Consider the following 57,671-nt stretch of genomic DNA (forward strand, 5'->3'; position numbering starts at 1 on the left):
GTAACAGTAAACGGAGTCCCATCAACTACTATAGCTACCCGCCCTTCTAGTAAATGTGATGACACGACATCGGGCCGTTCTGAATGGTAAGTTGTTGGAAATGTTGTCCAACTTTGGTCTTCAATTAATTGCTCGATATATCCGGAACCTTGTATGGCGTCGATATTGATTCGTTCAAGCCTTTCTTTCACTTCTCCAACAATTTTTTCATTGGCAATCCCTTTTATATACATAATGGCGATATCGGTTTGAGAAATAGTGCCGATCTTCATGGCGTCTACCCGTAAATTAGGACTTTTTATCCGGCGGCGAATTAATGCCGTATTCGTACGGAGTGTTTCTGTAAACGAATCTTTTGGACCGCGAATCGATAGCTGAGTTGAGGGCTCTGAAATCGCTCTCTTTTCCCATCCTTTTGTTTCCCCACTGATTGCTTTATTGAATCCCTGTAAAAAAATAACGGTATCACCTGAAAACAATGTATCAAAAACCTGATTCCAATTAGTAATTGTCTTAACACTACCCAATGCCATGGTTTTTTCAAGCATGAATTGAAAGATATCAACGGGTTCATCGGGTACCTCTGCTTCCATAAGTGTTTCTAATATATAGTCCGCAACTGAGATCATATTGGCCAATCCGTCAACATAAACTAGTGCTCCTTTATGTGCACCTATCTTAAACTCGCGAACGTTAACATCGGTACTATTGCCAACTTCCTCTTTTAAATGAGATATATTCTCTTGATAATCTCTTAGAATAGGCAAATCCTCTGGTGTTTGCGGATCTTGTTTTTGCCTGTAATTATCGTCCTGTCTCTTTTTTTGTTTATTTTTGAGCATTTTAGACAAAATCGACACAATATCCGCCTCACTTAATGAAATTTACAAATCTTTTCTCCAATATTGGATATATTGCCCAATGAATACCACTTTATCCCATTGAAGCAGGTTTTATTTTCACATTAATTTTCAAAACGGAATAAGGAACAGCACTAAGTCGAACAATAAGAAAAAAGGATTCCTAAAGGTGTGAAGTGGTTGAAAATATTATTTGTAACCTGCTTACTGGCGATTGCTAGTACAATCCTAATTATTTCACTGGATCTTTTGATGGGTGTACAAATATCGGGAATTTTTTGGAAGGCGATTAATCCTTTTAGGGTGATGGAGCCTGCAGAATATATCATTATTTTATTGTGTATAATGGTTTACTTTGTTGATACCTTTGGTGCGTATTTAAAAAAGAAAAAGGAAAAAGAGAATCCTTCTAATTAAACAAGATAAGAGCCCCCCTTAAAATGGGAGGCTCTTATCTGAATTGTTTTTCGGTAATTCTTTTTTATGAAACAACCTCTTGAATAAAATAACTCCAACTGATATAAACCTACTCCACCATCGCTTCTTCCTATTTATATTTGGACCATAAACATAGCGATTCCAAAAATAATAGAAAAATTCCTCAACAACTAACAATAAGATAAAAAATAAAATAGAAATAGTTATCCAATACCACATTTTTAGGACTCCTTTTCAAACAGAAATTTATCTTATTCGAAAAACCTCGGGGTAGTACATTCAAAACCAAGCTCTGTTCATCAATGAACAATTTGTATATTCTTATTTTAACAAAAAGTTGCTAAATTGTGGAATTTTTAGGTGAATTGTCTTCACACAAGAGGTATATTGGATTCTATACTTATTATGCTTATTACAAAGTTTTTTTAAATTTTGGAGCTATTGGAGAAATAAAAATTAGTTTGGGTCCTTGTATGTTAGCGCCCGTTCACTATCCCCATAGCCCTTAGTGGTTGGATCCTGTACGATCCCTAACATCGACAACAAAACAAAGGCAGCATTCACAAACGTTAACACACCATTCTGAATCGCATCTGTCAGTTGAAAATCTATGAGTCCAAAGGAATTTAAACATGCTAACACCATTTGAGCCACAATCATAATTTGAGATATAAACGCGATCACCCAGTTCCGGTTTTTTAATCGTACTTTCCAGTTGATCATCTTCCCCATCCCTTTCCTTTATGTTAAACAATCTTTCTATTAACATATGCTTGGACGAGGAAATGGTTGTCCGCAAATGCCTCGTAATTTTACTTTATTAGCTCGCTTCAAAACTTCCCATTTCAATCAATAAAAATTATAATAAAAGAATTGAAAATTACTTTTTGAAAGTAAGGAGATCACATGGAGAAATTACATCCATTTTGGGAAAGTATCGTTCGTTTCTGGAAAAAGAAACATTTAACTCAAATATTATTATTACTCATCCTAGTTGTTGTACTAGCAACCATCCTTTATTTTGGCTGGATTGCTATGCGCGCTAATGTAGAATCACTGAAGCAAGGACTAAGTCAGCCGACGGTTATTTATGATAAAAAAGGAAAAATAGCTAGTAATGTCGCCACCAATCGGACGAAAGGTATAAAAATTGAGGACTTACCAAAATATGTCCCAAATGCTGTTGTAGCCATCGAAGACGAACGATTCTATGAACATGGCGGCTTTGATATCAAAGGGATTGCCCGTGCCTTTTTTAGTAACTTGTTTGCAGGCCGGATAACTGGCGGCGGCAGTACGTTAACTCAGCAGTTAACGAAGAATGCCCTCTTATCTCCAGAGCGAACCTATAAACGAAAAGCAGAGGAATTATTTTTAGCCGTAAAAATTGAAAAGGTTTATTCTAAAAATGAGATTTTGCAGATGTACCTCAATCAGGTTTACTTCGGGAGCGGTGCCTGGGGAATCAGCAATGCATCTAAAAAATATTTTGATAAAGATATTGAAGATGTTACGGTGAGCGAAGCTGCGATGCTTGCTGGATTGCTGCATTCACCAAATTACCTTGATCCCTATAACAATTATGATTTAGCGATGAAAAGACGAAATACTGTATTAGCAAAAATGAATGAACTAGGAATGATTAATCAGACACAGTATTCCAATGCTAAAAAAGAAAAGATTCACCTCCATGATGGCGGTGGAAGCTTTGTCGAACGAAAATACCCTTATTATGTAGATGCGGTTTTAAATGAAGCGATTAATAAATATGGCATAACACAGGAAGAAATTTTAACAAGAGGCTATCGAATATACACAGCCATGGATCAAAATCTTCAATCTGGTCTTGAAAAGGTCTATAGTGAAGATTACATGTTCCCGCGTAGTAATGGTGGAGAACTAGTTCAGAGCGGCTCTGTTTTAATGGATCCTGCTTCCGGAGGAGTGAGTGCCCTAGTGGGCGGACGTGGCGAACATGTATTCCGAGGCTTTAATCGGGCAACGCAATTACAGGCACAGCCAGGGTCAACAATCAAACCACTGGCAGTTTATACACCTGCCCTAGAAGAAGGTTACAAGTATTCATCAGAGCTTAACGATAAACCAATTACTTTTGGAAATTACAAACCGGAAAATTTCTCAAGAACCTATTCTGGAAAAGTTGAAATGTACAAGGCCCTTGAAAAGTCTTTAAATATTCCGGCCGTATGGCTGTTAAATGAGATCGGCTTAAATAAGGGGATCGATTCATTAAAGAGGTTTGGCATCCCTGTTGAAAAAGAAGATAAAAACCTAGCAATCGCACTTGGTGGGATGAGTAAGGGGGTCTCCCCTCTGCAAATGGCTAACGCTTTTTCAGCTTTCCCCAATGGAGGCAAGCGGGAAGACAGCCATTTCATTACGAAAATAGTTGGACCGACTGGGAATGTCATCGCCGAGCATGAAGCAAAAACGACAAAAGTAACGTCCAAAGGGATCACGGATGAGATGACATCGATGCTTTTAAATGTCGTCGAATCAGGTACTGGTAAGCGGGCGCAAATCCCCGGTGTGCAGCTTGCAGGGAAAACGGGATCCACGCAGTTACCTTATAATGATATTAGTGGAACAAAGGATCAATGGATGGTCGGCTATACACCTAATCTTGTCGGAGCCATCTGGATAGGATTTGACCAAACCGACCGGGAACATTATCTGCCAAGCTCGAGTTCCGCCAATGTTGTACCGATTTTTAAGGAAATAATGAAGGAATCTGTTTCATATCTTCCCGAAAAACGCTTTGAAGTGGTATCTATCAATGAGCAGCTCGCCGGTAATGACACTTCTAAGATAAGCATCGATGAGCAGGCCAAGAAAATTAGCAAGGAATTAAATGAAAATGCTCAAAAAATCGGGGAAACCATAAAAGCAAATGCTCCCGGCTGGAAAAAAAGTCTTGATTCAGCTTTGTATAAGCTTGGCAAGGGCGTTAATTCACTCATTGAAAGATTTCAACAGTAATAAAAAATAGCACCAATGCGGTGCTATTTTTCTATTTGCAGGGAGTGATAAAAGCTCCCTGTGACTTTTTGTATGGTTTCTTCTTGTTCTGATCGGAAAACAGTCAAAAAGCATGTCGATGGCCCAGCAGATTTTAAAATATCCACGTTTGAAATGATCATTTCTTGTGAAAATTCTTGATTAGGAAACATCTGATTGATTTCATTTAAAATCCCTTTGGAACCAACCGGCCAAATCATCACATCATTTACTTTGGATACTTCTTGAAAAACAGAAAGTGGGACAACATCATCATACTTTTCAATCACTTCATCTCCAACCAGCGGCATACCAACAACAGCAAATTTTAGTTGCTTAGAGTAAGTTATCTCTATTGTCTCCGCCAATGACTTTTTCCCAAGAACAACTAAACCAACTGCAGATTGCAGAAGTGAAAAGTTACTTTCTGTACTACCAGATATCCTTACATCTACTAACTTTAGTTCGGACATCCCTTTTTTTATTCCTCTAACTAGCTCATCCCATGGTTCATTTCCGCAAAAGTTGTGGAGCAACACAGAAATGGGTTCCCCTCCCGCCGCAATACACTCCATAACGGCAACTCTAAATGCATAATAAGTAACCGTTTCGTAGGGGACCTGAACAAGATCGTCTTCCTTCATCCCGATCCCTCCGCTATTATCACAGGCAATAATGAGGGAGTCCACCCCATTAAAAGGAATGGTTAGTATATCTCTCATTGCTTCACATCTCCCTTTGATATTCGTCGATGTGTGACAAGGGATGCAAGCCGTGGTATTACTATCAATGCAATAGTTGTATTAATAATTGAACCGATGAGCAATGAAGGGACGATCCCCAAATAAAAACCTGTATACATTAAAAAAATAAATGGGAGGGGGGCTACTAATGAATTCCCAATAATAAAAAGCGTACTTGCTATCCATTTATTGTTTTTATAAAGGCAGCCAAACATCAAAACCAGCACGGCCATTTCGACAGCAATTAAAAAGTGCATCGGTCCTAATGGAAATCCACCAGCATATGCAGATAGTAAATGTCCAAATGCACCCACAACCGCTCCGGCGCCGGCACCAAAAAGGACGGCGGCTAAAAGCGCAGGAAATACGTCCAATGCGACACTGCCGACAATGGCCGGAATCTTTATCATCGCACCGACGACAGACAATGCCGTTAACATCGCGAGCCCGCTCACCATTTTCCCCTTCATGCTATTTATCCTCCTTACGCTTCCCATTCCTAAACACCTTCGCACTACGCACATATTCTACGTCGCTTACATGTAATCGGAAGTTTATCACTCTTGCTAGTGCAAAGAAATAATCTGAAAGACGGTTTAAGTACATCAGTGCAATTTCAGAGGTCTTTGGGTCAGCCTTTACTAGTTTAACTACCAATCTTTCAGCTCTTCTAGTTACTGTTCGGGCAATATGAATCGATGCCGAAGGCTTAGTTCCTCCCGGCAAAATAAATCTCTCTAACTCAGGTGCTTCTTCAATATATTCATCTATTTTCTTTTCAAGGTAATCAATCGATTCTTGGTGAAGTTTTGATTCGCGCTTCTCCATCACATTGGCAAGGTCACCGCCACAATCAAATAATTCATGCTGGATTTTTTCAAGATCAGCTAGCACATCCATGAATAATTCCTGATCCAGCTCTTGGAACGCCTGGCCGACAAAGCAATTGACCTCGTCAACTGTTCCGTACGCTTCCACACGAATATCATCTTTGTCCACTCTTCCTCCGATGATGCTTGTTTTCCCTTTGTCCCCTGTTCTTGTGTAAATTCTCATTGATCCCATTCCCCTTTACTTTATAGTTTGATTTAATCCATACCAAATGACGTCAACTTTTTCTGACTTGGCCGCGGTATCTTGATAAGCCCAACCGGTTATATCCCGCCAGAGTCTATTTTCTGCTTCGATTGGAACAATTCCTTTTGTGATATCTGTTCCAATAACAACTAACTGGCGCTGTAGTGCTGCCTTTTCCCAAGTGAGCCAATTATCTAAACAATTAGCCCAAAGCACCCGACACTTATCGGCACCCATTGATGCAGATAAATTTTTCAACCATATTTCTACTCCCTCAATGACCAACAGATCCTGGTCGAAAGTATTCAATTCTTTAGGAATTGTCTGGGTTTCGTAAGCTGATATCCAATGATTGTGCTCGAAAACTTTGTAGTAATTCTTTACCCATGCCCGTTTGCCGTTAAAGGCACCTCCAATAATAAAGTGCATCGTCTCCCCCTCCTTAGCGATTCTGTATCAAATATCAGTTCGTAACCTTGATCATGAGTTGCCTGCCAAGCCCAAAATTCTTTTTGGTTTGGTGCAAACCTAGACAAAAGATAGCGAATGACCCCGCCATGCGTAATCACTGCACAGCTCTGCAGGTTTGACTTTAGCACTTCTTCGGTAATCTTAGACCAGCCAGAATCAACCCTTGTGCTGAACTCGTGAAATGATTCTCCTTGCGGCGGAAAATGATTAAAAGGATCCCCCAGCCACTCTCGATAGAGATTGTTTCCTTTCAAGTCTTCATACGTTTTCCCTTCCCATTTACCAAAGTTCATCTCACGTAATTCTTTTATTAAATGGGGATTTGTTGATGGAAATAACTTTTCCGCCGTCCGAACACATCTTTGTAAATCACTCGAATAATAGTGCTGATAGGTCTTGGAAGTCAAAATTGTTTTTGATTCAGGACATAAGGGTGAGTCGTTCCAGCCAAGATAAGCTTTTCGTTTGTTCTCTTCTGTTACACCATGACGAAATAATGCAATAACCACACGGTCATCCATAGAAGTAATTCAGTCCCTTCCACGGCAGCCCCTAAGACATCCCCCGTAATTCCGCCAAACCATTTGACAGCTTTACGACGAAAAAGGAATAAGCAGCAGGTTGCAACCAAGATCAATAAAGCGATGATGAAGAATTCTTTTATTAATAAACTAACGATTCCTAGAAAACTAACCAAGTAAATCGGATACGGCCACAGCGATTGGGGGTTCGCCGCATTCTGGAATAATGAACCAAGCCCCTCATTCTTGGCAGCCTTCAACGTTAACAGCATCACTCCCATGACACTTTTACTCAAAAATGGAATTGCTGCAATCATGATCCATTGAAGGTTTTCGACATTCGTTGTACTTTCATAAATAAATAGAAACCGAGAACTTAATAAAACTAAAATAGATAAAACACCGAATGCTCCTGTTCTCGGATCCTTCATGATATCAAGTCTTTTCCCCTGGTCTTGATAAGAAAAATAAGCATCACTGGCATCCATCCAGCCATCTAGATGAATTCCTCCCGTTAAGAGAATCGTTGCCAGCCACAGCAAGAAAGCTGCAGCAAGATGAGAAAAAGGAGTAAATTCAAGGCACAGGTACAATACAGCTGCATAAATGATTCCTTGCATTAAACCTACTAACGGAAAGGCTTGCACTGCCTTTTTAAGATGTTCTTTATCCATTGGCAATTCTAATCTGATAGGGATTGCCGTGAAAAATTGAATATCTATTAAAAAACCTATTAAGAACTTCATCCTTTTGAACCCCATTGATTGATAATTTGTTTAATCAGGTCCCATTTTAGATGACTTTTCATTTCTGCAGCGATCAAATCATAGCGTTTGTCTTTATACTCGCTAATCGATCGAATTTGTTCGGACGGCAGTCCCTTCTTTTTCCGAATCATATTTAACCATTGATTTCTCCACTCATCATTATGAAAAAGATGGTGAAGATATGTTCCAATAATTTGACCGTCATGTCCGAAATAGCCATCTTCCAACCCATTCGCTAATGTTAAAAATGGACAAACTTCTTTTGAAAAGATTGTTTTACCTAAATGGATCTCATAGCCTTCTAAGGGATGATTGGATCGCAATCCAGTAGCATGGTGATACATGGCAATAACTTGATTTGTTTCTTTTTCTTTATAAAAAGTGGTTGTTGCGGGGATAACCCCTAACCCCCTTACCTTGTGGATCGGTATTCCAGTGTCAGAACCTTCTTTATCCATCATTTCCTCACCAAGGATTTGATAGCCCCCACAGATTCCAACAACATAACCGCCATTTGCAATATGGTTTTGGACGAGTATATCTAACTGATTTTCTCTTAAATGGGTCATGTCATTGCTTGTACTTTTAGTCCCTGGAATAATGATCGCATCGGGTTGGCCAAATTCACTCTTATTATGGACCCAGCGGAGCGTCACATCTTCTTCATATAAGAATGGCTCCAAATCACTGTAATTTGAGATAAACGGCAGATGAATAACGGCAATATCAAGAACTCCGTTAGTGCGTTTTGAAAATTGGGTCCGAATCGACAAGGAATCCTCCCCATCGATCATATGATTTTCCACATATGGCAAAATACCTAATACAGGGACACCGGTCTTCTCTTCGAGCCATTGAACCCCATCTTCAAATAAGGTGATATCGCCGCGAAATTTATTGATAATTACACCGACCACTCTTTCCCGTTCATTCGATTCCAAGAGATCAAGCGTACCAACAATACTGGCAAACACTCCACCGCGATCGATATCAGCGACAAGGACAACAGGAACATTTGCTAGTTCAGCAACCTTCATATTGACTATTTCGCGGTCCTTTAAATTGATTTCAACCGGACTGCCTGCCCCTTCAACCACGACGACATCAAATTCTTCGGCAAGGTGATGGAGTGATTGCTGAATTACTGCTAACCCTTGTTCATAGAAGTGATCTCGATACCCACGCCCTGAAAGGGTTTCAAGTGCTTTTCCCAGATAAACAATTTCTGCGTGCTGATCTGACCGCGGCTTCAATAGTATCGGATTCATCCAAACAGAAGGCTCCACTCGAGCTGCCTCCGCTTGAATTCCTTGCGCTCTGCCGATTTCTTTTCCATCTCTTGTCACGTAAGAATTATTGGACATGTTCTGCGATTTAAACGGGGTAACTCTGACTCCCTCATTGGCAAAGATTCGACACATCGCGGTGACGATCAGACTTTTCCCCACATCTGAAGCTGTACCTTGAATCATGATTCCCTTCATCGTAGAACTCCCTTCATTCCGATTGGAATTCCAGCTTCCACTAAAAACACTTGGTCTGCTTCCTTGACCAAATCCTGATGAATTTGTCCTAGCAAGCGTCCATAGGTGAACACCATTTCATTGTTAGGTAAAGGTTCGTTTAAAACTTCATTACTGACAACAATCAAGGTCCCGGCACAATTTTTTATGGAAGAAATGCCCGTGATTATATTATCCTTGACGGTTTCTAAAAACCGTTCCCCCCACTTTTGCTCACAAGAAAACAATTCATTATTTAATAGTGTGGTGACACAATCTAGTAAAACGACATCTTTGGCATTAAACTCATCAGCTACTTTACCAATTTGTACAGACCATTCATAGGTTTTCCAAGGATAAGCCCCTGATAATCGATCATGTTGGTGTTTTTCAATTCGTTCCTTCATTTCTGGATCCGTAGCAACACCCGTTGCCAAATAGTTAAGTCGGCCTCCAGTTTCATTTGCAATTTCGATTGATTTCCTCTCCGCAAAACTGCTTTTCCCGCTTCTTACTCCCCCTGTGATGAAGATGAATGATGGTGCCTCCATCGCGCTAACACCTCCATTAGTTGATTATTGTCATCATGACCCTTTATAGCAAAACGCAGCCATCTTCCCTCTAAGCCAGGGAAATTAAAGGTATGCCGTGCAATGATGCCTTGATGAAGAAGAAACTCAAATAATGAGAATTGATCCTGTAATTGCGGATCCTGTAATAGGTAGAAATTAACACTAGAAGACGAAACTACAAATTCATGCTTTATTAAAAAGGAAAAAAGCCTTTTTCGCTCATGACAAATATATTCTTGTGTTTCTTTCATAAAAGATCCAGATTGCAGACAAAGTTCCCCTGCCAGCAGCGCAATCGTATTGACATTCCAGTGTGATTGCCATTTGCTAAGATCTGAAACAAGCGCAGGTGGAGCAACTAAATATCCCAAACGTATTCCTGGGATTGCGAACATCTTGGTTAGCGAACGAATGATAATCAAATTTGAAAATTTGTTTATGTATGGAACTATTGATTCATATTCTATTAAAAAATCGAAAAATGCTTCATCCAAAATGACTAAGCAGTTTCGCTTTTCACATTCCTCTACAATCGAGATAATTGTTGTCGCAGAATATTGGATGCCTGTTGGATTGTTAGGGTTGCACAAAAACAAAGCATCCGCATCCAAAAGACTCAAGTGTAAATCAGCCGTGTTCAATTCAAAATTAGGCTCTACTAATTGATGGTAGACAATTTCACAGCTGTTTGCCCGACATGCTTCCTCGTATTCAGAAAATGTTGGTTCCACGATGACGACTTTTTTGCCGGCAAGCATTCGAGCAAGCAGGGTAATTAGCTCTGCCCCGCCATTGCCGATTAAAATGGATTCATACGGTACCTGTTCTGATTTTGAAATTATGTCCCTCAGCTTTGTGGCAAACGGATCTGGATAAACATTAATTTCGCGAAAAAAATCCAGCCACTTTTCTTTCAAAACAGGTGGTGGACCCAGTGGATTAATGTTTGCGCTAAAATCAATAAACTGCTTAGGGAGAGCTAACCCCATCGCTTTATATAAATATTGTGGATTCGATCCATGCGACGGCCAAATCAAGGAGTATCCCCCCTATCCATAAAAGTAGTAAAAATAATAAGACCGTTTTGCTAAGAATATGATTGGCTTGAATGATATGGTCAGCCTGGATGGGCTGAATGGGGTCACCCATTTTTGCTCGGTTGGAAACGATCCCTTGGTAATAATTGATACCCCCAAGCTGTATTCCTAAAATTGCTGCAACAGCTGCTTCCCCCAGCCACTGTTTGGGCTCGGATGCTTTTTTGCATCGCGGAACAAAATCGTCCACGCTTTTTTATATGTAATGCTATCAGGTCGTTGCCCCAGCAGCATAATCATTCCTGTTAATCGACTGGGGAGCCAATTCATGACATCATCCCATTTTGCAGACGCCCAGCCAAACTCTATATACCTATTATTCATATGGCCTACCATCGAGTCACATGTATTTGCTGCGCGATAAACCATCGCAAGCGGGGCTCCACCAAGCAGTGCCCAAAACATCGGGGCAGTCACTCCATCACTTGTATTTTCGGCAACTGTTTCAATCGTCCCACGTGCAATTTCACCTTCATCCAGGGATTCAGTATCGCGGCCAACAATATAGGATAGTTTTGTCCTCGCTTCAGAAAGTCCACCCTTACTTAATGGACGATAGACCTCTAAAGCCGCTCCCTTTAAGCTCTTTTGGGCAATCGTGGTAGAAATAATAATACTTTCTACTAGGACCCCGACAATTGGATGAATTCCATATCCTGTTTCTACTAAAACCAACGCAATGATATAAACAGAGAGTAAAACAAAAAGGAGCATACCCACCCCTTTTAATTGTTTAGACTTCCCTTTATTTAAACGTTTTTCAAAAAATGTGATCATCTTCCCAATCCATCTAACCGGATGAGGCCAATTGGGTGGATCTCCAATAAACATATCGATAAGATAGGCAATTGTTATTGAGGCTAAGTGATAGGTAATCATTTTTGTTTCCTTATACTTGATTTTTGAATGGCTTCAGTCGTGCACTGATAAACAGCTTTGCCTATAAGCTTTCCTAACGGGGTAATCGTTCCTGCAAATTCCAGAACCGCACCGGTTTGTGTAGCAGCAATTAAGATACTATCGGTCGAGGTTCCGGAAGCGATCGTTCCTGTCACTTCATCGATTACCATTTGATCATTCATTGCCTTGACCTTTGCTTCTGTTGCGGTCATGATGCTTTGGATAAAAGCCTCTTCTGTCAGCTCGCCGTTCACAAAGATCCAAGTATTAATTGTGCCGGGTGTCATTTCAAATGAATGCAATTCACCTTTAGACGCATCAATTGCATTTCCCACCCCTGCTGTTACCACAACAAAGATGGAGAATTCTTCATCTATAAATCGTTTATAGACCACATCTTCAAGCACGACGGCTGTCATCATCCCAACGGTTTCCGACGGTTCAAACCCCTTTGATTTTAAAAATGAGGCCATTTCTGCTCGGTGATTACTACAGCTGTAATCCTTGTGAACATGTCGGTTGACAAATGTTTGGTGCCACCCCGTTCCCGAACCAATGACCCCTGATGACATGGTCCTTAATGGAATAGGCGTTGTTAGCTCGATTATTTCTTCCGAAACATGTAACCTCGATTCATCTATGTTAAAATCGACAACTTCGCTATTCATTTTAGGAAGTAAGACCATTTGCGGGGCAGCCACTTTAGGATGAGGATGTTTTTGAATGTCTGTATGGTACACGTCTCTTATTCGTTCTTCCCGAAGTACTTCATTAGGAATCTGATCAATATTAATCCGTCCGTTTTCAAGGAGGAGCAACCGGTCACAATACAGCCCTGCAAGGTTTAAATCATGAAAAATCGAGATGACGGTTAACCCGTTTTCTGATGTCCATTGTTTTAAGAAATCTAATAATTCCTTTTGGTACGATAAATCCAAGTGGTTTGTCGGTTCATCTAATAAGAGAATCTCAGGTTCTTGGGCTAAGGCTTGCGCGAGAAATACTCGTTGTTTTTCCCCGCCTGATAACTCCTGAATATTTTTATTTTGGAATCTGGATACGCCAATTTGCTTCATTACTTTTTGGACGACTTCTTCATCGGCGGTACTCCAAGTTTGGAACAACCCCTTTTGGTGGGCATAACGGCCGAGGGAGACGGTTTCTTTTACCGTGTAGGAGAAAGACTGTGATGAATGCTGGGAAAGAACAGCGATAATTTTAGCCAACTGCTTAGCCTTATATTCCTTGAGCGGTTTTCCATTGATCACAATCTCCCCTCCTTGGAACGGTAAAATTCCACTGAGCATTTTCAAAAGAGTCGTCTTACCACTTCCATTTGGTCCTAATATCCCAAATAATTCTCCCTTTTCCACATTAAAGGAAATATCTTTCAGAACGGCTTCACTTGAGTATCCACCAGAAACCCGTTGAACATTGAGCATCCCTTAACCACTTCTTTCCATCCTTTTTCTTTGTAGCAGAATTAGTGCAAATACAGGTGCACCAATTAAAGCAGTAATCACACCAATCGGTAATTCTGTAGGAGAGATAATTGTTCTGGATATCAAGTCAGCTAAAATTAAAAAACCGCTCCCCGTTATGATGGATAGGGGAAGAAGATGCCGATGGTCCGGGCCCCATAATAATCTGGATAGATGGGGGATCACTAACCCGACAAAACCGATGGTGCCTGACACCGCAACCGCTGCCCCGGTTAATATTGAGCCCGCTGTTAAGATTATGAGCTTTCTCTTTTGTACGTTGACCCCTAAATGCTGTGCTCGTTCTTCACCAAATGACATGGCATTTAGTTCCTTGGCATTAAAGATTAGCAGTCCTGATCCAATGATAAAAAATGGCAAAATGATCTTTATGTATTCCCAGCCTCTCATCGATACGCTCCCTAGCAGCCAGCCAATAATTTGGCGGAGTTCATCTCCGGTCAATGCGATCATCAGTGAAATAATGGCTCCTAAAAAGGAACTAAAAATGATACCCGTTAAAATAATCGTTTCCACTCGCATCGAGCGTTCGATTTTACTAGCGAAGGTAAGAACTAGAAAGATGGTTAAGAATGAAAATAGGATACTTAATAATGGCAAGGTAAAGGAACCTACAAATGGGATTGACAGCTGGAAAAACAGTGTCAAAACCGCACCTACAGATGCCCCAGAGGATACTCCTAATGTATAAGGATCTGCTAACGGATTTCGAAGCAGTCCTTGAAAGGCTGCCCCTGCAATAGCAAGGGAAGCACCGACAAGACCTGATAAAATCACTCTAGGTAAGCGTATGTTTAGGACAATACTTGAATACATTGGGTCGATTGTCTCCAGTATACTTAACCCAAAAACTTTTGCACCAATAATCTTTATAATCGTTATGATTGGAACCGAAACTGTTCCAATTGAAATCCCTAATAATATAGAAATAACAAGAAAAGTTCCCGCTAGACAATAGGCTAAATACTTGTTATTTAAAAATGTCAGGATAGACAGCCTTCGCAAGATCTTCTACTCCTTCAACGATCCTTGGGCCTGTACGTGTCACACGGTCCGAATCGACATCGACAACATGCTTATTTTTTACCGCGTTGACCGTTTCCCAGCCTTTTCTAGTTAATACTTGATCAACCGGGTTCTTGACATAGTATCCATAAGTTGTGACAATAACATCTGGATTGCGTTTAATCATTGCTTCTTGGTCAATTTTAATCCAGCCTTCTTGATCATTTGCGATGTTTTCCGCATTAATCAAACGAAGCATTTGATCCATAAACGTATTCTTTCCCGATGTATAAATTTCTGGAGCGGGTGAAACCTCAACTAATACCTTTTTCTTTTCTTTTATCGCGCTAGCCTTTGCTTTAATACCTTCTAATTTTTCTTTCATCCCGGAGATAATCTCATTTGCTTTAACCGTTTCACCGGTAGCTTTCCCAATCATATCTATCGAATCAAAGACTTGGTCAAAGTTTTGGGCATCATTAACGACAAATACTACAATACCCGCATCTTTCAACTGCTGAAGCCCTGCTTTAGCATTAGAAGCCCAAGAGGCATGTGCTAAAACTAAATCCGGTTTTAAGGAAATGATCTTTTCTACATTTATTTCTTGCCCGCCAATTTTCTCTTTTTTCGTGGCAGCTTCTGGATAGTTATCAAAATCGGTTACCCCGACCACTTCTTTGTCTAGACCTAGGGCAAAAACAATTTCTGTATTACTTGGAATAAGTGAAACAATCTTTTCAGGTTTTTTTTCGATCGTAACTTTGGTTTTGGTTGCATCTGTAAGTGTGAGTGGATATGTTATTTCAGCTGTTTTCTTTTCAACACTAGTTTTATTCTCTTCATTTACCTGATCTTTCTTTTCAGCACAGCCTGCCAAAACTCCTACTGTCAATAATACTACTAACAGCAATGAATACAACTTCTTCATTTTTCTCCCTGCTTTCTGTGTAATAACACAACGTATGTAACAAAAAATTAGTTCTTGTGCTAAACCCAATAGCTCGGATAACAACAAAAAACATCTCCACAAATGACATGGAGATGTTGGTATGATTAGATTCAGGTTACTAAAAAAAGTAAAAGGAGTCTAGCCTTCAACACCTTCCTATCCTCGTAGGTTTATTGGCGCACAAGAATTAGGCAGGTTTCCTGGCTCATGATCATCGCTTCCTATGCCTTCCCATCGTCTTCGACAGTGACACAATATAGGTTGCTCCCATTTACAGTGGCGGGACCGCGTTGGCTTATACCAAACTTCCCTTTTAAGCTTAAAATCTTTCGATAAGATTTTAGCACCTAATTTAAAAATATATTTTTTGTTAAACTCATTATAGAAAAGATAGAATGATTTGTATATGCTTTTTTGAAATAATTTAATTATTCAAAGCTTCTACATAAATTTGCCATTTCAATTGCAGCCGATGCTGCATCCCAGCCTTTATTACCTGCTTTTGTTCCGGCACGCTCGATTGCCTGTTCAATAGATTCCGTTGTTAACACTCCAAAAATAACCGGAATTCCACTGCTTAAATTGATAGCGGAAACTCCTTTCGCCACTTCATTACATACATAGTCAAAATGAGGAGTCGAGCCGCGAATCACTGTTCCAAGTGTGATCACTGCATCATATTTTTTACTATTCGCCATTTTTTGAGCGATTAATGATATCTCAAATACACCTGGAACCCAGGCAACATCCACGTCTGTTTCGCTGACTCCATGTCTTTTAAGTGAATCCTGTGCACCGCTTAATAATTTACTTGTAATGAATTCATTAAATCGTCCAACAACAATTCCGATTTTTAATCCGGAGCCAACTAAATTTCCTTCAAAAATATTACCCATGTGTATTCCTCCAAAAATAGTTTAGTTAAGTATTTTTTCAAGAGGTTATTTAAACCTCTCGTTTGACCAACTGTTCCTTATTCATTCGGTATTCAATTAGGTCCTTAATCGTAATCATTTTAACATTTAGCTTATCTGCAATAATTCGCAATTGTGGGACGCGGGCCATCGTTCCGTCTTCATTCATGATTTCACAAATTACCCCTGCTGGCTTGGAGCCGCAAAGTAGAGCAAGATCCACAGCTGCTTCTGTATGCCCATTTCTACTCAGGACTCCGCCTTTTTTAGCAATCAGTGGGAAAATATGCCCTGGTCTTAAAAAATCAGCTGCTTTTGATTCTGGGTCAACCATACTCAATACCGTCGCCGATCGTTCAAACGCAGAAATCCCTGTCGTAGAGAACTTATGGTCAATACTCACAGTAAAAGCCGTTCGATTTCGATCGGTGTTCTCGGTAACCATTGGGTTTAAGTCTAACTTCTGAGCAAGTTCCTCATCAATAGGAACACAGATTAGCCCTCTTCCGTGAGTGGCCATTAGGTTTATAACCTCGGGCTTTGCTTTTTCAGCTAGAGAAATAAAATCACCTTCATTTTCTCTATTCTCATCATCACAAACAATAATTACCTTTCCTTCTTTTAAATCAGTAAGAGCTTCGTCAATCGTATTAAACATTTCCCATCTCTTCTTTCCATTAATCAATTTATAAAAATCCATTATCTTCTAAAAAATTGGCGGTTATCCCCTTGCTACTTTTTTGCGGAGGTTGGTTTGATAGGTTATGAATAAAATGACCCACGTATTTACCAATCATATCGCATTCTAGATTCACAATATCCCCTGAACCCTTCAGTCCTAAAATCGATTCTGACAAGGTATGCGGAATAATTGATAAGGTAAAACTGTTTTCCAATACCTTAAAAACGGTTAAGCTAGTCCCATCCACCGCGATAGAACCTCTTAAGATGACATATCTTAATAATTCCTGGTCAGCCTCAATCTCATAGTAAATGGCGTTTTCAAGTGATTGTTTACTTTTAATTACGCCAGTCCCATCAATATGTCCTGAGACGAAATGTCCACCAAACCTTCCACCTGCTGCCATCGCCCGCTCAAGGTTAACCTTCGAACCCCGTTTTACCATGTTTAAACTGCTAGCCCTGACTGTCTCAGGCATAACATCTACCGTAAACAGCCTACCCGTATAGGATGTGACCGTAAGACAAACCCCGTTGACTGCAATACTGTCGCCAAGGTGGACATCATTAAGTATTTTTTTTGCTTCAATCGTTAACACGAACGACTCGCCCGTCCGCTGGATGTTTGCGACGACGCCAATTTCTTCAATAATCCCAGTAAACATATCGCTCCTTCTCCTAACTATCAATCCAGATGATTCTTACTCTAAAAATAAGAAGGACCCTGAAGACATAAGTCATCAGGGTCCTGAAAAAGGCAATAGAAAATAAAGGGTTAAAAATAGGCAAACTTCAGCCTACGGTTAATCCTGTCTTTTCCTTCTCCCATCCAGACTTTAACTGTCGGCCCTGGAGTTTCACCAGATCCACCGTTTAACAAAAAATGTTAACCGGGTCACGGACTAAGAAGCATAGCTTCATCACCGCCGGTTAGGAATTTCACCTGACCCCGAAGGAAATTATTCGAATATATATTATGATAGTACAACTATTTCAAACAGTAAAGGATTTACTCTTATATTTTACCCAAACAGGAAATCATTACTATGTTTTATCTTTTATCTTCACAAAAAAATTTTTTATTGTTTATACGTTTTTACAGGAAGATAAATATCAAAGTAAAGCTCTCCTTTTGCATTTAGATGGTCATATTCTTCTTTATAGACCTCAATGCTTAAGGCATTGTGATCCTGTTCATAGCCATATTCCCCCATCCAGGAATATATTTTTTTATATGTATTTTCGACTTCCTCTTGACTTCCTCTATGCGTCGCGAAAACATAATTTTTACTTGGAATCGTAAAGCCGACCATTCCTTCAGGGATTTCTTCTATTTTTTCAACTGGTGCTGTTACATAATAAGTGAGTTCTGTCTCTCTGCTATGAAAAGGCGCAATTAAAACAGGTTCTTTCGTTTGATAGGATACTTCTTCAAGCCGGCTGATCATTTCTTTAAAAAGATTTGGGATTGTATTAATTTGTGAATAAGTTCCATTCCATGAAATTCCAACTACCTTCATCTCTTCTTTTTCAATTACCTGGATACTCAAGTTAATCCCCCTCCGAATTATCATACTAATATAATTCTAAAAAGAGCCTTTAAAATCCTGCATAAATATTTCGACCAATTCAGTAAATTTATTTCAAAAAATGCAAAAAAGAAAAACAAAAATCGGTTATTGGCGGGAAGTCATTTTATTATACTTTGTGGTATGTTAAAAACATTCCACAAGAAAGTAGCAAAGATAGCAGAAAGGATCCAAGCTAAGAGTGGTTTTTTATAATGAACAGCTAAAACAGAAAACATCACAAAACTAAATAAAGCGGACCAGCCTAAATTCCAGCCATTTTTATGGATGATTCCCCCTAATTTTAAATCAGCAAATTCATTAATGGTATACAGCAGTGTCCAGAATAGGATAAATACCAGCTTCTTCCACGCTATCTTAGGCATTTTACCGAGGAAAATGCTAATCGTTGCAGGATACTTAATTAACATAATCAAAAAGGCAATATGGGTGTGCTTAGCCCAGCCTTTATCACTTCCTAAAGGTACATACTCCCACATACTATGCTTATAAAATAAAAATTGATAAACCAAATCACCAACCATTAAGAAGAGAAAGGTTGGATAGTAGGCATTCCAATTTTTCCAATCCCCCCATTTTATTGCTGAAAAAATAAATATAGCCCCATAAATTGCATTCAGATTCACGAGCAAACTCCTTAAAATATTATATTGGTATTTTTTCCAGATAATTGGAAGTTAAAACCCGATGAATAAATAAAATATGTGCATTAAATAAGTCTTCCGTTTGGTAAACTGGTTTATCTTCCAAAGGATGTTTGTCCAAAAATGAGAAATAACGTCCAAAAAATTTTTATTTGGACGAAAATAGCTTATAATGTAGTTAACGCTTTAATAGGAGGATTTTTTATGAGTGATTCTAACCAAACCAATCCACAGGAAGAACCAAAGAAGAAAATTAGTCTGCAGGAAGCAATGAAGCTGCAGTTAGCAAACAAGAAAAACAAAACGGCCGGAGGAAATTTAGGCACAAATAGCTCACAGGCAACGAAGAAACTGCAAAGTCAGCAGACGAAAAAAGTTAGTAACTCACGGAGAAAAATGGGTGTCTAGCGGTCAAAATCGAGTCGATATTGTTCCGGGTGCACTGGTCAAAATTGTCCTAAAAGCTGACCAAAGAAGCGGTAAATTAACAGTGGGTACTGTCAAAGATATATTAACCAAGTCCAGTTTCCATCCACATGGCATCAAGGTAAGACTCACAGATGGACAAGTTGGCAGAGTAAAGGAAATAAATAGTTAAAACCCACCTTCTACAATGAATTGTAGAGGGTTTTTCAGCTGTCGAAAAACTTTCGACAGGCCTTTTATTAAATATAAGAACATTAACAAATTATTAATATATTGGCTTCGAACATGTCTGTTGATTGGCACTCCAGGCACTTCGCTTTCCGCGGGCGTGCCGGGGAGCCTCCTCGTCGCTTCGCTTCTGCGGGGTCTCCCCTGCCCCGTACTCCCGCAGGAGTCTTCGTGCCTTCCGCGCCAATCATCAGAGGGTAATATTCATTTAAGACACTCAACTTATAAAAAAAATAAGCGGTGATGTCAATGTTTAAGCCAAAAGCATCGAGATCAGTAAGAGGGGTTTATAAAGCCTGTTCCGGTTATAAAATCATTGACGTGATCGATAAGAAACGGTTATTTCTGCAACCTGCCAAAATATAAAAGATTGCAACACAATTTGCAAAGCTAGGAAAAGTATGTTGCAATGATTTAGGTTGTTTTCCTCCCTGATGATTGGAGCGGAGGGCACTCGACTCCTGCGGGATTGAGAGGTCACGGGAGACCCCGCAGGCGCCAAAGGCGCCGAGGAGGCTCCCGGACCTCCCCGCGGAAAGCGAGTGCCTGGAGCGGAAATCAACAGGCCCTTTAGCAGGTACAATGAATAATTTAATGCCGATAAAAAAACAGACCCAAATGCTTGGGTCTGTTTTATCGGTGGGTCATTATGCTTTACGGACGTTTACCGCTTGTGGTCCACGTTGACCACTTTCAATTTCAAACGTAACCTCTTGACCTTCATCTAATGTTTTGTATCCTTCACCCTGAATAGCTGAGAAGTGTACAAATACATCTTCTCCACCCTCGCGCTCAATGAAGCCAAAACCTTTTTCACCGTTAAACCATTTTACTTTACCTGTTTCCATCTTTGTAGCCTCCTAGCATGTAACAATTACATGTAAATTGCAAATTGACTTGCCCAATTATTTTTACCCAATTCCAGGATGCATATACCATTCTAACTCTCAAAAAAACCCTTTTTCGTAAATATTTTATTTAAAAAGTATCCATTTCCGGATTGCTTGTGCTACTCCATCTTCTTCATTACTTGCTGTTACCCAGTCTGCGGATTCCTTCACTGTATCCTGCGCATTTCCCATTGCTACCCCTAAACCGGCTGCTTTGATCATCGCCAAATCATTCAGACTGTCGCCTACCGCCATTACATTTTTCATATCCAAGCCCAGTCGTGAACAAACAATCCCAAGTCCCTTCGCTTTATTAATTCCTGCCGGATTAACTTCAATGTTCTTTAAGGTCGAATTACTTAATTCAAATTCACCCTTTGCCTGTAATTCATTCAGAATTAATGCTCTTGTTGCATCATCATCAATGTTAAAGCCAAACTTCATCCATTCAAATGTATGTAGATCTTCCGGCATTTCATTATGCCAATTTCTGACAGTGCTAATCGCCCAAAATTTTGTGTTATGCTGCTGCGTTAACCCCCACATCCACTCGACAAGGTCAGATTTCACTAAATTCCGCTCCACTAATTCTCGTTTCTCATCCCAAATTTCACTACCGTTGACCGTAACCAAATAAGAATTAAGCTCTAATGAGTCAGCATGCTCCCGACTTGTAGTTATTGAACGTCCCGTACTAAGAACCACAAAAACACCTTGATCTTTTGCAGCTTGAATTGCTTGACGATTAGCTTCAGATATCTGACCTTTATTATTTAACAGTGTCCCATCCATATCCAGTGCGACTAATTTGATGTCAACATCATTGATAAAATTATCCATATGAAAAAAATCCTCCTTACTTACTTTTTCCTTAATTAGATTAACACAAATAGGCATTCGAACGCATATAGTACCCATAAGCCAAGAATAGAAAGGTGTTTAAAGATGCCATCGGTTGTTATCAATTTATATTATTTAAAAATCAACAGTATTTCGGGTAATGGTTCGATAACTATTGGGGAAGCATCTCATAATAGTCCCACTTCCAATAGTAAATTACAAGGAATTAATGCTTCCTATGGAGATACTTCACCTACTGAAGCAATGATGGAGAACCTATTAAATGATCCTGACGTAAATGATCAAACCTCAATTGGCACTACAGATGCTACGAATATAAATACACCAATTCCAACTGTACCACTAATCTAAATTTATAGGAGTAAAATGATATGCCATTTCAAATAAATATTTTAAATTTCAAGATTAATGGAGCTACGCAAAACGGGAATGTTGATATCGGTCCTACTGTGCATAACAGCCATACCGCTAATAGTAAATTTGTTGGGGCAAATTTTTCTTTAGGTGATTTTTCACCTGCTTCTTCTCTTATGAATTCAGGAAATATAGATCCCGATGTAAGTGATCAGGATCAAATAGCTAACCCATCTATGCCTATCGCCAATCAACTTTAAAGGAGCAGTAAGATGGATATTGAAAAAATGAGAAAATGGCTGGAAATTACAAATGAGTATCGAGAGAGTAATTTTTGGTCTAGCGTCCTCAAGCAAAAACATCCTGATGAGTTTTTTAGAGAAGCGGTATGCAATCCAAAATTCGATATATATAAAAATGAAAATTATTATTTAATTATTTTTGAAATACCAGGAGTCAATCAAGAAGATCTGTCACTTAACTTAATTACCAATTCACAGTTAAAAGTTAATGGCAGAATTAAGCCTGTTCTACCAGTAGAAATGGAAATGCAAAGAGAGCGAATATATGGTGACTTTGAACGAATTATTGAACTTCCAGAACCAACACAGGCTCATTTAATGCAAACACAACTTTATAATGGCCTACTTCATATATCATTTCCTCGAAAAAATGGTTATTAACCTTTACAAAAATAAAACGCCTGTGGAGAATCCACAAGCGCTTTTTGTTATTAGTGATGATGATGGACACCCATAGTAGGGTTGGTAATTAGCCATTCTTCTTTCGGTAATTGGAAATATTGAATCCAGATACTATTTAAGGTTGGGTCGTTTTTATCAAGAATAAAATCAATTTCTTTGTCGCTTGTCACCACGACATCGTTTTCTGTTGGCGTGTCAAGCATTAGATCGTAATGGGCATGGTCGCCATGGATACTTGTAACATACACTCGGAACAGTTTCCCTTGTGCCTCTTCTTGTTCCATCATCTTTTTCAATGCTTTTGCTGCATTTCGATTAACTTTTACCTTCATTTTTTGCTCTCCTCTATCTATGTATTCAATAGTATTATCCCACTATTGTTCTCAATTAGACAATATAATCGCTTTGCCAGTAGCATTTCATTTTTTTTTTGGTATATTATTACTTTTTCTTTTTATCTTTACCAATTGGTAACTAATAAACGCTATGTATAATGGAATAGCGACATAAATGAAATATGGAAAGCGATGCTGCTCTTTTTTAAAGACGATGTAAATCGCATACCCTAGAAACAGCGTGACGATAATTCCATATTTCGGTAGAGGAACGTCTTTTAAACTTGGAATTTTTACAGTACTAACCATTAAGTAACAAATGACAAAAAAGGCAATCGGAAGGATAATTTCAGGCATTTTCCCCTGGAATAAGGTCAGCATTGTTAATAAGCCGCCACCAGCAGTGATTGGGACACCGGTAAAATACGAATTCGATGATTTAACAGCATTAATATTAAACCTTGCTAACCGGTAGGCACCGAATAATGGAAAAAGACCGGAAATGGCCATTCCAGCTACCCCAAACTCAGAGAAATAGGAATAATAGGCCATCATCGCAGGAGCAACCCCAAAGGTAACTACATCTGCAAGAGAGTCTAATTCTTTCCCTAATTCACTATCCACCCGTAACATTCTAGCGATTCGACCATCCATGCTATCGAGCATCATCCCAATTAAAATTAAAATGGCTGCATTTTTGTAATCACCTTGGGCGGAATACATAATGGATAAATATCCAAAAAATAAATTTGAAATCGTAAATAAATTAGGAATACTGTTTCTGATGATATGTATCACTCCATACTATAAAATAATTACGCAATCCTTTTTTCACGGTGTTTTACCTTATTATAGCTTTTTTCTTGGTAATATGGAAAAAACTTGATAGCCGTTGCAGTCCAATGTCATTCACCATTCATTATAGAATACTCTGGGTGTCACTACTACTACTTTAATATCACTGTACCTAAACTAGTATGTCATAAAAGTTCGAACCTAAATGGATGTTTATTAAAAAGGCAGATTTTTTAAGTCTGCCTTTCATTTGAGGCAAAAATAATTATAAGGTTTTTGTCTCTTCTCTCATCGGTTCGGCGCTTTTGTCTTTGGAGAAAAACCAGCCTGCTACAGCAATACCTACCAAAACAACATAAAAAGTTATTTTCCATCCCGTTGAATGGGCAAATTTCTCATTAAGAATAGCTAATGCCGGATGAGATAACGTGTAAACCGCGAGCTTAACTCCAACCCAACCCACAATTGTAAATGCAGCAATTTCTAGACCTGGTCGTTTTTCTAAAAGCTTTACAAACTGATTGGCAGCAAAGCGCATAATTATAAGGCCAATAATCCCACCAGCAAAAATAACTAAGAATTTACCACCATCTAGTCCACCGATATTGGGAAGCGGTGTTTCTGGCAGTGCTACTGCCATTGCAACAGCAGCAAGTATTGAATCAACGGCAAAAGCAATATCAGCCACTTCCACTTTCAAAACTGTTAACCAAAAGCTGCTAGTCTTTGATCCTTCCCTCTCCTCTTTTTCTTCTGCCTTTCCTTTAACCACCTTTCGGAATATATGATTGCCGGCCATAAACAGCAAATAAAGAGCACCAATGGCTTGAACCTGCCATACATCAACCAAAAATGAAATCACAAACAAAGAAGCAAACCGGAACACAAAGGCTCCTGCTAACCCATAAAACAATGCCTTTTTACGTTTTTCCTCAGGTAGTTGTTTTACCATAATTGCCAGTACTAATGCGTTATCTGCAGCCAATAGGCCCTCTAACGCTACCAAGATCAGTAACACCCATCCGTATTCCAGTAAAAGAGCTAAGTCCATAAATATTTCCTCCTTTAAAACTTGTTTTTTTCAAAAATACTCCCTTACGCCATAAAAATAGGCCTTTACTGATTACAGTAAAGGCCTAAAAATACACAAAAAGACCTTTACAGTAAAGTAAAGGTCTTGCTAACAACGTAAATGTTGCCAATAAAGCCGGAGAAATGAATTCTCGAAATGACGACTTTATTGTAGCAGCTACTCCCCTTTAAAAGGAAATATTTAATTACTATTAATATATTATAATCATGGTCAAATGTCAATGTGAGAATGAATGTTTACTAATGTTACCCTATTTTAGATTATAATCCATATACCTCAGTGTACTTTTTCTCAAGATATTCAACAAGGTATTCCGCGTTTAATTCCTCACCGGTGACCTTTACGATTAACTCATTGGGTGTGTAAAGCTTACCATACTGATGAATATTTTCCTTTAGCCATTCTTGAATTAGATCAAACCGGCCATTTTCGATATGGCTGTAAAAGTCAGGGATGTCTTTTTGAATCGTACGCAGTATTTGAGCTGCATAGAGATTCCCTAATGCGTACGAAGGGAAATATCCAATCCCGCCGAATGACCAATGGACATCTTGAAGGACGCCTTCTGAATCGGTACTCGGGGTTACTCCAAGATAATCCTGCATTTTCTGGTTCCAGACAGTTGGCAGGTCCTTCGCTTCGATCTCACCGCTTACTAATGCCTTTTCGATTTCATAACGAAGCATGATATGCAGATTATAGGTTAATTCATCCGCTTCTACACGAATAAAGGATGGTTGAACCGTATTAACGGCACGATAAAATTCATCCACTGAAAAAGATTCAAGCTGCTTTGGAAAATACTCCTGCAGTTTAGGATAGAAAAATTTCCAGAATTCTTTACTGCGGCCGACCATATTTTCCAAAAACCTCGATTGTGATTCATGGATTCCGAAAGATGCCCCGCTTTGGAGGACAGATTCCTCAAATTCAGGATTGATATGCTGCTCATATATTCCATGACCCGCTTCATGAATGGTTCCGAATAATGCAGACCTTACGTTTCTTTCTAAATAACGAGTGGTTAACCTAACATCTCCAGTATTAACGGTTTGGGCGAAGGGATGAACGGTTTCATCCAATCTGCCAGCCTCGAGATCAAAACCAATAATAGGCAAGATAAAGCGATTACATTCTTTTTGTTGTTCAATTGCAAATGATTGATCAAAAATTTCAGCCTGTGTCTTCGTTCCCTGTTTTTGAATGCGCTCTAATAGTTTCACACTAGAGTCTCTTAACTTAGCAAAGAGCGGGTCCAGTCTTTTAACAGTTAATCCAGGTTCAAATTCATCCAATAGTGCATCGTATGGGTGGTCAACATATCCATAAATTTCAGCAAATTTTCGTTTGTAGTCCACAATTTTTTCTAAATAAGGAAGGAAGCAGGCAAAATCATTATTTTCCCTTGCCTCCTCCCAGGCATCATTTGCCTGTGCCGTTAGAATACTATATTCCTGAAAAAGGTCTGCAGGGATGCTCTTCGATTTTTGATAGTAGGCGCTATATTCTCTAACTTTTGCTTTTGTTACTGCATCTAATAATTCAAAGTTTTCCGGAAGTGTTAATTCAGCAATCAGGTCGCCCATTTCCTGTGAAACAGAGAGCTTAAAAATTTCCGTCCTTAGGGTCCCGGTTGCCTTCGCAAAGATACTTCTGCCTTTTTTCGGTGCCATCACCTTTTGATCCCAATCAGCCAAACCGATGATACTTGAAAAATGAGTAATTTTTTCATCCAAGCCCTTAAATTGGATTAATGCCTTTTGAACAATTGGATCGATCACTTTCTGTTCCATTGAATACAGGCCTCCTAATCAATCTCTTTTTCTATTCATAAAGATGTTTTCAAGAATCAATCACATCCCTTTTGATTATAAATTAAATTTTCCACTATGGGAAAAATCTAGAAATTTTTTTATAGACAAAAAGTTTACAGAATCAAAGATGCTGTCGATTAATATACTTTTTTTCAATAAAGAAGAACTTTTTTAATACCACAATTTACTACCGGGCAAGCTATATATATATGTAAACATTTTGGACGTGTATAAGGATGTGAAGGCAATTTGGATCAACATAAAAAGAAGAAATCTCACTTTCCCTTTCGGCTAAATATCCTTTTTTTTAGTGTTTTTTTACTTTTTTCAGTTTTAATACTGCGACTTGGCTTTGTTCAAATCGTCTATGGTGAAAATTTTAAAAGGGATTTAGAAAGAAAAGAAGATATAACGGTCAGTAATCCTGTTCCAAGGGGAAAAATACTTGACCGTGATTATCGGATTATTGTCGATAATGTGCCAAAAAATGCCATCACTTACACGAACGAGGGATTTAGCCAACAAGTTATGCTTGAAACTGCAGAAAAATTAGCAAAACTAATCCATAAAGAAACAGACAAGGTAACCGAAAGAGATAGACTCGATTTCTGGTTAATAAATAATCCTGACCGTGCAAATGCCAAAATCACGAAGAATGAAATGGAATTATATTATGCAAAAAAATTAACTGACATGGATATATATAAATTAAAATTAGGACGCATAGCAGCCGATGAATTAAAGGAAATAAATAAGGATAAGCTTGAGGCTCTAGCACTTTTTAAAGAGTTCAATAACGGGTACAAATTTACCACCCAAGTTATAAAAAATGAAGGTGTGACCTCGAAGGAATTAGCCGTTGTGAACGAAAATCTTCAATCCCTTCCGGGTGTAGATACTACAACTGACTGGGAGCGTTCCTATTCTTTTGACGGAACCTTAAAATCTGTGTTAGGTAAAGTAACCAAATCAGATGATGGACTGCCAGCTGAACAATTGGAATATTTCTTGGCAAGAGATTACAACCGGAATGACCGTGTCGGCAAAAGCCAGCTTGAATGGCAGTATGAAGATGTTCTTCATGGCTATAAATCAAAAGTAAAAAATGTAACCGATAAAACAGGGAATGTCATTGAAAATCATCCTGTATCAAAAGGTAAAAAAGGGAAAGATCTTGTCTTAAGCATTGATATGGATCTACAAATGAAGGTTGATCGGATTATTGAGGAAGAACTTTGGGCCGCTAAAAGATATCCCGGGACGTTTTTAACCGACCGAGCCTATGTAGTCTTAATGAACCCGAAAACAGGCGAAGTCTTAGCTATGTCTGGAAAAAAAATAGTTAGAAACAAACAAACTGGCAGAGTCGAAATGGAAGATGATGCCTTAGGGACTTTTACCACCACGTATAATGTTGGTTCGACTGTAAAGGGTGCCACGATTTTGACCGGTTATAAAACAGGAGCAATTGCCCCGGGTACTGTTTTTGATGATGCAGGTTTAAAAATTCAAGCGACACCTTTAAAAAAATCCTATGCTTACTTAGGAAAATTAAATGAAATTAATGCCTTAAAATTATCTTCCAACGTTTATATGTTCCATACCGCTATTAGAATTGGAAAAGGGCATTATGAATATGATAAACCGTTAAACTTTAGCTCGAAGGCTTTTGACACGATTAGAAACTCATTTGCTTCGTTTGGCCTTGGAACAAGAACTGGAATTGATTTACCGAATGAGCAGTCTGGATTTAAAGGTACCAGCCACCTGCCGGGGTATTTACTTGACCTCGTGATTGGCCAATATGATACCTATTCCGCCATGCAATTGGCACAATATGTTTCAACAATTGCGAATGGCGGATATCGGATGCAGCCACATGTGGTAAAACAAATGCTAGAACCCAAGGAAGGAAAGGATGAACTAGGGCCGATTGTGAAAGAAATCTCTCCAACCGTCCTTAATTCAATTGATGTGAATCCAGATTGGATGTACCGCGTCCAAGTAGGTTTTAAAAAGGTCATGCAGGAACGTGGCGGGACAGCTTATAAATACTTTAGAAATGCACGCTACTCTCCTGCCGGGAAAACAGGGACTGCCGAAGCTTTTTATGATGGACCTGAGCGGCATCGTTTTGGTAAGGAGCCCCCTCCCGTAATGAACCTAAGCTTGGTAAGCTATGCACCTAGTACGAATCCTGAAATCGCCATGGCCGTGATTGTTCCATGGGCATATCAAGGAAAAAAGGACAACCGTGCAAACCTGAAAATTGGCCGCCGTGTTCTGGACACCTATTTTGAGATGAAAAAAAGATAAATTATGATGCGGGTGCCTATGCAGGGCATCCTTTTTATTTGTCATTTTTTCCCGAGCACTGACTTCAATGCACTTTCAATTTCTGCATAGCCGGTACAGCGGCAGATATTCGATTCGAGCCATTCTTTAATCATATGATCATCAGCATCGGGATGCTTTAGAATTAACGAATGGCAGTTCATAATGAACCCGGGGGTACAGTAGCCGCATTGAAATGCAAAATTTTCCACAAAAGCCTTTTGGATAGGGGTATTCTCCAGTCCCTCAATAGTTGTTACTTTTTTTCCAACAGCTTCAACGGCCAGCATGAGACATGATTTCATCGGCCATCCTTCTACATTAACGGTACATGCGCCGCAGTCTCCGTTTAGACACCCCGGTTTTGCACCGGTCAAACCAAGTTTGCCACGGAGTACATATAAAAGAGTATCAGCAGATCTCACCATTACACTCCGATTTTCTCCATTGATTGACAAGGTTATGGTGTGAGATTTCAAAGTACTCCCCTCCTTTAAGTCCCTTTTAAAACTAGCGTCAAATTCGATCCAACACGGTGAACACATCTGATAATAGATTCCTCAAAACAAAAAGCCGATAGTTTGCTGACCCTTCGACATCATCTAAAATAGGTTTTGGCAGCTTGGAAAGTCCCTCATCAATCCTTGAACTAACAGGCAGATCTCGTTTATTTAATGTAGCTTCCAGCTCTTTTGAACGAAATGGGAAGGGGCATAGGCCACTGATGGCAACACGGACCTCCTGACCGATTTTCAAAGCTGCGACAGTAATTAACGGATAGCCTGTGTCCCACTGCTGGCGCCGCTTAAAACTATAAAATGGTGCTGAGATAAACCGAGTTTCTGTTGCTAATTGAATGAGAAATTCACCTTTTTTTAGTTGAAGCTTTTCAAGAAATAGCTCATGGATAGGTACCATCTTTTTTCCATCCGGACCAACAATTAATACCTGGCTATCAGCAAGTAAAAATGGCAGGACAGCTTCTCGGTAAAATATCTGAGCGCAGATATTGCCTCCTAAGGTAATCTTCCCTCGTGCCGTATGATCGGCAACTTCGCTTGCTGTTTTCGTTAACAACGGAAAAAGATTTGCTTCTTCAATTTTTGTAAGCGTTAAAGTACTGCCAAGCAGCAAATGATCGGCACTTACCTGCATAACATTGCATTCGGGAATACCCTTTATATCAATAACTGCCTCGGTATAAGCTAAATCAATTCTTCCGAGTGTAATTAATTCGGTTCCACCCGAAAAGAACATTGGCTGCTTGCCGTGCTGATCTAAATACTGATATAAATCGACAGCTTCTTTCAATGAGGTCGGCTTGTAATAATCAAAATCAAAAGGAAGCATTATTTTTGTGCCTCCTTTGCTTTCCAAATCAGCTCTGGGATCAGCGGCAAATGGTGCAGTGAAACTCCAGCTGCTGTTGATAATGCATTTCCGAGTGCTGCAGGCATGCCCATTAGGCCGTGCTCACCAACGCCGCGCGCCCCATATGGACCATCGATTTGAGGTGTTTCAACAAAGTCGACTAAGTATTCTGGATTCTCTCCAAAGCGAAGTGGCCGATAGGTTCGAAGTTGGGGGTTCATAACCCTGCCCTGTTCATCAAAATAAAATGTTTCCCGCCCCGCAAAGGCTAAACCCATGCTCATGGCACCCATCACCTGACCCAAGGCAGCTTTTTCGTTTAGAACTCGGCCAATGTCAACAACAGTACACGCCTTCAGAAGTCGATAGGTAAAATCCCTTTTATCAAATTCAATTTCCACCCCGTAGGCAGCTACCGTCCATTCAGGTCCGGGCTTGCCAGCCCCAGTCTCTGGGTCTAAATGAGTAAGATGACGTAAGATATAATTACCCTTGCCAATGATTTGCCCGCCAATGGAATTCCCATTTGGATACTGATACCCATAGCATATATCTTTAAATGGAAGTCCTATTTTAGGGTCGTCTCGTAAAAAGACTCGGCTATTTGCTACTTCAAGGTCCTCTCTTGGTGCTCTTAAAACCGTAGCAGCGATATCCTTTAACTGCCTTATGACATCCTCTGCAGCTTCGAGAAGCGCTCTTCCCCCCATAAAAGTTCCTCTGCTCGCAACTGTCTTCCAATGCTCCGGAGTTGTTTGCGTATCTATTTCCATCCGGACATAAATTTTATCCACATCCATCTTCAGCCGTTCTGCAAGAATTTGGGCAAGGACTGTCTTCGTCCCCGTTCCAATTTCGATTACGCCTGATAGCAAATTTATACTTCCGTCACGATTAAACGTTAAAATGACCCCTGAGGGTGCATTTGGATCAATCGTCGATGTTTTCCAGCTGCATGCTATTCCCTTTACCTTGCGAATCCGTTCATTTATTTCTTCGATGGGCCCTTGGTCCCACTTCATTAAATCTCTTACTCTCTCGATACATTTTTGCAGATTTCCAACATTGCTTTTATTTAACCGGACCCTTGTTGGGGTCGTGTTTCCTGGTTTAATCGCATTTAAATAGCGCAGCTTCAATGGGTCGAGCTTTAATTTCTGCGCAAGCAGATCCATGGTTCGCTCTATGGCAAAGGAAAGCTCGGAATGACTAAAGCCTCTGTATGGTGCTGCATAGGGGTGGTTTGTATACATGCAATACGAGTCACACCAGACATTTTCAATATGATACGGTCCTGTGCAATCGACTGCACCTGCCCTTGTTAAATCAATTGCCTTATCGGAATAGGCCCCGCCATCCCACAAAAAGCGAATTTCAGCCGCCTTAATTTTCCCGCTGCTGTCTGCTCCAAGTTTTATTTTTGCATCTAAACCGATATGACAGGGCGATGTTAGGATATCTTCCTCTCTTGTATTCAAAATTTCGACCGGTTTTCCGCCAACTGCCTTCGATGCTAGATAAGCAAGTATCTCAAGCTGAACAGCAGCTTTCCCGCCATAGGCTCCGCCTACTAGTGGGGTATGGACAATAATTTTCCCCATGTCCTCACCAAAATAGTCAGCGATGAGCCTCTTAACCATGTACGGAGCTTGAGAAGAGGTGGTAATGATGATATTCCCCTCGGGCAAAATCTCCGCAGTCGCACATCTTGTTTCCATGGCCACGTGATCCGAGGGTGAGAAGGAATAGCTCGCTTCCACCACTGACGTACTTTCCGACCACCCCTTATCCATCTTCCCCTTCCGGATTTTAATATGAGTTGCAATATTGGTGTCAGGCACCGGGTGAGAATCAAATTCCTTTTTATATTCGCTCAAGCGTTCATGGACTAACGGGGCCCCTTTTTCGAATGCTTGAGATGGTGAATTAACGACCGGTAATAATTCATATTGGACCTTAATAAGGTCTGCAGCCCTTTTAGCTTGATTAGGTGAATCAGCCACTACAAGAGCAACCGTTTCCCCGTGGTAACGAACCTTATCAAAGGCGATTGGAGGGCGGTCCCGTATTGCTTCCCCTGTCAATGGATACTGTTTCCCGGCGAGTATAACCCGTACTCCAGGTACCTTTGAAGCCTCCGTTATGTCTATGTTCACAATTTTCGCATGACCAAAAGGGCTAATGACCTTTTTGCCAGACAGCATCGGAATCGAGTGATAGTCATGGGTGTATTTCGCCCTTCCTGTCACTTTATCTAGCGCCTCTTTCCGAATGACACTTTTCCCGATCACTTCCAAGCTCATCCCTCCCCCCAATTTATTCGGATTTTCTAGATGTTACTTGGTAAATCCAGTTTTACTCAGTTCATACCACTAGTTCCACTCAATCTGGAATTGTCCAAAGGAGTTGAACTCTTTCATGGACTGGCGTTCTCCACACCTCAACTAATTGGGCGACAATACTAACGGCAATTTCCTCTGGACCTTTTGCTCCAATATTCCGGCCTACCGGTGAGTAAATCCAGTCTGGGACATTATCACGTTTAAGCAGCCTTTTAGTTCTTTCACGCGGTCCTAGTACGCCTAAGTACCTAATATTTTCCTTACGAACCCACTTTAATATTTCTTGATCCCTTTCAAAATGATGCGTCATAATGACAACATAATCAAAAGGTGAAAAGGAAATTTGCTTCAACAGATTTTTAGGAAATCCTAACAGGAGCTCCGATGCATTTGGAAAGTATTTCTTCTGACAAAATGCTTCCCGCCAATCGCAAACTGTTACTAAGAATCCTGTTTTCGCTGCCAGCTCAACAAGCGGTTTTGCGTCTGGTCCTGCTCCGAAGACGATAAGTCGCGGCTTGGGTTGATACGTATGCTGGTATATCGAATGAGGTCCGGGTATGATTCCACTTTTCGATGTAAAAGCAATTTCCGGGATATCCCCTGACCAATTTCCAAACGGATCGCCTTCCTCCGCAATTAACAAATACTCTCCCAATTCATCCAGTTTTTTTAACATGATTACCGGTTGGTATCTAGCTAAGGATCTTTTAACAACAAAGAAATCCTCCGTTAAATTTTCAGAAACCGGCTCAAGTAATATATCAATCGTGCCGTTACAGCCATTTCCCTGACCCCAGCTCATATCGCCTTCATCGGACAGGTGGTATTGAAATAGTTTTGCCTCCTGTTTCTCTATCACCTCTTCAGCTTTTATGGCCAAGTCTGTTTCCAAACAACCCGCAGTTAACATGCCAATTTGCTTACCATCTTCAAAGAAAAGCATCGCAGAGCCTTCCCGTTTATAGGCTGATCCTTGAACACGAACAATTGTTGCTAACACCTTCTTCCCTGGTTGACCAATAACTTCTAATATCGGATAAATATCATCCATCGGATTCCTCCACTTCAATCTCAAAAAATTCCTATTTTATTTATATAAATTAGAAGCTATTCCTAGAATGATAATTTTTTAATGGTCTCTCTCCAAGTTGTAAATCGTCGAAAAAAACTGGTTAGTGGTATGATGATGAATATATTGCAAAAAATAAACGAATCACGGGGTCCAGCAAAGGATGAAGAAATGAAGAAAAATCGTGCATTTTTTTTAACAGCAGTTGCTTCTGGAACAATGTTAAATCCACTTAATTCGTCAATGATTGCTTTAGCGTTACACAGTATTCAAAAAGATTTTCAGCTTTCCTTTACCACCGTTTCGTGGTTGATTTCGAGCTTTTATTTAGCTAGCGCTGTGGCACAGCCCGTTACAGGAAAGATTGGCGATATTTTTGGGCGAAAAAAAACGTTTTTAACCGGTCTCATTTTAGTTGCCCTCTCAGCAATTGGTGCACCTCTGTCATCTACCTTTTTCATGTTACTCATCATGAGACTGTTTCAATCGATTGGGAGCAGCGCCATTTATCCATCAGGGATGGCATTAATTCGGGATCATATCAAGGAAAGACAAGCTTCAGCCCTTGCCGTATTATCAATTTTTGCATCCGCCATGGTCGCACTTGGGCCAACAATTGGTGGTTTCTTAATTGTTTTAGGTAATTGGCCAGCCATTTTCTGGGTTAATTTTCCTTTTATTATTCTCAGTTTTCTGCTCGGGTGGTTTTTGTTTCCGAAAGACCTTAAACAAGATAAGGCACACATGAAGAAATTATTCTCCAACTTAGATTTTCTCGGAATTGGCTACTTCGCTTCAGGAATGGTTTTCTTTTTATGGTTTTTATTATCATTTGAAGGGAAAATTTATTATCTTTCGGGGATTGTTGGCATTCTCTTTTTTGGTTTATTTGTTTGGAGGGAGTTACGAGTAAAGGAACCATTTATTGATATTCGTATCTTCAAAACACATCCAAAACTGTCTATGGTATACATCCAGTTTATTTTTTTAAATATCTTTTTCTATTGTTTATTTTTTGGCCTGCCAAGTTATTTTCAAGAGGGGATGGGTTTAAGTGTTGAATTAAGCGGCTTGTTAATGCTATTCATGTCTGGAATCAGCATTATTATCTCATCTGTAACAGGAAAATGGATCGACCGATCAGGTGTACACCAGCCGATCATGGTTGGCTCATTTGTGTCGATTATTGGCGCGCTGGCTTTTATTCTATTTTTCGTTAATTCTTCCTATTTGGGTATCGGGATTATTTTATCAATCATGGGCTTAAGCTACGGAATTGGAAATGTTGTTCTGCAAGTGGCTATGGTAAAAGAGAGTCCTAAAGAAATTATTGGTACCACATCCGGCTTGTTTCAAACCTGCCGATATTTAGGTTCGATTTTATCTTCAATCATATTAGGATTAATCTTTGGGAAAGAAGTAACTGCCGAAAATATGAGAATTATTGGGGATGTTTTATTAATAACAGGTATCATCAGCTTTTTAATGAGCCTCTGGTTCTCTCGGGAGAACCTTAACTTTAGAAAAATGCGGCATGTCCAGTAAACCTTTGTAGGGATTTCTTGCTACTGAATGTCATGAGGACAAAAACTTGACCTCCCGTTCGAAATTTTGTCCTCATGAACAGTTCCTTATTTAATCGGTAATACATAGAACAACACACAAAAGAAGTGCGCCATACTTGCTGCTAATACAAATAGGTGCCAGACAGCGTGGTGATAGGTAAACCCCCGCCAAACGTAAAATATGGCTCCGAGTGTATACAGTGCCCCACCAATAATTAAATAAGTTATCCCCTGTGGCGCTAAATTATTCACTAATGGCTTCCAAGCAAAGACCATTAACCAACCCATGACCACATACAGAGCCGTGGATGAAAAAAGGTACTTTTTCACAAAAAAACATTTAAAGACGGTACCAGCAATCGCCAGTCCCCAAACAATTCCAAAAAGTGACCATCCGAGTGTTCCTTTGATGACAACTAATAAAAATGGTGTATAGCTACCGGCAATAAAAAAGTATATCGACGAATGGTCAAAAATCTCGAAAATGTCCTTTACCTTTCCTGCGGGGAAGCTATGGAGCAATGTGGATGACATATAAAGAATAAACATCGTTACACCAAAGATCGTGAAGCTAACGACATGCCATACCGTTCCATAGAGAGTTGCATAAACAATTAATATAACTAAGGCAGAAATGCTTAATAGTGCTCCAATTCCGTGTGTAATGGAATTTGCTAGTTCCTCTTTCTTTGAAAAAATATGTGTGGCTGCCAATAGAATTCAATCCTTTCAAATAAAGCAAGATTCAATTAAATAGAAATGATATTCATGAAAATACCATGATTATCAACCGACCACAATGTACATTTGTCATCTGCCAAAACAAAAAAAGTGAAACCCAGCGCTTGGCTTCACTTTCATTTCTATTTCTTAAACTATTAATCTTTCGTTCATAGTTTATTAATAATTATCCAGTAAGATTTAAATAGGTTCACGGAAGAACCTTAAACCTCCACCCCCTTAAAATATAGATTTGTTTGAATACCCGGCCCAGTGCCGGGTAATTTTTTTGTTTTATGGAATTAGTATACTTCTTCCAATCCCTGTCAATAACAATACCAATTAAGAAATTAAGAGGTGTTATGTTTGAAGGGAATTTATTTTATTAATGATCGCATTTGTATAAATGGACTTACGAAACAGGAAAGCCTTACATTTCAAGAACAATCCTTGAAAAAATTTATTAACGACCAAAACATTCAAGTGGTTAAGTTTAACCCTTACCAATTAAACGATTTTTACACCATTCCACATGCCTTGTTATACGACTTAAAAAAGGAAAAAGTACAAATCGATTGTTTTATGTATTACTCATCACAGGTAATGGAAGATTTTATTTACAGTTATCCAGCTAAATGGCTTATTTTAAAAAGCTTCTTCAAGGAACTCATCGCTGTTGAGAAACAAAATGATTTAAATATTTCAGAAGTAGTTTAATCCGATGAATTTTTTGCTTGTTTTCGATAAATGAAAACAAAGTTAATGACAAAAATAATGAGGACATAAATGCCGTATAAGCTAAAAGCATAAAGTTTGTTATTACTAAATGATGCACCCGCATACGACAAAAGAAGAATATTAGGGATCTTTCCGATTAGGGATGCCGTAAAAAAAGGCAGCCATTTCACCTGACTTAATCCACAAATGATATTGACAACGGGTGCTGGAATGACAGGGATTAAGCGGCAAGTTAAAATGGCTAAAAAGGAATTTCTGTTTAGAAACTCATCGTACTCCTGAACTTTTGGATACTTCATCAGTTTTTCCTGTGCAAAATCACGAAACCCGTACCTGGATATAAAGAAGAAAACCATCGTTCCTGCCATTGCACCCGTTAATGAAACAAGCATTCCTTGCGTTGTACCAAATACAGCTCCAATCATTCCTGCTAAAACAGGAAATGGGATGACGGGAAAGAAGACACAAATAGACACAAATAACATACTAATCATAATGGAAAAGGCTCCACCTTGGTTAACTAGGAATAATAGTTCATCCTTTTGCAATAACCCAATCGCTATGATGATTAGCAAAATTCCTATACTTAAAATTCTTTTAAACATCTAAAAACCCCATTCAATTTAATAACCTCAGCATACTATATTTTTAATTTTGACAATAATAAAAAAGGCCATTCCTTAGAAAGGCCCTTCTAGTTATCTATTAAAATGCCGTTCTCGCACCTAGGTATTTAGGTTTCCAATAGGTATTTGACATATCCGCAATCGATACACCCTTAGAACCCGCTTGAATGAATTGGTTGTTTTCTAAGTAAATTCCTACATGTGTAGGTCCTGGTGCATACGTTTCAAAGAATACCAAATCTCCTGGATTCGGGGTGCTTACTACTTTCAGACCCGACCACTGAGTTCCTGCTGTTCGCGGAATGGCAATACCAACTTTATTAAAAACATAACTTGTGAATCCACTGCAATCAAAACCTACTGGCGTATTTCCGCCCCATAAATACGGGGTACCTATGTATTTTTTTGCTTCATCGATTACCATTTGCGCCTTTGTGACGATTGGTGAAGGCACTGGAGTTAATTGTGAACCTGAAGGTACTTTCAAGACTTGTCCGACATAAATCATATCAGTTGTAAGATTGTTCAGTGATTTAAGTTGAGTTACAGTAAGCTTGTAGCGGACTGAGATTAGATAAAGTGTATCCCCTTTTTGAACCGTATAGGTTGATGCTACAAGTTCGTGGCTATGCGGTGCTAATAATGATAGTTGCTGATTTACATAGATCGCATCACTTGTTAGGTGATTCCAAGTTTTTAAGTCTGCAATTGATATTTTGTTTGCTTTCGAGATTTTCCAAAGAGTATCCCCCGATTGTACCGTATAAATGTTTTCATGTGCACTTACAGAACCACCAAATGTGCTAAACAAGAGCCCGGCCGTTGCTGCGAATGATAGTAGATGTTTTTTCATCGTCGCACTCCTTCATTTCGTTTGTGAGTATAGATACATCATAAACGACAAATTAGGAAAGAATAAATACCAAAGATATGGCTTTCTTGTTAGAAAAAGGTAAACACCCGTAATGAAAACTATTAATATATCAAAAAAATTGAACGACAATCCTAAAAAATCAGACTTTTAATGTAGAAATATTGTAACAATACTACCATGCACTGGCGGATGATAATCCTATAATAAACCTATAGAAACTTTCTTTATAGTTTTATAAATACTAATGAAATTTAGGTGATGATGATGCAAGGAATCGGAAAAGGACATCCACATGCTATGGGACATCCACATGCTATGGGGCATCCTCATGGAATGAGAAATGTTATAGATTATGATAAAAATCCATTTATCGTTATTTGGGAAGTAACAAGAGCTTGTCAACTTAAGTGTATTCACTGCCGTGCAGATGCACAGCTTACTCCGGATCCGCGTGAACTATCACATCAAGAAGGAATTAACCTGATTGATCAGATTTATGAAATGGATAACCCTATGCTCGTGTTTACAGGCGGGGATTGTATGATGCGTGAGGACCTATATGAGCTTGCGGATTATGCAATCAAAAAAGGCATGCGCGTTTCGATGACACCAAGTGCGACTGCTAATGTGACAAAAGAAAAAATGGAACTTTTCAAAAATGTAGGCTTATCACGCTGGGGCTTTAGCTTAGACGGTCCAACACCTGAAATTCACGACCATTTCCGCGGTACTCCTGGGTCATTCGATCTGACTGTTGAAAAAATTAAATATCTTAATGAATTAGATATGCCACTCCAAATAAATACTGTAATTTCACGTTGGAATTACGACTCACTAGAGCAAATGTCAAAACTAGTTGCTGAACTAGGTGCTGTTATGTGGTACATTTTCTTACTTGTTCCAACAGGCAGAGGACAAATGGATGCATGTATTTCTCCTGCTGAGCATGAAAAGGTGTTCCGTTGGTTGTATGAATTAAGCAAAACTGCTCCATATGATATTAAAACGACCGCGGCACAACATTACCGCAGGGTTGTTTTGCAGCAAAAAACGCGTGACCAGTTAATTGAAAAAGGTGAAATTCACTACGAAGACTCGATTACAACAGACTTCGCGTCCATGCACGACGGATTAAAACGTGCTCCAAAAGGGGTAAATGACGGCAACGGCTTTGCCTTTGTTTCTCATATTGGAGATGTTATGCCAAGTGGATTACTACCGATCGTCGGCGGAAACATTCGGGATACCCCGCTTGCCGAAATTTATCGAGAAGCAAAAGTGTTTAAAGATTTACGTCAACCTGATAACTACAAAGGCAAATGCGGCGTATGTGAATATAACAAAATGTGTGGCGGTTCCCGTTCACGTACCTATGCAGTAACTGGGGACTATATGGAAAGCGAACCATTCTGCGTTTATATCCCACAAGCGATGCGGAATAAAGAAACTGCTCCAACCGTTTAAAATTATCTATAGAAAGAGGCACTCCGAATAATGGAGTGCCTCTTTTCTTTATAAATTCATCAATTGATGGTATTTTATTCCTAAAAGGTACTAACCTATGAAAGAATGGAGAAATAAGATAAGGAGTTATTATGATAAGAACAATTGCTGTAAATAAGAATTTCGAATTGGTTAAGGATGTAACAATTTTGGAATTGGTAAATGGGGATTTCCAATGGTTTTGGATAGATTTTAATTTACCTTCAGATGAGGAGATTGAATTCCTTCGTGACCCCCTTCAGTTTCACCCCTTAGCGATTGAAGATTGTATGCATCATTTACAAAGACCAAAATTGGATTATTATGAGAAATATACTTTTTTTGTGACACAGTCCTTAAACCAACAAACGATTACAAGAGAAGAGATTGATTTTTTCCTTGGTGAAAATTATATCATCACTTTTCACCGCCAGTCCTCCTGTGAAATTGATGAGGTGTGGAAACGATTTAGCCAATCAACAACTATAGATAAGTGGGACCCCTCCCATGTCTTATACTTTATTCTCGATAAAATGGTGGATAATTATTTCCCACTAGTTTATCAAATCGAGGATATGTTAAATGAAATTGATGAGAATTCTAAAGGTAGAACGATGGAGGCACTGCTTGAGGATTTGTTTGTCACAAGGCATCACCTTCTATCTTTACGACATACGATTACACCGATGCGAGACTTAATTTATCGAATTCTGAACTCTGAGCGAATGACATACATAAATGGAAAAAAAGAATATTTTTCAGATATTCATGATCATTTACTTAAGTTAACTGAAATGATTGAGGCAAATCGTGAACTGACTACGGATATCCGTGACAGCTATATCTCACTTAACTCACACCAAACCAATCATGTCATGAAGGTATTAACCGTCATTACCACGATTTTCATGCCACTTACTTTCATCGCTGGACTGTATGGGATGAATTTTCATCATATGCCGGAACTAACATGGAAATATGGATATTTTGCCACGCTTATCCTAATGGTTTTAGTTGCGATAGGCATGTCACTCTGGTTTAAGAAAAAAGGATGGTTTAAATAAGAAAAGCGCAAGCGCCCCGTATTTAGACACATCATTTGGTCTTTAGGTATAATAGGAACGTATGAAAAATCAGAAAGGGGTATAGTTGTGCAAAATACAAATCCACAAGAAACGCTGAAATTAATTACTGACTTAGTATCCATTCCAAGCCCTTCAGGAAATACAAATGAAGTAATTACCTATGTTGAAAAATTCCTATCTGAGTTACAAATTAAAACTTATAGAAACCGGAAAGGCGGATTAATTGCCACAATTGAAGGAAAAGATTCAAGCAAGCATCGGATGCTGACCGCCCATGTTGATACACTCGGTGCGATGGTAAAAGAGGTAAAGGCAAATGGACGTTTGAAGATTGACTTAATTGGCGGTTTTAAATACAACTCGATTGAAGGCGAATATTGCCAAATCGAAACAAGCAGCGGTAAAAAATATACAGGGACTATTTTGATGCACCAAACATCTGTCCATGTTTATAAAGATGCCGGAAAAGCAGAACGAAATCAGGAGAATATCGAAATTAGACTTGATGAAAAGGTACATAATGCAGCGGAAGTCCATGCTCTTGGAATTCAGGTTGGTGATTTTATCTCGTTTGACCCTCGTGTAGAAGTAACTCCGAGTGGCTACATTAAATCCCGCCACTTGGACGATAAAGCAAGTGTAGCGATTCTTCTTCAATTAATAAAGCAAATTAAGATTGAAAATTTAACTTTACCCTACACTACTCATTTCTTAATTTCTAATAATGAGGAAATTGGCTACGGTGGGAATTCGAATATCACACCAGAAACGGTGGAGTATTTAGCCGTGGATATGGGTGCAATGGGCGACGGACAGTCGACTGATGAATATACGGTTTCCATCTGTGTGAAGGATGCTAGTGGACCTTATCACTTTGAATTGAGGAAAAATTTAGTTCGTCTAGCAGAAGAGAACAAAATCGATTATAAACTAGATATTTATCCCTTCTATGGTTCCGATGCTTCGGCAGCAATTCGATCGGGCCATGATATCGTCCATGGTTTAATAGGACCTGGTATCGATTCATCTCATGCATTTGAACGAACACATGAGTCATCTATTGAAAATACATCCAAACTGCTGTATCATTACGTGCAAGCTGAATTAATCCAGTAGGAGATGAAAGTGTATGTTTTCAAATATTGGTGTGCCAGGATTAATTTTAATCTTAATCGTCGCTTTAGTCGTTTTTGGTCCAAACAAACTTCCGGAAGTTGGCCGTGCGTTTGGTAGATCTTTACGAGAATTTAAAAAAGCCACCGAGGGCATTGCAGATGATATAAAGGAAGAAATAAAAGAAGACATAAAAGAAACTCAACAAGGCACAATTAATTTAAAGAAGTAACCTTGGCTGCAGAAAATATCCCCTCCAACCGATTGGAGGGGATGTTGTTTTATTTATTTTTTTGCAAACGCTTGGAGTTGATTTACTATTTTTTGTCTTGATTTTGGATTACGAAGTAAATAGGCAGCCCCAAGTGCAACAGTGGTCATCATTAAATTCTTCCTTCTCATTACTTCTTCAATAATCCTTTGATTTTTTCATTGTGTTGTTTCGTTTGATCTAACAATTGATTTAGAAGGATGGCAGCCTGCTTATTATCCTTCTTTCCCACGGCATTTCTTAATTCATGGAACGTTCTCCAATGTGACATTTCTTTTCCGCCATGTGCTTGTTTAATAAATTCTTCTTTGGTTATCTTTCCAGCATCAAATTGTTTTTTAAGTTCTTCAATTTTTGCCATTTTTTCTTTTTTCCATTGTTCACGTTTTCCCGCATTTTCTGGACTCATCCATTGATTGCTTAGAGTTTTCTTTTCGGCAAGGACTGTTGCCCACTCCCCTTTTTTATCTGGAGTATACTGGTTAACCCAAGAAAGAAGCATTTTCTCCCTTTCTGCCATCTTTGCTTGCCAATCTTTAGGCATCATATGATGATGACTGCCCTCTTTACAATCACAAGGTGCTTTTTCCCTCTGCCCTCCATTCGTGGTGTCAGGCACCGAAGTATGGTTTGCCGCAGCCAATCCAGGCGCAGACAATAATAGTCCTAATGATAAAAGTAACATTTTAAATCTCATAATTATCTCCTTCCGATCCTTTAAATTAATAAAATAAACCTTTCTATAACGGTACGGAATTATCATTCCCAGTTCTTTAAAAAAAATTTACCAAATGGACAAATATTTAGTAAAAAAATACTTGAGATTTCACGCGAATTATCGTATTCTATGAACATAGATAATTTGTGAAATAATTCACAAGATAATTAGAGCATTTGCTCTTATTTTTTAAAATTATACATGTGAAATGATTCACAATAAAAATAGAAAACACTTTTTAAAGGTGTTATGGGAGTGGGAAGTTATGAACAAACCAAAAATTGTAATCTTAGGTGCCGGATATGGCGGAATTATCACAAGCAAAAAATTAGAGAAGCTACTTAAATCTGGTGAAGCAGATGTTACGTTAATTAATAAACATGATTATCATTACATTACAACACAATTACATAAAACAGGCATAGGGACAGCAGCTGACCGACAAATCGCGATGACTATCCCTGAATTAATCGATCCAAGCAAAACTAACTTTTTAAAGGCTACAGTAACCCACGTGGATACAGCTAACCAAGAAGTTCAACTTGAAGGCGGAGAGACAGTCAACTATGACTATCTATTAATCGCTTTAGGATTTGAAGGTCAAACATTTGGCATTCCCGGTATTAAAGAGAACGCATTTGAACTTCGCAGCTTTAGGAGCTCAAAAGCGATCTACCATCATATAAAAAAACAACTTAACCTTTTTAAAGAAGATCAAGATCCTTCTCGTTTAACATTTGTAGTTGCAGGCGGAGGGTTCACAGGTATTGAATTGCTTGGAGAATTAGCTGACGGTCTTCCAAAGCTATGTAAAGAACACGATGTTCCTTTTGAAAAAGTAAAGATAATCGGGATAGAGGCAGCTCCATCTGTTATTCCGTTTTTCCCTAAACAATCCGTTGAATATACGACTGAAGTATTGCGTAAGCTGAATATCCAATTACTTACATCCACAAAAATACTTGGCTGTACACCTGATAAAATTATCCTTGAAGAAAACAGAGAAATTCCTGCTAAGACCTTAGTTTGGTCATGTGGCGTACAAGGAAACACCATTGTTCAAAAATGGGGTTTACCAATTGAAAAAGGGAAACTTGCTGTTGATTCTTATCTTCGGATTAAGAATACGAAAAATGTTTTTAGTATCGGAGACTGCTCTTTATTCATGAAGGATGATAAAACTGCATTGGCTCCAACTGCACAAGTGGCTTTGCAGCAAGCTCCTGTCTGTGCAAAAAACATCGTTGCTTCACTAAGAGGTGAATCATTAACTACCTTTGAATATCACCACAAAGGCTCTGTTGCTTCCATTGGACTTTCTGCCGGAGTTGGAAAAGTAGGTGCAGTCCGTTTATCAGGCTTGATTGGAGCCTTTATGAAACTAGTTATCGAAGCCCGCTACCTGTTTAATCTTGGCGGTCCTTCATTAATACTCAAGCAACACTTTGGTGTAAACAGAGAACAGGTAACAGTTACTGTGAAACAGTAACCTTACCCTTAATTTCGCTTACTTCCCTTCCAGCCGGGGTTCCCTCCCCCAACTGGAATTTGAATAGAATCATCCCTAAGTATATATGCCTTCAATCCCCCAATTTAAGGCATACAGCCCCACTCCAAATTTCTGGAGCGGGGCTGTTTTACTTATTTCAACTAAATATCTAGAGCCATTCTAATAGTTCGAGTCGATTTCCAAACGGATCATGAACATGAATTCTGCTCGCCCCGGGAAGAAGATCGTCTTCGGTATAAGTAATTTCTTTGTTCCGAAGTTGTGCTTTTAATTCCTCGATATTTTCAACAATAAAAGCCGGATGTGCTTTTTTAGCGGGTGAAAATGGTTCCTCTACACCAATGTGAAGTTGAAAGGTTCCAAATTCAAACCAAACACCGCCGCGTTTCTTTAATTCAGCAGGCTTTTCTACTTCAGTTAATCCCAGAATGCCACAAAAAAATTCCCTTGCTGCTCCTTCACACCCCTTTGGTGCAGCAAGCTGGATATGATCGATCTTCTTTATTGCAAATGACATAAACATTCCCCCATTTGTCAATTCTCCTCACTCATATTCTATAAATTTTATAATATTCTTTCAAGTTAAAGGATAAAAAAGGCTATTCCCATCAAGACGGAAATAGCACTTCTTTAATACACATCTCTTCTAGTAAACACAAAAAATGAAACGAATAAAGCAACTGCCCACCATACAAATAGGGTCTGAATAGAAAATGAGAGGTTCATCCCTTCGATTGGAGGAGCTGTTCCTTTCATATAATCGGTTAATCGTAAATTAACCATAAAAAAGTACTTAGCAGATTCCCATGAGGATACCATATTTGTTAGTATAGCTCCTGAGATTAACGAGGCAAGCATTACCCCCATTCCTGCGGCAGTACTGCGAATCAACACAGACAGCATAAAAGAAAGCGTACCTACAACGATAGAGACAAACCACACCAATCCAAAATCCATTAATAAAAATTTCCATTGTCCCATAAGTTTAACTTCTGATGTATTTAGTCCTGTTTCAGTTACATTAAAGCCAGTAAGGATTGGTGCGCCCCACCCTTTGTAGCCGAACACGAAGCCAGAGATTAAATAGGAAAGAATTCCTGCGATCGCAATAATTAACGAAATGGCTAAGCAAAGGGTTAAATATTTACTTAACAGTACCTTCCATCGTTTGACTGGCCTCGTCAAAAGCAGTTTAATCGACCCTAAACTGTGCTCCGATGAAACCAAATCACTGGCTATCACCATGACCATTAGTGGAATAAACAGATCAATGGAGTTCTCTAAGAAAATCCTCATAAACGTTGGTGCACCTGGCTCTGATGGATTAATATCATGGTCAAGATAATATTGCTGCTGCTGTAATGAGATTTGCAGTTGCTTCTTCCATTCGTCTGTGATTCTACTGCTGCTCAAACGATTGGTCGTATCAACAATCTGCTGCTGCAATATGGTTCGCCAATCACTAGTCCCTAGTTTTTCCCGTTGGGTTTGAACTTGTTTATATTGTGCATATGTAAATAACATGACAAGAACGCCAATAATAATAGCAATGACGATTAGACGCTTCTTAGCAATCAGTTTCATCATTTCATTTTGAATTAATTTATTCAATCGTATCACCCCCGGTAAGTTCGAGGAATAAATCTTCTAACACTGGCATTTTTCGATTCATTTCCGTCACTGCAACCCCTGCTTCAACTAATTGCTTATTCCAAAGTGGTATCTTTTCTTCATTATATTCAGTTAAAATGGCACCATCATCTGTTACATCAATCCCTGTAAGGGAACTTAATACTTCTTTTCCCTTCTCAAGCGGTTGAACATGCCAAATGACTCGTTCGCGATTTGCTAGCAGTTGATGAACCGTATCCGTTCGGATAATTGACCCTTTGGAAATAATCGCAACCCGGTCACACAATAGTTGGATTTCACTCAATAAATGGCTGGAAACTAAGACACTTAAGCCTTCTTCTTCTGCAAGAAACCGAATAAATTGCCGCATTTCACGGATTCCTGCAGGGTCCAATCCGTTTGTTGGCTCATCAAGGATCAACACTTTCGGTCTTCCCAATAAAGCTTGGGCGATTCCCAGACGCTGCCTCATGCCTAAGGAATACGTCTTTACCTTATCATGAATTCTTTCCGTTAAACCCACAAGTTCAGTTACCTCTTGGATTCGATTATCTCCGACCCGATCGAGCATTCTGGCAAAATGAAGGAGGTTATTATAGCCGGAAAGATACGGATATAATTCTGGATTTTCTACAATACAACCAAGGTTAGTCATAGCTTCTTGGAAATTACCTTCTATATTAGCCCCACAAATTTGAATGCTGCCGGATGTGGGTTTGATCAATCCGACGAGCATGCGAATTGTCGTCGTTTTCCCTGCACCATTTGGTCCTAGAAAACCAAATACCTCTCCTTCACGTAAATCGAAAGTCAGTCCCTTGATGATTTCTTTTTTTCCAATAACCTTTTTAAGATTCTTTACAGAAAGTGTGATTTTTTTCTCCATCAATATCCTCTCCTTACCAGGTAAGCAATGAGGCTACCCGTTCGGCAATTAAACGGTATCCTTTTGAGTTCGGATGAAACTTATCAGAATACAAATAGTCATTAACCTTCAACTCAAATAAATCAAAGGTTGGTACAAACACAATTTTTGGAAAAGAGGCACTTACTTCAGCACTGTCATAATTCCAGTGGCGAACCACTTTCGACATTTCTCTTCCTTGGTCTAAATCAATAAACGGGTTATACAATCCAATGAAAAACACATTCGCCTTGGGATTATTTTTGCGGATTTGTTCAAAAATAAATTTTAAATTGTTCAAGTATTTTTTTTCAATGGTTGTTATGTCACCTGTTTCAAAATCCATTAAAGCTTGGCCGCCACGGAACAAGTCGTTTCCGCCAATCGTTACGAGCACCATATCTGCTTTTTGAATTTGTCGCCCAACTTCCGTTTCCTGAACTTGCTTTCTTAATGAGTCGGATCTTTGCCCGTTAATGCCTAGGTTTGTAAGCTGGACCGGACGCTTCGTTTTTCCCTTGATTTCATCGATCAGGACACCAACATAGCCCTTGCCGGTTTCATCGCCAGTTCCTCTCGTTAATGAATCGCCCAAGGCTACGATGGTTAACCCTTTTTGATTTTCCACCTTGGAAACGGTTTTTGCTTTCGGAATTTTTTCTGGAGTTCCAGCATAATATTCACCTACAGCCCAGCCAAGTCCGATCAGCCAGAGCAGGCAGAATAATGCAGCAATGCCAGTGATCGAACGTATCACATTCTTATTCATTAAATTACATCCTTTCTGGCCATCTCTTCTATTTAAATTAAATCATAGTTGCGAGACGAATCAAACTTTCAATGCCTTTATATCGTGTGAAATATGTAAAGGTTTGGTATTTGGTAACTTTTTAAATATTTTCCCCAAATTTGAGGTTTTTTAAAAAATAAAGCCGACTTCCATTTTTGGAAATCGGCGGTTTCTATTATTCTTCTAAATTTCCCATCGGGCCAAAAAATTCAAAGTGAATTTTTTCTTCGTTAACCCCTAGTTCCTTTAATGAACGATTAATAGCCTTCATAAACGGAACAGGCCCACAAAAATAAAAATCTGCGTCCTTTGTATCAATTTTTTCATTCAGCCAATCACGCGTTACATAGCCTTCAACATCAAAACGATTATTCAGACGATCCTCTTCTGTCGGTGAATCGTAAAAGAAATAGGAGGTGACGTTTTCAAGGACTGATACCTCTTCAACTTCATCTCGTAATGCATGTACATTCCCATTTGCTGCTGCATGAATAAATGTTACCTTTCGTTCAGGCTGGACCTCAACGACTGTCTTCAACATACTCATCATTGGTGTCAAACCTACACCGCCACTTAGTAACACAACTGGTGAATTTTTTTCAGTATCAAGCATGAAATCCCCTGCAGGAGCACTTACTTTTAAAATATCTCCTTGGTTCACTCCATCGTGCAAGTAATTGGAGACCATTCCGTCTGGATTTTCCGTTCCTGCTTCGCGCTTCACACTAATCCGGTAATGGTCTTTACCAGGCGCATCTGAAAGGCTGTATTGACGAATATGGGTGAACTTTTCACCAGCTATTTCTAGTTTAATACTAATATATTGACCAGGGATAAAATCTGCAATTTTATTATGATCTTCAGGTTTTAAGTAGAAAGAGGTAATTACTTCACTTTCGACTACTTTACGGTCAACTATAAAGTTGCGGAAGCCCTCCCAGCCACCTTGTTGATTTTGCGTTTCATCATATAACTCTGCTTCTACACTGATAAAAACATCCGCGATTACTTGATACGCTTGAGCCCATGCATCAATAATCTCATCGGTGGCTGCATCACCAAGTACATCCTTAATAGCTAACAAAAGGTGTTTTCCGACGATTGGATAATGTTCAGGCTTAATCCCAAGGCTTCTGTGTTTTTGAGCAATTTGTTTTACTACCGGAAGAATTGCTCCAAGATTGTCGATGTACATAGCTGCAGCATAAACAGTTCCAGCCAATGCCTTTTGTTGTCTGCCTTGTTTTTGATTGGCATGATTAAAGATATTTAATAATTCAGGATGGTTACCAAACATTAATTGGTAAAATCGAGTGGTAATTTTTTCACCATGTTGTTCTAATACCGGGACTGTTGATTTGATGATTTCAATCGTTTTTTGATCTAACATTCATAACACTCCTTATGTAATCACTATATCCATAGTGATTATATGAAATATTTCACAAACGATAAGTGATTTAAATCACACACAGGTATATTTGAATCATTCGAACTAGGTCAATCCTAGCATTTTATACCCTGAAATCTTCACAAAGTCTTCACATTTTAACATGACAAATATAACTTGTTGGTTAATATTTCTTCTTGTAAGGTTGATTCTAGTAAGCAAAACTAACAAATTCTTTTACTAAAAAAATTAACATAATTAAAAGAGCAATAAATTAAGGTTTAACTGGAGGAAGAGGAATTAACATGAACAAAGCAAAAATTGCATGGATTACCGATACTACAGCTTCTCTCAGCTATGAATTTATTGAGCAATATAATATACACGTCGTTCCGCTCCATATAGTCATTAATCAAGAATCCTATAGAGAAACAATAGACATCACACAAAAAGAGTTTTATGAGCGTATGAAAAAGGAAGATTCAAAATTCCAAACCTCGCAGCCGGCAATTGGTGATTTTGTGGAACTATATACAAGGTTAAAGGAAGATTATGATTATGGAATAGCCATTCATGCTTCCAGTCTATTATCCGGTACGTTTCAAACCTCTGTAATGGCAGCGGAAATGGCTGATTTTAAATTGTTGGCAATCGATTCACTGACAGGTTCCTATCCCCTTTCATTTTTAATAAAAAAAGGGATTGAACTCATGGAACAAGGCCTCGATAGCAGTGAGGTTGTTGCTGAATTAAATACCTTACGCGAAAACACCCGCTTATTTTTAGTTCCCTCAAGCCTGGACCAGCTCCGCAAAAGCGGCAGAGTCTCTGGCGGTCAAGCAATTTTAGCTTCTTTATTTAACATTAAGCCGATATTGGCGATTGAAGATGGAGGCGCAAAGATAAAGGATAAAGTTCGCACTGAAAAAAGAGCACTAGCCTGGCTGATCAATAATTTAAAAACAGACCTGGAAACAAAGATTGTTAAAAAAGCAGCGATCGTCCATGCAAACGATTCAGAGAGAGCTGCTGAATTTGAGAAATTAGTCAAACAAACATTCCCTGAAATCGAAACGGAATCCATGATGCTGATTACTGTTGCCGGTGTGCATACAGGGGTAGGAACGCTTGGATTGTCTTGGGTTTGTGAATAGAGAAAAGGACTGATGGGTTCAGTCCTTTTTTCTATTCACAAATATTCTATTATTTTCCACCTCTTAATCTATTATTTTGTATAATAGGTATAAATAGTTTTAATTAAAATCTTGGAATGGATTTGAATTGATGAAAAATAGGAAACGAGTGTTTTTGATGATTGGAATTTTTGTTGCTTTAGGTTTGATATATATTGGTATTTTACAATTTAAAATCAGTCAATATAGTCATAAAGAAGCACCTAAAAATGTTGACTATTTGATTGTTCTTGGGGCGAGGGTAAAAGGAAATGTCCCTTCCTTGGCGCTTGCAAGCCGAATAAATGCAGCTGCTGTATATTTAAAGAACAACAAAGATACATTTGTCATTGCTTCAGGGGGAAAAGGTCCGGGTGAGGATATTTCCGAAGCTGAATCGATCAGGAGAGAACTAATCAAACAAGGAATAAACGAGAATCGGATGATCTTAGAAGATCAATCCACCGATACCTATGAAAATATTAATTTTTCAAAAAAGCTTATTCCAGATGCTGCTGCGCACGGTCTTGTCGTTACCAATACCTTTCATCTTTACCGAGCTGTCTCAATTGCCCGTGACTATGGTCTGGACGTACAGGGACTCTCGGCAGAAACTCCATGGAGTGCCGTGGGAAAATCCTATTCCCGCGAATACTTGGCGATTACAAAATTCTATTTAAAAAGATATATCTTCCACTGAGATATCTACTAGGAAAAGAGTACTGAGACCCAGTACTCTTTTGTAATTAGCTTTGAGATATTTTTGCATAGACACACGTATCTCTTAATTCTTTGCCATTCGCTGATATTTGATCATTTTTTAAAATTCCTTCTAAGGAAAATCCTAAACGTTCAGGAATGGCCCGACTTCTGGTATTATTGGAGTCGCAGCGAATCTCAACTCGTTTTGCTTTGAGTTCAGTAAAGGCAAATTTCGTTATTGCCTCTGCTGCCTCCGTGATATACCCCTTCCCACTAAAGCGCGTATCAACCCAGTAACCTATTTCAACCTTCGGGATATCCCAATTAATTCTGTGCAAACCAGAAGACCCGATGAATTCTCCTGTTTTCCTATTAAAGATATGTAACCTCAAATCCTCACGAGTTAAAAACTTAGCATGGGCCTCCCGCATGTTTACCTCTACATCTGCCTCTGTTTGCTCGCGATGGGCCCAGGGCATCCATTCTTTTAGTTCATTTAAGGATGCTTGCATTGCTTGGTAAACAACAGTACCATCTCCAGGCATCGGCATGCGAATGAATAATCTGTCTGAGGAAAATTGATTAGGAAAGTCTAATAGTATTGGTTTCAAAAACTCGCCCCCCTTCTGAATATTAGATATTCTCTACAGATTTTTTATTTCCTTTTTTTCGAAAAAATTGTTGAAATCAGGATTCGTCAACGAAATGAGGAATTAGCTGATAGAAAAAATCCGAGGATAGCTCGATAAATATATTCGCTCATTAAACGGAACGATCCGCTCATTGAACCGAGAAATCCGCTCATTGGAAGATAATTTATTCAAAAACGACCTTCTTATCAATCACTATTTCAAAAAAAGACCCTTCCCCGTAAGGAAGAGCCTCTAAATATTCTATTTTTAGTATGCTTTTGCCCAATAAACCATCTTATCTGCAGCTTCTCCACAGCATACGCATTTATCCGATACCTGTTCTTGCTCGAATGGCATACATCTAGATGTTGCCGTTGTATCTTCTTTGATTTTTTCTTCACAAGCTAGGTCTCCGCACCACATAGCCTTAATAAAACCAGGTTTTGCTTCAAGAGATTGCTTTAACTCATCAAGTGTCACAGCCACGGTTGTTCTTTCTTCCCGATGAGTAAGTGCTTTATTGTATAAATTTGCTTGAATTTCATCTAATAATTCAACAAGCTTTGTTTCTAATTGGTCCAGTGGCACAAACACTTTCTCTAACGTATCGCGTCTTACTAAAACCACTTGCTTGTTTTCAATATCTTTAGGTCCAACCTCTAGACGAACTGGAATACCTTTCATTTCATACTCATTGAACTTCCAGCCTGGCTTTTTATCGCTGGCATCAATTTCAACACGGGCAACTTGACCAAGTGACTTTTTCAAATCATAGGCAAAATCAAGCACGCCTTCTTTATGTTGCGCAATCGGCACAATCATCACTTGAGTTGGCGCTGCTTTTGGCGGAATGACTAGACCGCGGTCATCGCCGTGGACCATGATTAAAGCACCAATAATTCTTGTTGTAAAGCCCCAAGACGTTTGATGGACATATTGCAGCTTTCCTTCTTTGTCGGTGTACTGAATGTTAAACGCTTCAGCAAATCCTGTACCAAAGTGGTGGGATGTGCCAGACTGTAATGCTTTTCCATCATGCATTAAGCTTTCGATTGTAAACGTAGCTTTTGCACCGGCAAACTTTTCTTTTTCCGTTTTTTGACCCTTTACAACTGGAATTGCAAGAATTTCTTCACAAATAGCTGCATAAACGTTTAGCATTTTAATGGTTTCTTCCATTGCGTCTTCGTCAGTCGCATGTGCAGTATGACCTTCTTGCCATAAAAATTCTAATGTCCGTAAGAAAGGACGAGTAGTTTTTTCCCACCGAACGACGTTTGCCCATTGGTTATATAGCTTTGGAAGATCTCTATAAGAATGAATAATGTTGCTATAGTGCTCACAGAAAAGAACCTCGGATGTCGGGCGGACAACTAAGCGTTCTGCGAGTGGTTCTGACCCGCCATGTGTAACCCATGCCACTTCTGGTGCAAAACCTTCCACATGGTCTTTTTCTTTTTGAAGCAAGCTTTCAGGAATAAATAAAGGCATATAAACATTTTCATGCCCGGTTTCTTTAATTCGGCGATCCAATTCATTTTTAATATTATCCCATAAAGCATAGCCATAGGGACGAATAATCATCGAACCACGTACGCTTGAATAATCAATCAAATCAGCTTTTGTGACGACATCTGTATACCACTGAGCGAAATCATCGTCCATCGCTGTAACATCTTTAACAAATTCTTTTGCCATGTTTGACACCTCATTAATTTTTTTAATATAGAAATATAGTTTTCCACTTTGAATTATGTCCAGCTCCAGCACCCAGCAGCTAGTGGACTTCGCTCTTTTCCCTACGATAAGTCAACATCGAATCGCTCCGCTCTCCGTGTTTCCTTTATCTCAGTCAAAGCGCTCCAGTCCATACGCTGCTAAACGGGCGCTTCCGCTTTTAATCACAAAAAGACCTTGTTCCCAAAAAAGGGACCAAGGCCTGGCGGTACCACCCTAAATTCATAAAGCAAAAAGCTTTATACACTTTCAATGATAACGGACATTATCCGCATGTATCTTCAAATTCGATACAGAACTCAGAGGCAGGTTCAAATGACCGTCTTAAGAAACCTCGCACCATTGGTTTCCTCTCTTGGTAAGACCTTTTCACTTTACTAATCCCCGTCATAGTTTCAATAGTATTTTTGAAAATTATATATTTCATCTGAACAAAAGTCAATTTTTTTTGGAATATTTTGCTGAAGTGAGCATATTTACACTGAATTTACTTTAATCGATTAATTTTATCGGTTAAAATGCTAGTAATTAGAAAAAATGGGGTGGCTGACTTGGAAAAAGAAAAGGATGATCTCCAACAAGAAGAGGAAGAAAAAGAATTTCTCCTTGAGTACATTAAAATGCAAAATGAAGCCATGAAAAGAATATATAAAAATACCCTTGATAAAAAAGAAGAAAAATAGAACGACCTCCTTTTATGATACTTGCTCAAATATCTCAACAAAGTTCATTAAACGTTCAAATTAATCACTGAAAATACAAATTTGAAGAAGTAATTTACATTTATAATACTCTTATGTTGTAAAACCACCTACACATCAGAGGAGACAAAATATGAATGTATTTGCGATTATTTCGGCAATTATTGTGGCGATGGGTACTGGTTATTCCATCTATTCTGTTTACCGTCATAAAAATAAGCTTGCCAACACATCGGGAGTTATGATTAGTATGGTCATTGCGGTAATCACCGGGTTACTGACCGGGAGTATTATTGGTATTCTTTCCGGTGAGATTTTTCTAGTGGTTGGAGTCAGTATGATCATCGGTTTCGTCGTCGGTTTCTTAGCTGGACACCCTATCGGAATATTAGCGATCCTGATGGGATCTATTTCAGGTTTAATGGGCGGAATTATTGGTTCCATCCTTGGTGCTTTCATTCAATTTATTAACCCTACTATATTGCTAGGGATCTTACTGGGATTTTATATTTTAATTATCGGATTCGTGATCATGTATATTTTCGTAGAATCCAATAATAAATTATCGCTTGATACACAAGAGCTCTCACCATTTGCGATTATTGCAGGAGGCGTCGTGCTAGTATCATTATTTTTATTTATGTATAGCAGTGATATGGTCGAAATTCCCGGTCAAAGTAAAACGACTCAAAAAGAAACTCAACAAGCAGCTACGACACCAGAGGCTGCCAAAACAGAAGTGGATGTAACAAAGGCAAGCAAGCCGCTAGTTAAGATGAAAGTAACCACACAAGGGTACACACCTAATGTGATCCGAGTTAAAAAAGGCGTACCTGTAGAACTAGAAATTAATAATCCGCTTGATAGTAGTAATTGTATCTCCACCTTTATGATTCCTGATTTTAATATTAACAATGTCAACCTAAAAACAGGAACAACAAAACTAACCTTTACACCTGATAAATCAGGCGAATACACCTTTAGCTGTGGAATGCAAATGTTTAAAGGAACAATTATTGTTGAATAAATCGCTAAGGCACACGAAGATTTTCGTGTGCCTTGTCTTTTTATAAGCTAAGCCAAACCAAAAACCCAAAATTAACTTCTTTGGGTTTTTGGAAAAGTAATTTCAATCGATGTACCTTTACCAAGGGTGCTTTGTACCTTTGTTTTCCCATGATGTTTCTCAATTATCCATTTAGCAATCGACAAGCCCAGCCCAGTTCCTTCGGCAGACGTCCTTGCTTTATCACTCTGGTAGAAACGATCAAATATCTTTGGAATATCCTTTTCAGGAATCCCGATTCCGGTATCCATAATTTTTAGAATGATCGAGGAGTGGTTCTGTAAACAGGAAAGCAGTATTTCCCCTCCCCCATTCGTATATTTCATCGCATTGTCCAATAAAATGACGATTAATTGATGGATCCGAGCCTTATCTGCAAAAAATTGAACAGATTCTGATTCCTGCAATTGAAGCGACTTTTCTTGATACAAAGCAATTTCCTCGTACTGTTGAATAATTTCGGTCAAAAGTTCATCCAGTTGGAATACTTCCTTTTTGACTTCAATTTGATCAGAGTCCGATCTTGCTAGTGTCAATAAGTTGGTCACTAATTTGGAAAGTCGTCTTGATTCATTTGATATCGTTGATACATCAAGAATTCGCTCTTGAATCGTTGCTTTTGGGGCACGAAACAAGACATCTGTTTTCGCCTGGATGACAGCTAATGGGGTTCTTAACTCATGCGAAGCATCGGAAACGAACTCCGTCTGCTTTTTCCAAGCTTTTTTAATCGGGACAAGCGCCTTTCCCGCTAAAAAATATCCTGAAGCAACGGCACAGATGATTCCTACTCCCATCCCTATCAGCATAATCAACAATAATCTGTCCAGTAATTCTTGTTCAGAGTTAACATTGCGAATGAATTGAACAGTTACCATACCTAACTCTGGATGATCCACTTTGAGAGCAATATATCTAAACGAAAAATCATCTACATCCACATCGGTTAAGGTATTTAATGTTTTCGGGCGAATCAACTTCTCTTTATCTTGGAAAATTTCCGAATCACGGTTTTGTTCCAACATCAGCTGATTATTTTCGTCCCAAATGAGGGTCATGATCCGAGGGTCTTTCCCTTTAAACCTTGGAATGGGTCCCCCACTATTCTCACGAATTTCACCGGGTCCCTCCGTCTGATGTTGAAAATGATCAATCGATTCAAGCAATGATTGGTTAACATCCTTATATAATTTATTATCTGTGTAAAAATAAATGACCGAACCGAGGATGCTAATAAGTACAATAAATACTAATGAATTTAAAAATGTTAATTTAATATGTGTCTGCCGAAACATGGTAGCTCCTATTCCTCGTTCAACATATAGCCCACGCCACGAATCGTTTTAATATCCGTATGGTAGCCCGATGGTTCTAGTTTTTTACGGAGATGGTGCATGAATACTTCCACAATTGCGATGGTTGTATCTGAATCAAACCCCCATACACGGTCATAGATTTGTTCTTTTGTCAGAATGGCTCCTTTATTTTGAATCAAAAATTCTAGCAGTTCATATTGCTTGGCTGTCAGCTTTATCTGCTCCCCATCGACGAGAATATCTCTTTCCTTCCCTAACAATTCGATACCGCGAAATCGAATGGTTTGATTGGTTGTTAGGCTACCACTTCTTCTTAACAACGCACGGATTCTTGCTTTCAATTCTGCGGCTTGAAACGGTTTCACCAAATAATCATCTCCGCCGCTATCGAGTCCCTGGACACGGTCTTCTAAGGAATCTCTGGCAGTAAGAAATAACACAGGTATTTTTAATCCTTCCTTCCGTATGGTCCGTAAAACTTCAAAACCATCAATCTCCGGAATCATGACATCCAATACAATGACATCATGGATATTCTGCATCGCTAAAAATAAAGCATCTTCCCCATTCGATGCTTGATCTACTTCAAACTCATCCGATAATAATTGAACAATCGAATCCAATAGTGGAAGATTATCTTCTACAACTAATAAACGCATATACGAACTCTCCTAAATAGTAAGGATTATATTTAATGGTAATTATATATCAAGCAAAGCAATCGTAACATATTTCTTCACGGCATCGTCACTTCAATCGAACGAACCTCTGAACTTACTTCCCACCTGTACCGCCATAGGAACGGTTCATTCTTCCTGCATTTCCCACACCACCAAAAATACTTCCTTGTGTATTACCCGTTGTATTATTTGTTTTCGTTGCTTTTGCTAATTGAGGCAGTATTACCATTTCACCTTCTGAAACACCTTTTGTTATTTCCACATAATCTTCATTTGCTAACCCCGTTTGAACGGATTGTTTCTCAGTTCCAGAACTGTTACTGTCTGTACTCGTTGAATGGAGAATCACATATTTCTGTTTGTTTGATGTATGAA

At 39.0% G+C, this 57,671-nt stretch carries 61 protein-coding genes, 2 pseudogenes, 2 riboswitches and 1 other annotated feature (2 of these 66 cut by a window edge); of the genes and pseudogenes, 19 read left to right on the forward strand and 44 right to left on the reverse strand.

Going from position 1 to position 57,671, the window contains the following annotated elements:
- On the reverse strand, positions 1–842 hold the 5' portion of the coding sequence (locus RCG22_RS05100) for a spore germination protein (protein WP_308106006.1). Its footprint begins 745 nt before the window's first position; only the first 842 of its 1,587 coding nucleotides appear in the window; its start codon is at positions 840–842; its stop codon lies beyond the left edge, outside the window.
- Between the two features lie 198 nt (positions 843–1,040).
- On the opposite strand from RCG22_RS05100, the gene RCG22_RS05105 reads away from it, so the two are divergent.
- Positions 1,041–1,277: a YczF family membrane protein gene (locus RCG22_RS05105; protein ID WP_308106007.1), complete on the forward strand. Its 237-nt coding sequence runs from the start codon at positions 1,041–1,043 to the stop codon at positions 1,275–1,277.
- Positions 1,278–1,754: 477 nt separating this feature from the next.
- On the opposite strand, the gene RCG22_RS05110 is transcribed toward RCG22_RS05105, so the two are convergent.
- Positions 1,755–2,021 (reverse strand): phage holin, encoded by a 267-nt coding sequence (locus RCG22_RS05110; protein ID WP_308106008.1) that lies wholly within the window; start codon positions 2,019–2,021, stop codon positions 1,755–1,757.
- A 183-nt stretch (positions 2,022–2,204) separates the two neighbouring features.
- Here RCG22_RS05110 and RCG22_RS05115 point away from each other — a divergent pair, with 183 nt between their 5' ends.
- Positions 2,205–4,298, forward strand: coding sequence for a transglycosylase domain-containing protein (locus RCG22_RS05115; protein WP_308106009.1), 2,094 nt, complete (start codon positions 2,205–2,207; stop codon positions 4,296–4,298).
- A 23-nt stretch (positions 4,299–4,321) separates the two neighbouring features.
- Here RCG22_RS05115 and RCG22_RS05120 read toward each other — a convergent pair whose 3' ends face one another.
- The 18 genes and pseudogenes from RCG22_RS05120 to RCG22_RS05205 all read right to left on the reverse strand — a co-directional run bounded on the left by RCG22_RS05120 (position 4,322) and on the right by RCG22_RS05205 (position 19,235).
- Positions 4,322–5,038 carry an ATP-binding protein gene (locus RCG22_RS05120; RefSeq protein WP_308106010.1) on the reverse strand — a complete coding sequence of 239 codons (717 nt, stop codon included), beginning with the start codon at positions 5,036–5,038 and terminating at the stop codon, positions 4,322–4,324.
- Positions 5,035–5,529: an ECF transporter S component gene (locus RCG22_RS05125; RefSeq protein ID WP_308106011.1), complete on the reverse strand. Its 495-nt coding sequence runs from the start codon at positions 5,527–5,529 to the stop codon at positions 5,035–5,037. The genes RCG22_RS05120 and RCG22_RS05125 overlap by 4 nt, the downstream gene beginning before the upstream one ends.
- A 1-nt stretch (position 5,530) precedes the next feature.
- Positions 5,531–6,115, reverse strand: a complete 585-nt coding sequence (locus tag RCG22_RS05130) for a cob(I)yrinic acid a,c-diamide adenosyltransferase (protein WP_308106012.1) — start codon at positions 6,113–6,115, stop codon at positions 5,531–5,533.
- Positions 6,116–6,130: 15 nt separating this feature from the next.
- Positions 6,131–6,565, reverse strand: coding sequence for a bifunctional adenosylcobinamide kinase/adenosylcobinamide-phosphate guanylyltransferase (locus tag RCG22_RS05135; RefSeq protein WP_308106013.1), 435 nt, complete (start codon positions 6,563–6,565; stop codon positions 6,131–6,133).
- Positions 6,517–7,128 (reverse strand): histidine phosphatase family protein, encoded by a 612-nt coding sequence (locus RCG22_RS05140; RefSeq protein ID WP_308106014.1) that lies wholly within the window; start codon positions 7,126–7,128, stop codon positions 6,517–6,519. Before RCG22_RS05140 ends, RCG22_RS05135 begins: the two co-directional genes overlap by 49 nt.
- Complete coding sequence (cobS, locus tag RCG22_RS05145) at positions 7,086–7,874, reverse strand: adenosylcobinamide-GDP ribazoletransferase (RefSeq protein ID WP_308106015.1); 789 nt, start codon at positions 7,872–7,874, stop codon at positions 7,086–7,088. The genes RCG22_RS05140 and cobS overlap by 43 nt, the downstream gene beginning before the upstream one ends.
- The gene (locus tag RCG22_RS05150) at positions 7,871–9,379 is read right to left on the reverse strand and encodes a cobyric acid synthase (RefSeq protein ID WP_308106016.1); all 1,509 of its coding nucleotides are present in this window, start codon (positions 9,377–9,379) and stop codon (positions 7,871–7,873) included. The genes cobS and RCG22_RS05150 overlap by 4 nt, the downstream gene beginning before the upstream one ends.
- A complete protein-coding gene (locus RCG22_RS05155; protein WP_308106017.1) occupies positions 9,376–9,948 on the reverse strand; it encodes a bifunctional adenosylcobinamide kinase/adenosylcobinamide-phosphate guanylyltransferase in 573 nt (190 codons plus the stop codon). The genes RCG22_RS05150 and RCG22_RS05155 overlap by 4 nt, the downstream gene beginning before the upstream one ends.
- Positions 9,909–11,006 (reverse strand): threonine-phosphate decarboxylase CobD, encoded by a 1,098-nt coding sequence (gene cobD / locus RCG22_RS05160; RefSeq protein WP_308106018.1) that lies wholly within the window; start codon positions 11,004–11,006, stop codon positions 9,909–9,911. The genes RCG22_RS05155 and cobD overlap by 40 nt, the downstream gene beginning before the upstream one ends.
- Positions 10,963–11,945: pseudogene (gene cbiB / locus RCG22_RS05165) on the reverse strand (adenosylcobinamide-phosphate synthase CbiB). Before cbiB ends, cobD begins: the two are co-directional and overlap by 44 nt.
- Positions 11,942–13,408, reverse strand: coding sequence for a heme ABC transporter ATP-binding protein (locus RCG22_RS05170; RefSeq protein WP_308106019.1), 1,467 nt, complete (start codon positions 13,406–13,408; stop codon positions 11,942–11,944). The pseudogene cbiB and the gene RCG22_RS05170 overlap by 4 nt, the downstream one beginning before the upstream one ends.
- A gap of 3 nt (positions 13,409–13,411) precedes the next feature.
- A complete protein-coding gene (locus RCG22_RS05175; protein ID WP_308106020.1) occupies positions 13,412–14,473 on the reverse strand; it encodes a FecCD family ABC transporter permease in 1,062 nt (353 codons plus the stop codon).
- Positions 14,439–15,404 carry an ABC transporter substrate-binding protein gene (locus RCG22_RS05180; protein WP_308106021.1) on the reverse strand — a complete coding sequence of 322 codons (966 nt, stop codon included), beginning with the start codon at positions 15,402–15,404 and terminating at the stop codon, positions 14,439–14,441. The genes RCG22_RS05175 and RCG22_RS05180 overlap by 35 nt, the downstream gene beginning before the upstream one ends.
- 194 nt (positions 15,405–15,598) lie before the next feature.
- A riboswitch (cobalamin riboswitch) is annotated at positions 15,599–15,791 on the reverse strand.
- 62 nt (positions 15,792–15,853) lie between these two features.
- Positions 15,854–16,321 carry a 6,7-dimethyl-8-ribityllumazine synthase gene (gene ribH, locus RCG22_RS05185; RefSeq protein WP_308106022.1) on the reverse strand — a complete coding sequence of 156 codons (468 nt, stop codon included), beginning with the start codon at positions 16,319–16,321 and terminating at the stop codon, positions 15,854–15,856.
- 52 nt (positions 16,322–16,373) lie between these two features.
- A pseudogene (gene ribB, locus RCG22_RS05190) lies at positions 16,374–16,997 on the reverse strand (3,4-dihydroxy-2-butanone-4-phosphate synthase); the annotation flags it as partial.
- Positions 16,998–17,025: 28 nt separating this feature from the next.
- Positions 17,026–17,685, reverse strand: a complete 660-nt coding sequence (ribE, locus tag RCG22_RS05195; protein ID WP_098261458.1) for a riboflavin synthase — start codon at positions 17,683–17,685, stop codon at positions 17,026–17,028.
- A gap of 148 nt (positions 17,686–17,833) precedes the next feature.
- Positions 17,834–17,981, reverse strand: a riboswitch (FMN riboswitch).
- Between the two features lie 118 nt (positions 17,982–18,099).
- Positions 18,100–18,570, reverse strand: coding sequence for a GyrI-like domain-containing protein (locus RCG22_RS05200; protein ID WP_176525511.1), 471 nt, complete (start codon positions 18,568–18,570; stop codon positions 18,100–18,102).
- Positions 18,571–18,710: 140 nt separating this feature from the next.
- On the reverse strand, positions 18,711–19,235 hold the full coding sequence (locus RCG22_RS05205) for a CBO0543 family protein (RefSeq protein WP_098261456.1): 525 nt from the start codon (positions 19,233–19,235) through the stop codon (positions 18,711–18,713).
- 222 nt (positions 19,236–19,457) lie between these two features.
- Here RCG22_RS05205 and RCG22_RS05210 point away from each other — a divergent pair, with 222 nt between their 5' ends.
- Positions 19,458–19,661, forward strand: a complete 204-nt coding sequence (locus tag RCG22_RS05210; RefSeq protein ID WP_308106023.1) for a hypothetical protein — start codon at positions 19,458–19,460, stop codon at positions 19,659–19,661.
- Positions 19,654–19,851 carry a YwbE family protein gene (locus RCG22_RS05215; protein WP_098261454.1) on the forward strand — a complete coding sequence of 66 codons (198 nt, stop codon included), beginning with the start codon at positions 19,654–19,656 and terminating at the stop codon, positions 19,849–19,851. Before RCG22_RS05210 ends, RCG22_RS05215 begins: the two co-directional genes overlap by 8 nt.
- A 703-nt stretch (positions 19,852–20,554) precedes the next feature.
- Here RCG22_RS05215 and RCG22_RS05220 read toward each other — a convergent pair.
- Positions 20,555–20,755, reverse strand: a complete 201-nt coding sequence (locus RCG22_RS05220; RefSeq protein ID WP_066253553.1) for a cold-shock protein — start codon at positions 20,753–20,755, stop codon at positions 20,555–20,557.
- Positions 20,756–20,881: 126 nt separating this feature from the next.
- On the reverse strand, positions 20,882–21,637 hold the full coding sequence (locus RCG22_RS05225; protein WP_308106024.1) for a Cof-type HAD-IIB family hydrolase: 756 nt from the start codon (positions 21,635–21,637) through the stop codon (positions 20,882–20,884).
- Between the two features lie 105 nt (positions 21,638–21,742).
- Between RCG22_RS05225 and RCG22_RS05230 the strand changes: the two genes are divergently transcribed.
- The 3 genes from RCG22_RS05230 to RCG22_RS05240 are packed head-to-tail and all read left to right on the forward strand — an operon-like array spanning position 21,743 to position 22,695.
- Entirely contained in the window at positions 21,743–22,009 is a 267-nt protein-coding gene (locus RCG22_RS05230; protein WP_308106025.1) for a spore germination protein, read from the forward strand.
- A 20-nt stretch (positions 22,010–22,029) separates the two neighbouring features.
- Positions 22,030–22,272 (forward strand): spore germination protein, encoded by a 243-nt coding sequence (locus RCG22_RS05235; protein ID WP_066253547.1) that lies wholly within the window; start codon positions 22,030–22,032, stop codon positions 22,270–22,272.
- 12 nt (positions 22,273–22,284) lie between these two features.
- Positions 22,285–22,695 (forward strand): Hsp20/alpha crystallin family protein, encoded by a 411-nt coding sequence (locus RCG22_RS05240; RefSeq protein WP_098261452.1) that lies wholly within the window; start codon positions 22,285–22,287, stop codon positions 22,693–22,695.
- Positions 22,696–22,745: 50 nt separating this feature from the next.
- Here RCG22_RS05240 and RCG22_RS05245 read toward each other — a convergent pair whose 3' ends face one another.
- The 4 genes from RCG22_RS05245 to RCG22_RS05260 all read right to left on the reverse strand — a co-directional run bounded on the left by RCG22_RS05245 (position 22,746) and on the right by RCG22_RS05260 (position 26,732).
- Positions 22,746–23,048, reverse strand: coding sequence for a heme biosynthesis protein HemY (locus tag RCG22_RS05245; RefSeq protein ID WP_066253541.1), 303 nt, complete (start codon positions 23,046–23,048; stop codon positions 22,746–22,748).
- A gap of 87 nt (positions 23,049–23,135) precedes the next feature.
- A complete protein-coding gene (pssA, locus tag RCG22_RS05250) occupies positions 23,136–23,849 on the reverse strand; it encodes a CDP-diacylglycerol--serine O-phosphatidyltransferase (protein ID WP_308106026.1) in 714 nt (237 codons plus the stop codon).
- 262 nt (positions 23,850–24,111) lie between these two features.
- Positions 24,112–24,897 (reverse strand): TerC family protein, encoded by a 786-nt coding sequence (locus RCG22_RS05255; protein WP_308106027.1) that lies wholly within the window; start codon positions 24,895–24,897, stop codon positions 24,112–24,114.
- 302 nt (positions 24,898–25,199) lie between these two features.
- Complete coding sequence (locus tag RCG22_RS05260; protein ID WP_308106028.1) at positions 25,200–26,732, reverse strand: carboxypeptidase M32; 1,533 nt, start codon at positions 26,730–26,732, stop codon at positions 25,200–25,202.
- Positions 26,733–27,002: 270 nt separating this feature from the next.
- Between RCG22_RS05260 and RCG22_RS05265 the strand changes: the two genes are divergently transcribed.
- The gene (locus RCG22_RS05265) at positions 27,003–29,069 is read left to right on the forward strand and encodes a peptidoglycan D,D-transpeptidase FtsI family protein (RefSeq protein ID WP_308106029.1); all 2,067 of its coding nucleotides are present in this window, start codon (positions 27,003–27,005) and stop codon (positions 29,067–29,069) included.
- A 41-nt stretch (positions 29,070–29,110) separates the two neighbouring features.
- Here RCG22_RS05265 and RCG22_RS05270 read toward each other — a convergent pair whose 3' ends face one another.
- The 4 genes from RCG22_RS05270 to RCG22_RS05285 all read right to left on the reverse strand — a co-directional run bounded on the left by RCG22_RS05270 (position 29,111) and on the right by RCG22_RS05285 (position 33,854).
- Positions 29,111–29,566 (reverse strand): (2Fe-2S)-binding protein, encoded by a 456-nt coding sequence (locus tag RCG22_RS05270; protein ID WP_308106030.1) that lies wholly within the window; start codon positions 29,564–29,566, stop codon positions 29,111–29,113.
- Positions 29,567–29,603: 37 nt separating this feature from the next.
- Complete coding sequence (locus tag RCG22_RS05275) at positions 29,604–30,437, reverse strand: FAD binding domain-containing protein (RefSeq protein ID WP_308106031.1); 834 nt, start codon at positions 30,435–30,437, stop codon at positions 29,604–29,606.
- Positions 30,437–32,761 (reverse strand): xanthine dehydrogenase family protein molybdopterin-binding subunit, encoded by a 2,325-nt coding sequence (locus RCG22_RS05280; protein ID WP_308106032.1) that lies wholly within the window; start codon positions 32,759–32,761, stop codon positions 30,437–30,439. The genes RCG22_RS05275 and RCG22_RS05280 overlap by 1 nt, the downstream gene beginning before the upstream one ends.
- A gap of 79 nt (positions 32,762–32,840) precedes the next feature.
- A complete protein-coding gene (locus RCG22_RS05285; protein ID WP_308106033.1) occupies positions 32,841–33,854 on the reverse strand; it encodes an XdhC family protein in 1,014 nt (337 codons plus the stop codon).
- Between the two features lie 189 nt (positions 33,855–34,043).
- Between RCG22_RS05285 and RCG22_RS05290 the strand changes: the two genes are divergently transcribed.
- A complete protein-coding gene (locus tag RCG22_RS05290; protein WP_308106034.1) occupies positions 34,044–35,417 on the forward strand; it encodes an MFS transporter in 1,374 nt (457 codons plus the stop codon).
- Positions 35,418–35,503: 86 nt separating this feature from the next.
- Here the strand turns inward: RCG22_RS05290 and trhA are convergent, their stop codons facing one another.
- Entirely contained in the window at positions 35,504–36,151 is a 648-nt protein-coding gene (gene trhA, locus RCG22_RS05295) for a PAQR family membrane homeostasis protein TrhA (protein WP_308106035.1), read from the reverse strand.
- A 363-nt stretch (positions 36,152–36,514) separates the two neighbouring features.
- Here trhA and RCG22_RS05300 point away from each other — a divergent pair, with 363 nt between their 5' ends.
- Entirely contained in the window at positions 36,515–36,874 is a 360-nt protein-coding gene (locus RCG22_RS05300; protein ID WP_308106036.1) for a hypothetical protein, read from the forward strand.
- On the opposite strand, the gene RCG22_RS05305 is transcribed toward RCG22_RS05300, so the two are convergent.
- Both RCG22_RS05305 and RCG22_RS05310 read right to left on the reverse strand, forming a co-directional pair.
- Positions 36,871–37,500 (reverse strand): TVP38/TMEM64 family protein, encoded by a 630-nt coding sequence (locus RCG22_RS05305; protein ID WP_308106037.1) that lies wholly within the window; start codon positions 37,498–37,500, stop codon positions 36,871–36,873. The genes RCG22_RS05300 and RCG22_RS05305 overlap by 4 nt on opposite strands.
- A 100-nt stretch (positions 37,501–37,600) precedes the next feature.
- Positions 37,601–38,374, reverse strand: coding sequence for a C40 family peptidase (locus RCG22_RS05310; RefSeq protein WP_308106038.1), 774 nt, complete (start codon positions 38,372–38,374; stop codon positions 37,601–37,603).
- Between the two features lie 318 nt (positions 38,375–38,692).
- Here RCG22_RS05310 and RCG22_RS05315 point away from each other — a divergent pair, with 318 nt between their 5' ends.
- The 4 genes from RCG22_RS05315 to RCG22_RS05330 all read left to right on the forward strand — a co-directional run bounded on the left by RCG22_RS05315 (position 38,693) and on the right by RCG22_RS05330 (position 42,307).
- Complete coding sequence (locus tag RCG22_RS05315; protein ID WP_308107094.1) at positions 38,693–39,859, forward strand: TIGR04053 family radical SAM/SPASM domain-containing protein; 1,167 nt, start codon at positions 38,693–38,695, stop codon at positions 39,857–39,859.
- A 131-nt stretch (positions 39,860–39,990) separates the two neighbouring features.
- A complete protein-coding gene (gene corA / locus RCG22_RS05320; RefSeq protein ID WP_308106039.1) occupies positions 39,991–40,941 on the forward strand; it encodes a magnesium/cobalt transporter CorA in 951 nt (316 codons plus the stop codon).
- A gap of 87 nt (positions 40,942–41,028) precedes the next feature.
- Positions 41,029–42,078 (forward strand): M42 family metallopeptidase, encoded by a 1,050-nt coding sequence (locus RCG22_RS05325; protein WP_308106040.1) that lies wholly within the window; start codon positions 41,029–41,031, stop codon positions 42,076–42,078.
- A 13-nt stretch (positions 42,079–42,091) separates the two neighbouring features.
- On the forward strand, positions 42,092–42,307 hold the full coding sequence (locus tag RCG22_RS05330; protein ID WP_066253501.1) for a twin-arginine translocase TatA/TatE family subunit: 216 nt from the start codon (positions 42,092–42,094) through the stop codon (positions 42,305–42,307).
- 169 nt (positions 42,308–42,476) lie between these two features.
- On the opposite strand, the gene RCG22_RS05335 is transcribed toward RCG22_RS05330, so the two are convergent.
- Positions 42,477–43,043, reverse strand: coding sequence for a hypothetical protein (locus RCG22_RS05335; protein WP_308106041.1), 567 nt, complete (start codon positions 43,041–43,043; stop codon positions 42,477–42,479).
- Positions 43,044–43,329: 286 nt separating this feature from the next.
- On the opposite strand from RCG22_RS05335, the gene RCG22_RS05340 reads away from it, so the two are divergent.
- Positions 43,330–44,553: an NAD(P)/FAD-dependent oxidoreductase gene (locus RCG22_RS05340; RefSeq protein ID WP_308106042.1), complete on the forward strand. Its 1,224-nt coding sequence runs from the start codon at positions 43,330–43,332 to the stop codon at positions 44,551–44,553.
- 169 nt (positions 44,554–44,722) lie between these two features.
- On the opposite strand, the gene RCG22_RS05345 is transcribed toward RCG22_RS05340, so the two are convergent.
- The 5 genes from RCG22_RS05345 to hmpA all read right to left on the reverse strand — a co-directional run bounded on the left by RCG22_RS05345 (position 44,723) and on the right by hmpA (position 49,290).
- On the reverse strand, positions 44,723–45,091 hold the full coding sequence (locus RCG22_RS05345) for a VOC family protein (protein WP_308106043.1): 369 nt from the start codon (positions 45,089–45,091) through the stop codon (positions 44,723–44,725).
- A 113-nt stretch (positions 45,092–45,204) separates the two neighbouring features.
- The gene (locus RCG22_RS05350; protein WP_308106044.1) at positions 45,205–46,185 is read right to left on the reverse strand and encodes an ABC transporter permease; all 981 of its coding nucleotides are present in this window, start codon (positions 46,183–46,185) and stop codon (positions 45,205–45,207) included.
- Positions 46,178–47,092 carry an ABC transporter ATP-binding protein gene (locus tag RCG22_RS05355; RefSeq protein ID WP_308106045.1) on the reverse strand — a complete coding sequence of 305 codons (915 nt, stop codon included), beginning with the start codon at positions 47,090–47,092 and terminating at the stop codon, positions 46,178–46,180. Before RCG22_RS05355 ends, RCG22_RS05350 begins: the two co-directional genes overlap by 8 nt.
- Before the next feature lie 13 nt (positions 47,093–47,105).
- A complete protein-coding gene (locus RCG22_RS05360; protein WP_308106046.1) occupies positions 47,106–47,879 on the reverse strand; it encodes an SGNH/GDSL hydrolase family protein in 774 nt (257 codons plus the stop codon).
- 196 nt (positions 47,880–48,075) lie between these two features.
- The gene (gene hmpA / locus RCG22_RS05365; RefSeq protein WP_308106047.1) at positions 48,076–49,290 is read right to left on the reverse strand and encodes an NO-inducible flavohemoprotein; all 1,215 of its coding nucleotides are present in this window, start codon (positions 49,288–49,290) and stop codon (positions 48,076–48,078) included.
- A gap of 305 nt (positions 49,291–49,595) precedes the next feature.
- Between hmpA and RCG22_RS05370 the strand changes: the two genes are divergently transcribed.
- Complete coding sequence (locus RCG22_RS05370; protein WP_308106048.1) at positions 49,596–50,444, forward strand: DegV family protein; 849 nt, start codon at positions 49,596–49,598, stop codon at positions 50,442–50,444.
- A gap of 130 nt (positions 50,445–50,574) precedes the next feature.
- Positions 50,575–51,162, forward strand: a complete 588-nt coding sequence (locus tag RCG22_RS05375) for a YdcF family protein (RefSeq protein WP_308106049.1) — start codon at positions 50,575–50,577, stop codon at positions 51,160–51,162.
- Between the two features lie 46 nt (positions 51,163–51,208).
- Here the strand turns inward: RCG22_RS05375 and RCG22_RS05380 are convergent, their stop codons facing one another.
- Together RCG22_RS05380 and proS are read right to left on the reverse strand one after the other, a co-directional pair.
- Positions 51,209–51,775, reverse strand: coding sequence for a GNAT family N-acetyltransferase (locus RCG22_RS05380; protein WP_308106050.1), 567 nt, complete (start codon positions 51,773–51,775; stop codon positions 51,209–51,211).
- A 288-nt stretch (positions 51,776–52,063) separates the two neighbouring features.
- Positions 52,064–53,494 carry a proline--tRNA ligase gene (proS, locus tag RCG22_RS05385; protein ID WP_308106051.1) on the reverse strand — a complete coding sequence of 477 codons (1,431 nt, stop codon included), beginning with the start codon at positions 53,492–53,494 and terminating at the stop codon, positions 52,064–52,066.
- A gap of 226 nt (positions 53,495–53,720) precedes the next feature.
- Positions 53,721–53,933: a binding site (T-box leader), on the reverse strand.
- A 151-nt stretch (positions 53,934–54,084) separates the two neighbouring features.
- Between proS and RCG22_RS05390 the strand changes: the two genes are divergently transcribed.
- Both RCG22_RS05390 and RCG22_RS05395 read left to right on the forward strand, forming a co-directional pair.
- Complete coding sequence (locus tag RCG22_RS05390) at positions 54,085–54,216, forward strand: hypothetical protein (RefSeq protein ID WP_278251570.1); 132 nt, start codon at positions 54,085–54,087, stop codon at positions 54,214–54,216.
- 151 nt (positions 54,217–54,367) lie between these two features.
- Positions 54,368–55,261 carry a cupredoxin domain-containing protein gene (locus RCG22_RS05395; RefSeq protein WP_308106052.1) on the forward strand — a complete coding sequence of 298 codons (894 nt, stop codon included), beginning with the start codon at positions 54,368–54,370 and terminating at the stop codon, positions 55,259–55,261.
- Between the two features lie 71 nt (positions 55,262–55,332).
- Here the strand turns inward: RCG22_RS05395 and RCG22_RS05400 are convergent, their stop codons facing one another.
- The 3 genes from RCG22_RS05400 to RCG22_RS05410 form a co-directional block, all read right to left on the reverse strand.
- A complete protein-coding gene (locus RCG22_RS05400) occupies positions 55,333–56,595 on the reverse strand; it encodes a sensor histidine kinase (protein WP_308106053.1) in 1,263 nt (420 codons plus the stop codon).
- Between the two features lie 8 nt (positions 56,596–56,603).
- Positions 56,604–57,275 (reverse strand): response regulator transcription factor, encoded by a 672-nt coding sequence (locus RCG22_RS05405; RefSeq protein WP_308106054.1) that lies wholly within the window; start codon positions 57,273–57,275, stop codon positions 56,604–56,606.
- A gap of 115 nt (positions 57,276–57,390) precedes the next feature.
- Positions 57,391–57,671, reverse strand: partial view of an efflux RND transporter periplasmic adaptor subunit gene (locus tag RCG22_RS05410; RefSeq protein ID WP_308106055.1) — the 3' portion only. It continues 667 nt past the right edge of the window; only the last 281 of its 948 coding nucleotides appear in the window; its start codon lies off the right edge, out of view; the stop codon is at positions 57,391–57,393.

It is taken from the genome of Neobacillus nitrireducens (assembly GCF_030915405.1).
In the GTDB taxonomy this organism is placed as follows: Bacteria; Bacillota; Bacilli; order Bacillales; family Cytobacillaceae; genus Neobacillus.

Bases quoted from the DNA above. Each gene is read 5' to 3' on its own strand.
- RCG22_RS05125 (WP_308106011.1), bottom strand. From the start codon at position 5,529: ATGAAGGGGAAAATGGTGAGCGGGCTCGCGATGTTAACGGCATTGTCT.
- RCG22_RS05345 (WP_308106043.1), bottom strand. From the start codon at position 45,091: ATGTCATTTGCAATAAAGAAGATCGATCATATCCAGCTTGCTGCACCA.
- RCG22_RS05370 (WP_308106048.1), top strand. From the start codon at position 49,596: ATGAACAAAGCAAAAATTGCATGGATTACCGATACTACAGCTTCTCTC.
- RCG22_RS05405 (WP_308106054.1), bottom strand. From the start codon at position 57,275: ATGCGTTTATTAGTTGTAGAAGATAATCTTCCACTATTGGATTCGATT.
- RCG22_RS05155 (WP_308106017.1), bottom strand. From the start codon at position 9,948: ATGGAGGCACCATCATTCATCTTCATCACAGGGGGAGTAAGAAGCGGG.
- RCG22_RS05230 (WP_308106025.1), top strand. From the start codon at position 21,743: ATGCCATCGGTTGTTATCAATTTATATTATTTAAAAATCAACAGTATT.
- RCG22_RS05235 (WP_066253547.1), top strand. From the start codon at position 22,030: ATGCCATTTCAAATAAATATTTTAAATTTCAAGATTAATGGAGCTACG.
- RCG22_RS05315 (WP_308107094.1), top strand. From the start codon at position 38,693: ATGGGACATCCACATGCTATGGGGCATCCTCATGGAATGAGAAATGTT.
- RCG22_RS05360 (WP_308106046.1), bottom strand. From the start codon at position 47,879: ATGAATAAGAATGTGATACGTTCGATCACTGGCATTGCTGCATTATTC.
- RCG22_RS05255 (WP_308106027.1), bottom strand. From the start codon at position 24,897: ATGGACTTAGCTCTTTTACTGGAATACGGATGGGTGTTACTGATCTTG.
- RCG22_RS05355 (WP_308106045.1), bottom strand. From the start codon at position 47,092: ATGGAGAAAAAAATCACACTTTCTGTAAAGAATCTTAAAAAGGTTATT.
- RCG22_RS05285 (WP_308106033.1), bottom strand. From the start codon at position 33,854: ATGGATGATATTTATCCGATATTAGAAGTTATTGGTCAACCAGGGAAG.
- RCG22_RS05150 (WP_308106016.1), bottom strand. From the start codon at position 9,379: ATGAAGGGAATCATGATTCAAGGTACAGCTTCAGATGTGGGGAAAAGT.
- RCG22_RS05275 (WP_308106031.1), bottom strand. From the start codon at position 30,437: ATGCTTCCTTTTGATTTTGATTATTACAAGCCGACCTCATTGAAAGAA.
- RCG22_RS05120 (WP_308106010.1), bottom strand. From the start codon at position 5,038: ATGAGAGATATACTAACCATTCCTTTTAATGGGGTGGACTCCCTCATT.
- RCG22_RS05335 (WP_308106041.1), bottom strand. From the start codon at position 43,043: ATGAGATTTAAAATGTTACTTTTATCATTAGGACTATTATTGTCTGCG.
- ribE (WP_098261458.1), bottom strand. From the start codon at position 17,685: ATGTTTACTGGGATTATTGAAGAAATTGGCGTCGTCGCAAACATCCAG.
- RCG22_RS05395 (WP_308106052.1), top strand. From the start codon at position 54,368: ATGAATGTATTTGCGATTATTTCGGCAATTATTGTGGCGATGGGTACT.
- RCG22_RS05210 (WP_308106023.1), top strand. From the start codon at position 19,458: ATGAGTGATTCTAACCAAACCAATCCACAGGAAGAACCAAAGAAGAAA.
- RCG22_RS05220 (WP_066253553.1), bottom strand. From the start codon at position 20,755: ATGGAAACAGGTAAAGTAAAATGGTTTAACGGTGAAAAAGGTTTTGGC.
- RCG22_RS05240 (WP_098261452.1), top strand. From the start codon at position 22,285: ATGGATATTGAAAAAATGAGAAAATGGCTGGAAATTACAAATGAGTAT.
- proS (WP_308106051.1), bottom strand. From the start codon at position 53,494: ATGGCAAAAGAATTTGTTAAAGATGTTACAGCGATGGACGATGATTTC.
- cobS (WP_308106015.1), bottom strand. From the start codon at position 7,874: ATGAAGTTCTTAATAGGTTTTTTAATAGATATTCAATTTTTCACGGCA.
- RCG22_RS05340 (WP_308106042.1), top strand. From the start codon at position 43,330: ATGAACAAACCAAAAATTGTAATCTTAGGTGCCGGATATGGCGGAATT.
- RCG22_RS05135 (WP_308106013.1), bottom strand. From the start codon at position 6,565: ATGCACTTTATTATTGGAGGTGCCTTTAACGGCAAACGGGCATGGGTA.
- hmpA (WP_308106047.1), bottom strand. From the start codon at position 49,290: ATGTTAGATCAAAAAACGATTGAAATCATCAAATCAACAGTCCCGGTA.
- RCG22_RS05330 (WP_066253501.1), top strand. From the start codon at position 42,092: ATGTTTTCAAATATTGGTGTGCCAGGATTAATTTTAATCTTAATCGTC.
- RCG22_RS05310 (WP_308106038.1), bottom strand. From the start codon at position 38,374: ATGAAAAAACATCTACTATCATTCGCAGCAACGGCCGGGCTCTTGTTT.
- RCG22_RS05180 (WP_308106021.1), bottom strand. From the start codon at position 15,404: ATGAAGAAGTTGTATTCATTGCTGTTAGTAGTATTATTGACAGTAGGA.
- RCG22_RS05290 (WP_308106034.1), top strand. From the start codon at position 34,044: ATGAAGAAAAATCGTGCATTTTTTTTAACAGCAGTTGCTTCTGGAACA.
- RCG22_RS05280 (WP_308106032.1), bottom strand. From the start codon at position 32,761: ATGAGCTTGGAAGTGATCGGGAAAAGTGTCATTCGGAAAGAGGCGCTA.
- RCG22_RS05225 (WP_308106024.1), bottom strand. From the start codon at position 21,637: ATGGATAATTTTATCAATGATGTTGACATCAAATTAGTCGCACTGGAT.
- RCG22_RS05400 (WP_308106053.1), bottom strand. From the start codon at position 56,595: ATGTTTCGGCAGACACATATTAAATTAACATTTTTAAATTCATTAGTA.
- corA (WP_308106039.1), top strand. From the start codon at position 39,991: ATGATAAGAACAATTGCTGTAAATAAGAATTTCGAATTGGTTAAGGAT.
- RCG22_RS05110 (WP_308106008.1), bottom strand. From the start codon at position 2,021: ATGATCAACTGGAAAGTACGATTAAAAAACCGGAACTGGGTGATCGCG.
- RCG22_RS05130 (WP_308106012.1), bottom strand. From the start codon at position 6,115: ATGAGAATTTACACAAGAACAGGGGACAAAGGGAAAACAAGCATCATC.
- ribH (WP_308106022.1), bottom strand. From the start codon at position 16,321: ATGGGTAATATTTTTGAAGGAAATTTAGTTGGCTCCGGATTAAAAATC.
- RCG22_RS05245 (WP_066253541.1), bottom strand. From the start codon at position 23,048: ATGAAGGTAAAAGTTAATCGAAATGCAGCAAAAGCATTGAAAAAGATG.
- RCG22_RS05115 (WP_308106009.1), top strand. From the start codon at position 2,205: ATGGAGAAATTACATCCATTTTGGGAAAGTATCGTTCGTTTCTGGAAA.
- RCG22_RS05140 (WP_308106014.1), bottom strand. From the start codon at position 7,128: ATGGATGACCGTGTGGTTATTGCATTATTTCGTCATGGTGTAACAGAA.
- RCG22_RS05305 (WP_308106037.1), bottom strand. From the start codon at position 37,500: ATGTTTAAAAGAATTTTAAGTATAGGAATTTTGCTAATCATCATAGCG.
- RCG22_RS05170 (WP_308106019.1), bottom strand. From the start codon at position 13,408: ATGCTCAATGTTCAACGGGTTTCTGGTGGATACTCAAGTGAAGCCGTT.
- RCG22_RS05375 (WP_308106049.1), top strand. From the start codon at position 50,575: ATGAAAAATAGGAAACGAGTGTTTTTGATGATTGGAATTTTTGTTGCT.
- RCG22_RS05260 (WP_308106028.1), bottom strand. From the start codon at position 26,732: ATGGAACAGAAAGTGATCGATCCAATTGTTCAAAAGGCATTAATCCAA.